Below are 57671 nucleotides of genomic sequence, written 5' to 3'. Positions count from 1 at the left end.
CCTCGCTCGCCCCGTCGTCCTTCATCGCCTTGGTCTCGCTCTTGAGGATGCGCAGCGAACGGCCCAGCGCACGCGCCGTGTCCGGCAGACGCTTGGCGCCGAACAACAGCACGACGACAACCAGGATCAGGATGATCTCGGGCCAACCGAGCTTGCCAAACATAGTCAGTACCTCATTGCCGGGGCCGGGGGGTTACGGGTTCGATCGTACGCCGGTGCGTCTTACACCTGTGCAACGCAATGGTGGCGAACAACTGCACCGGACGTAACCCCCAGGGGTCACGTGTGCGGATCACTGTCGGTGAGAGGCCGCGGCGCGCGGATGCGGTACGGCGCCGCGCCGCTCGGTCGGGCCGCCGGCCGCGTCCAGTTCGGCGGCGGCCTCGGCCAGTCGCGCGGAGGCGTCCGCGACGGTCGCCCCGAGGTGACGCACGTCACCGAACAATCGCCAGGCGAACCAGCCGATGACGCCGAGTCCGGCGAGGACGAGCACGATGAAGACGAGGACCCACGGCAACATGCGGCGACCCTAACAGCCCCCGCTCCCGCCGCCGCGCTCCGCCTTTCAGCGCGCGACCTGCATCGACGACACCCCGCCGTCGGTGAGCAGTTCGACGATCCGCTCACCGGCCGGCCGGCGCACCGAGTCGGCGCAGGTGGGGCAGCGGAACAGGTAGAAGGACTTGTTCGGTCGGAGTACCAGCCGTAGCTGATCCGCCGTCAACTCGACGCGTCCGCAGACCGGGCAGCGCGCCGTGAACGTCGACACCGTGGGCCTCCTCGCAATCTCGGGAAGGTTGTCGTCGGTGGTACCGGGAGTGCCGCTGGGCCGCGACCGGGCGATGTGCCGTTTTTGGACAATCGCCTCCGGCCGCGGCGAATCAGCCGGCCTGGTCCGCGTAGGCCGCGAGCGCGGCCGAGGCGGTCCGTCGTACATCGTCCACGAGTTCCGGCGGGGAGATCACCCTGCCGTGCCCGCCCAGGCGCAGCGCGAGCCGCCGGATCCCGGCCGGGTCGGGGGTGCGCAGGGTCAACCGCAGGCCGCCGTCGGCCAGTTCCTCGACCTTGTCGTAGCGGTAGTACTCGGTGACCCAGCGTCCGCCGGGACCGAGTTCGAGCACCACCTCGATGCCGTCCGCGGCGGTGGGCGCGAAACCGTCCGCCAGGTCCAGCGGCTCCACCGGCTGCGGCTCGGACGCCTCGTCCAGCAGAACCGCCTCGGCGACCCGGTCCAGCCGGAACAACCGGCGGCCCTCGGCCTGCCGACACCACGCCACCAGGTAGGTGTGCCCGTCGACCAACACCAGCCGGATCGGGTCCACCTCGCGCTCGGTGATCTCGTCCCGGCGCGGCACGTAGTAGCGCAGCCGCAGCCGGCGCCGCTCACTCACCGCGCGGTCCATCGTGGCGAACGCGGACTCCTGGGCGGCGTCGTCGCCCTCGAACTCCACGGTCACCCCCTCGGCGGCGCGCGCGGCCTCGCCGGCCGCGTCCTCCAGCTTGGCGGTCACCCGGCCCAGCGCGACCTTGTCCCGCTCGCGCAGCCCGGACAGGCCCGCCAGCGCGCGCAGCGCCACCAGCAGGGCCAGCGCCTCGTGCGGCGCGAGCCGCACCGGCCGCACCGGCGCGTCGGCGTTGTCCAGGAAGACCCGGCCCTCGAAGTCGACGTGCGGCTCGAGCAGATCGTCGGCCATGAAGCTGGTGCCGCACATGTGCAGCGTGCCCAGGTCCGCCTCGACCTGCGCGACCGGCAGGCCGAACGCGCGCGCGACGTCGTCCAGATGCGTGCCGGGGCGCTCGCGCAGGTAGGCAACCAGCGACAACAGCCGCCGGGTGTCGTCGATCGCGTTGCTCATCCGACCTTCACCTGTCCCGTCGCCTCACCGGCGGCCTCGCGCAGTTGCGCGACCACGGCCTCGCGCAGATGGAGCGGCTCCAGCACGACCACGTCGGGGCCGAACTCGGCGAGCCAGTGGTGCAGTCCGTGTCCGTGACTCAGTTCCAACTCGTCCCAGCCCTCGCCCGCCGGCACCACCGCGCTCGCCCGGGCACGCAGCGGGAACCCGGCGCCGGTGCGGACCCGGATCCGGGCGATGCCCTCGCCGCCCTCGCCGGCGAAGCGCGCGACCTGGCCGCGCACGTCCACCTTCTCCGGCACCTCGGCCCGGAACTGCTCCTTGAGCGGCTTCGGCTTGGGCTTGTCGGCGATCCGGTCCAGCCGGAACACCCGCTGTTCCTGTCGGTCCCGGGAGAAGCCCACCAGGTACCACCGGCCGCGCCAACAGCTCATCCCCCACGGCTCGACCACCCGCGGCGTGGCCTCGGCGGCACCGGAGCGACGGTAGGCGAACTGGATCGGGCGGCGGGTGCGCAGCGCGTCCAGCAGCGGCCCGAAGGCCGGCTCGCGCGCGGTCACCCGGGGCTCGACGCTGGTCAGCGGGGCCGAGTCGATCTCCACGCCGGCGGCCTTGAGCTTGTACAGCGCACCGGTCGCGGCCCCCGCCAGCGCGGACTGCTGCCAGGCGCCGGCGGCCAGCGCGAGCGCGGCGGCCTCCTCGGGGTCCAGCTCCACCGGTGGCAGCGCGTTCTTCTCGGGGCGGATCCGGTAGCCGTCGGCGGACTCGATCAGCGGGTCGTTGGCCCCCGTCTCGACGATGAAGCCGAGTTCGCGTACGTCGTCCTTGTCCCGCTCGAACATGCGGTCGAAGGCCTCGTCGGACGTGCACAGCCGATACGACTCGATCGACTGCCGCAGCTCTTCCTTCGTGACGTAGCGACGGGCGGCGAGCAGACACATCACCAGGCTCACCAACCGCTCCTGCTTCGGAATCGCCATCAGATCCCAGTCCCTCCCACAAGGCGCAGCCCCGACCGTACCGCGTTCGGCGCGTCGGTTGGTCCCGCCCGGCAATCCGGCCCTCCGGTTCGCCCGGCGACACCGGCCGGCGTTAGGCTCCCGGACCGTGATCACCTGGCGACGCGGCGAAGTGACGGCGATCCGACGGGCCTGGCGCGGAGCGGTCGAACTGACCGCGGCCGTACCGGAACCGGCCCCCGCGCGCGAGCTGCGCGCGATCGCCTACCCGCACCTGACCGGCACGCCGCAGGTCGGCGACACCGTGCTGCTCAACACCACCGCGCAGGACATGGGCCTGGGCACCGGCGGCTACGCGCTGGTGGTGGCGCTGCCCGATCGGCTGCCGCCGGATCCGCCGCCGGGCCCCGGGCACGTGGTCAAGGCGCGCTACACGCCGATGCAGGCGGTCGTGCTCGGCGTGGACGAACAGGACTCGCCGCACCACGCGACGCTGCGCGACGCGGACTCGCTGGAGGGCATGCCGGTGCTGGTCGCCGACCTGCACTCGGCGCTGCCCGCGATCTGCGCCGGGATCCGCCTCGCGCGCCCGCACGCGCGTGTGGTGTACGTGATGACCGACGGCGGCACGCTGCCGCTGTGGTTCTCGATGACCGTCGACACGCTGCGCGAACACGGCTGGCTGGCGGGCACGGTGACGGTGGGCCAGGCACTCGGCGGCGACTTGGAGGCGGTCACCCTGCACACCGGTCTGCTCGCGGCCCGGCACGTGCAGGGCGCGGATCTGGCGATCGTCGCGCAGGGGCCGGGCAACCTGGGCACGGGCACGCCGTGGGGCTTCTCCGGGGTCGCGGCGGGCGAGGCGATCAACGCGATCACCGCACTCGGCGGCCGACCCGTGGCCTCGCTGCGGATCTCCGACGCGGACGGGCGCGAGCGCCATCGCGGCGTCTCGCACCACTGCCTGACCGCGTACGGCCGGGTCGCGCTGGCCCGGGCCGACGTGATCGTGCCCACCCTGCCCGAGCCGCTGGCGAGCCGGGTCGCGGCGGACGTCGAGCCACTGCGCGCCGGGCACGACGTGCACACGGTGCCGATCGACGGCCTGGACGCGGCGCTGCGCGCCACACCCGCCCGGTTGTCCACGATGGGCCGGGGCCTGGACGCCGACCACGCCTACTTCCTGGCCGCCGCCGCGGCCGGCCGATTCGCGGCCGAACTCCCGGCCCAGGGCCTGCACTAGGCCCTGCCCGGCGGATCTTGGTGGATCGGGCCGCGTCGTGAGCGCAGCGAGGAGCCCGAAGGGCGGATGCCGTGCATCGGGCTGCCGGAGAAGCAGCCGCATAGTGGTTCTCTTCGGCTGTTTCTCCGGTGCGGCGAGGCGCGGTGCCGGGCGGCGCGGACCCACCAGGATCCGCCGGACAGGGCCCAGGGCCGCGGAACGAACGCGGCCCCGGCCCGCGCTGCTCGCGCGAACCGGGGCCGGGTGCGTCGTACGACTAGCCGACCTTCATCAGGTCGACCACGAAGATCAGCGTCTCGCCGGGCGCGATGGCGCCGGGCGCGCCGCGGTCGCCGTAGGCCTGGTGCGGCGGGATGACCAGCTTGCGCCGGCCGCCGACCTTCATGCCCTGCACACCCTTGTCCCAGCCCTCGATGACCTGGCCGATACCCAGCCGGAAGTCGAGCGGGGCGTTGCGGTTCCAGGACGCGTCGAACTCCTCGCCGGAGGAGAAGGCCACGCCGACGTAGTGCACGCTGACGTTCTGGCCCGCCTGGGCCACCGGGCCGTCGCCTTCCCAGATCTCGGTGATCTCCAGCTCGGCGGGCACGCCGCCCTCGGGGAAGTCGATCTCGGGCTTCGTAAGCTTCGTCACAGCGTTTCCGTATCCGTTCGAGTGCTGAATGCGGGGTCCAACCTATCGGGCGGATCGCCCGATCCGGTGCGCGACGGGCCGTCAGGCCGCCGTGCCGCCCAGGGCGTCGATGATGTCCACGACGAACACCAGCGGCGAGTTCGGCGGGATCTTCTCGCCGGAACCCTCCGCGCCGTACCCCTTGTCCGGCGGCAGGACCAGCAACACGCGGCTGCCGACCTTCTGCCCGACCAGACCCTCGTCCCAACCGGTCACGACCTGGCCGACGCCGATCTTGAACGCGGTCGCGCCACCGTGGTCCCACGACGAGTCGAACTTGGTGCCCTTGTCGAACAGCGCGCCGGTGTACTGCGCGACCAGCGTCTGGCCCTTCTGGACCACCGGGCCGGTGCCCTCGATCAGCGGCTGGACCGTCAGCTTGGTCGGCGCGGTCGCGCCCGGCGGGATGGTGATCTCCGCGGCCTTGCCGGACTCCACCTTGGCCACCGGAAGGCCGGCCGGCGGGGTCACCGCGGCGCCCTTGGCCTCCGCCTTGGGGTCGATCGTCTTGGTCGACTTCAGGTCCAGCATCAGCACGACGGCCTGCTTTTCCTGGGTGACCTTGGCCGGCACCACCACGAGCATCCGGGTGCCGGTCTTCTTGCCGATTATCCCCTGCCCGATCTCCTTCAGGAGCTCCTGGCTGCCCGCCTGGAAGACCTCGGGAGTCTTGGTGTCGTACGAGTTGCCCGCGTCCGTGCCGTCCCAGTTCTTGCCGACGGTGTCCGCGACGACGTAATCGTCCTTCTTGATCACGTCACCGGTGCCCTCGATGAGGATCGTGGACGTCGTCTTGTCGCCGGACTTCCCCTTGGGGATCTTGATGTCCGGCTTCTGCCCGAAGGCTCCGGTCACGATCGGTGTAACGGTTTTTCCTCCGTCGTCATCGCCACACGCGACCGCGGTGAAGGCCAGTGCGGGGACCAGAAGGAGCGCAGCGAGACGGCGCACGATGTTCCTCTGCTGAGATGGACAAGGACCGGGACACTCTATGGGGTTCGGATGTGAGGACGACGTGAAGACGACGACCCTGTTCAGGCGACCTCGCGGCCGGGCCGCTTGAGCCGGGCGGCCCAGCGCCCGTCCTCGGCGCGCACTGACAGCGGAATGCCGAAGCACTCGCTCAGGTTGGCGTCCGTCATCACCTCGTGCGCCGGCCCCGCCGCGACCGTCGTACCCCGACGCAGCAGCAGTGCGTGGGTCACCGAGCTGGGCAGTTCCTCCAGGTGGTGGGTGACGATCACCAGGGTCAGCCGCGGCAACTCGCGGGTCAGCGAGTCGATCGCCTCCAGCAGTTCCTCACGGCTGGGCAGGTCCAGCGCGTTGGCCGGCTCGTCCAGGAGCAGCAGCCGCGGGTCGGGCATCAGCGCCCGGGCGATCCGGGCCCGGCCGCGCTCGCCCTGGGAGCACACCGCGATCTCCCGATCCGCCAACCGCTCCAGGCCCAGCAGCGCGATCAGCTCGGCGGCGCGGGCCCGCTCGGCCGGCCCGTACCTGCCGTACAGCGGCTGCACCGTGCCGGTCGCCCCGGTGAGCACGTAGTCGGTCACCTTCAGGTACTCGGGAATGCGCAGCGCCGCGTTGACCGCGCCCACCTGCGCGCGCACCTCGCGCACGTCCACCCGGCCGAGCTGCCTGCCCAGGACGGTCACCGTGCCGTTGCCGGGGAAGCGCAGCGCGCCGGCCAGGGCCAGGATCGTGCTCTTGCCCGCGCCGTTGTGTCCGAGCAGCGCCCAGCGCTCGCCCTCGCGGACCGTCCAGTCCACGCCCACGAGCATGTCCGTGCGCCCGCCGGGCCCGTGCGCCCACACATCCACCGCGTCGAGCTCGAAGACCGGTGGAGCGATGTCCCATGTAGGTGTATCGACCATCGAGCAAGCATGCCAGTCGCCCGCCCGCTCCCGGCCAGGGGAGGGGGCGGGCGACGGCTTCGTCTCACATGCCGGCCGGCGCGGGTCGAGACCGCCGGTCCTCGATCACCGTCGGTGAGCACCTCGCGGCGATCACATGCCGGCGATCACATGCTGGCGATCAACTTCTCCACCCGGTCGTCCACCGACCGGAACGGGTCCTTGCACAGCACGGTGCGCTGCGCCTGGTCGTTGAGCTTGAGGTGCACCCAGTCCACGGTGAAGTCGCGCCGCTGCTCCTGGGCCTTCTTGATGAACTCGCCGCGCAGGCGCGCGCGAGTGGTCTGCGGCGGCAGCGACTTCGCCTCGAAGATCTTCAGATCGTTGCCGATCCGGTCGATCTGCCCGCGTCTCTCCATCAGGTAGTAGAGACCGCGGCGCCGGTGGATGTCGTGGTAGGCGAGGTCGATCTGGGCGACCCTCGGCGAGGACATGGGCAGGTTGTGCTTGGCCCGATACCGCTCGATGAGCTGATATTTGATCACCCAGTCGATCTCGCGCCCGACCAGGTCCAGGTTGCCGGAGTCGATCGCGTCGAGCGTGCGCTCCCACAGATCGAGCACCTTCTCCACGGTGCCGGTGCGGATGCCTCGGCGATCCGCGAACTCCTGCGCCTTGGTCAGGTATTCCCGCTGGATGTCCAGCGCGCTGGCCTCGCGGCCGTTGGCCAACCGCACCTTGCGCGAGCCGGTCATGTCGTGACTGACCTCGCGGATCGCCCGGATCGGGTTCTCCAGGGTCAGATCGCGCATCACGATCCCGGCCTCGATCATCCGCAGCACCAGATCGGTGGAGCCGACCTTGAGCAGCGTGGTGGGCTCGGCCATGTTGGAGTCGCCGACGATCACATGCAGCCGCCGATAGCGCTCGGCGTCGGCATGCGGTTCGTCGCGCGTGTTGATTATCGGACGGGAACGGGTCGTGGCCGAACTGACACCCTCCCAAATGTGCTCGGCGCGCTGGCTCACGCAGTACACCGCACCACGCGGCGTCTGCAGCACCTTGCCCGCGCCGCACAACATCTGACGGGTCACCAGGAACGGGATGAGCACATCGGCGAGCCGGGAGAATTCCCCGTGCCGCGCCACCAGATAGTTCTCGTGGCAACCGTAGGAGTTGCCGGCGGAATCGGTGTTGTTCTTGAAGAGATACACGTCGCCCGCGATGCCCTCTTCGTGCAGCCGCCGTTCGGCGTCGACGAGGAGACCTTCGAGAATGCGCTCACCGGCCTTGTCGTGCACGACAAGTTCCGGCACCGAGTCGCACTCGGGCGTCGCGTATTCGGGGTGGCTGCCCACGTCCAGATACAGCCGGGCCCCATTGCGTAGGAAGACATTGCTGCTTCGGCCCCACGAAACGACTCGGCGGAAGAGGTAGCGCGCCACCTCGTCCGGGGAGAGCCTGCGCTGCCCCCGGAACGTACAGGTGACGCCGTACTCGTTCTCCAGCCCGAAGATGCGGCGGTCCATGCGGCAACATTACGCCGACGACGTGCCGTTCCGGGACAACTCCGCGTCGGTGGTTTCCACAAAATGGATCACGTTTGAAATCAGCCGGCCCCGACCGGCCAGCAATACCAGCAATCCGAGCCCCGCGCCGACGCCCGCGACCGCGAACGCGCCCCGCGCGCCGGCCACTTCCCCGGCCCAACCGGCCAGTCCCATGCCCAGTGCCGAACCCGCCCCGATCGCGGCCACCAGCCACGCGAAAGCCTCGGTCACCGTGCCGCGCGGCGCCAACTCGTCGATCAGGGTGAACACGCACGCGATCGCGGGCGCCAGGAACACCCCGGACAGCACCGCGAGCGGCATCATCAACCACGGGCCGGGCACCGCCGTCAGTGGCAGATAACACACCGTCAGCCACAACATGAACCACAACAACCGACGCGCCGGCGGGGTCCGCCAGGCCCGCACCCCGTGCACCAGGCCGCCCAGCAGCGCGCCGAAGGACATCGCCGCCAGGAACACCCCGGACAGCGCGCCGGAACCCTCGTGGTCGGCGTACGCCACGGCCGCGACACTGAGCACCCCCAGCGCGATGCCCGCCAGCGTGAACGCGACCAGGACCACCCGCAGACCGGCCGAACGCAGCGCGCCCGCCCAGTGCGGGGTGTGCTGCTCGCCGCGCCAGATTCGGGAGGGGCGCGCGGTGACCACGATCAGGGTGCCCGCCACCCCGATCAACCCGGTCAGCAACACGGCCAGTTCCGCCGAGGCCACCTGCACCACGACCACCACGATCAGCGGCCCCACGGTGAACAGGATCTCCTGCGCGGCGGCGTCCAGCGCGTACGCCGCCTGCACCCGCTCGGGAGTGAGGACCGAGGGCCACAGCGCGCGCAGGCCCGCTTCCAGCGGCGGCGTGGTGAAGCCCGCGATCAGTACCGCGCCGACGGCGAGCGGCAGTGGGTGGGCGCCCACGAGCGCGAACACGGCGTAGGCCAGCGCCGAGACCAGCGCCGAGCCGAGCAACACGCCGGTCTGCCCGCGCCGATCCATCCACCGGCCGAGTACCGGCTGCCCGGCCGCGCTCGCCAGGCCGTAGACCGCGGACAGCGCGCCCGCGAGCCCGTAGCCGCCGCCGTCCGCGCGCACCAGCAGCAACACCGCCAACGCGCCCATGCCGTTGGGCAATCGGCCGAACAGCGTGCCGCCGAGCAGGCGCGCCGCGTACGGCACCCGCAGCAGGTCCAGATAGGTCCGCATCCGCGGGTACCGCCCTCCCGTGCCGCATCCGACACGTCCGCACACCGTCCAGTCATACGTATGACTTCCGACTACCACTGTGCCTGCCGGCCCGCCGGCATGGCAAGCGGGTTCTACGCTGGGCCCGCCCCGTCCCCGACACCGCGCCCGAGGTCCCCTTGCCGTCGCCCCAGCCCCCCGCCGGTCGCCCGACCAGCAAGGACGTCGCCAAACACGCCGGCGTGTCGCAGTCCACCGTGTCCCTGGTCCTCGCCGACAAATGGCACGGCCGGGTCTCCCCCGCCACCGTCGCCGCGGTCCGCGACGCCGCGGCGACGCTCGGCTACCGGCCCAACAACTCGGCCCGGTCGTTGCGCCTGGGCCGCACCCGCACCGTGATGCTCGTCGTGCCCGTGCTCACCTCGCCGTTCTTCGGCGCGGTGCACACCGGGGCGGCGCGGGTCGCGGCCGAACGGGACTTCGGCGTCGTGGTCTACCCCACCCGCGACGGCATCGACCTGAGCCCGAACCCGTTCTCCTCGGCCGCCATCGACGGCGTGCTCGCGTCCTCGATGGCCGTCGAGCCGCTGGACGTGCTGCGCTCGGCCGGGCCGGGCAGCGAGGACCTGCCGCTGGTGATGCTGGACAGCGAGCCCGGGCGCGGCGTACCGACCGTCAACGACGACGTGGCCGAGGGCATGCGCGCGTTGGCCGGCTATCTGGTCGGGCTGGGCCACCGCCGGGTCGCCCGGCTGGGCTCCGCCGTGCGGACCTGGACGTTCCGGGCCCGGGACGACGCCTTCCGGGCCGCGTTGGGGCCCGCGGAGGTGGTCGCCGAGGCCGCCGCGCCGCTGACCCTGGACGGCGGGCGCGAGGCCGCGCTGACGCTGCTCGCGTCGCCGGCCCGGCCCACCGTGCTCGTCTGCGACGACGACCTCCAGGCGGCGGGCGCCTACAAGGCCGCCCGCGCGCTCGGGATCCGGGTGCCCGAGGACGTGTCGGTGACCGGCTTCGGCGACCTGCGCTACGCCCGCGTGGTCGAACCCGAACTGACCACGGTCCGGCTGCCCGCCGTCGAACTGGGCGCGCGCGGCATGACCGCGCTGCTCGACCTGCTGGACACCGGCGACGCGGGCCCGGACGTGGTGCTGCCCGGCGAGCTCCTGGTGCGCGGCTCGACCGCGCGGCCCGCGTCCGGCTGAGGCCGCGTCGGTCCCGACACACGTCAGGGCCCGCGCACCGAAGCGGTGCGCGGGCCCTGTGACGTGCGCGGGACTACTCCTCGCCGGCCTCCGGCGTGGCCTCGGGCGCGGTCCCGGCCGCGTCCTCCGCCGCCGCGTCGGCGGCCGGCTCCGCCTCGCCGAGCAGGCGGGTCAGTTGACCGCCCACCAGGCGCTTGAACTTGCGCTGCTGCGGCCGGGTCCGGTCCAGCGTGGCGACCTCCAACTGGGAGGCCGTGATCGAGCGCTTCTCGCCGACACCGTCGCGCGAGAGCGCGTCGACCGCCACCTTGAGCGCGGCCTCGAGGGTGAGCCCCTCACGGTGGCTGCGCTTGAGCTGCTCGGTGATCTGCTCGACGTTGCCGCCCATCGCGACGTAGTTGTGCTCGTCGGCCACCGAGCCGTCGTAGGTGAGCCGATAGATCTGGTCGTCCTCGGGCGCGCTGCCGACCTCGGCGACGATCAGCTCCACCTCGTAGGGCTTCTCGCCGCCGCTGGAGAAGATCGTGCCCAGCGTCTGTGCGTACACGTTCGCCAACCCGCGGGCGGTGACGTCGTTGCGCGCGTACGAGTAGCCGCGGATGTCGGCGTAGCGCACGCCGCCGATCCGCAGGTTCTCGAACTCGTTGTACTTGCCCACCGCCGCGAACGCGATGCGGTCGTAGATCTCGCTGATCTTGTGCAGGGCGCGAGAGTAGTTCTCCGCCACGAACAGGATGCCGTCCGCGTAGGTCAGCACGACCACGCTGCGGCCGCGGGCGATGCCCTTGCGGGCATAGTCGGCCCGGTCCGCCATGGCCTGCTGCGGCGACACATAGAAGGGCGTCGTCACCGTGGAGTCCTTTTCGTCGGAGCCGGTCTCGAAGGGTCGGCTGTTCGGGTCCTCGACATCGGGGTCACGTCAGCGGCGCGGTCGGGCCGTTGGGGTCTTCCATCCGCGCGTCGACCACGGTGCGCACGATCGCGCCCACCTCCTCCGAGGAGAGCCGGCGGATGCCGTCCTCGGTCACCAGGGTCACCACCGGGTAGATCCGCCGGGTCAGGTCCGGCCCGCCGGTGGCGGAGTCGTCGTCGGCGGCGTCGTAGAGCGCCTGGATGCACACCGTCACGATGCCGTCGGCGTCCAGACCGGGGCGGTACAGCTTCTTCAGCGCGCCTCGGGCGAACAGGGAGCCCGAACCCACCGAGTGGAAGCCGTGCTCCTCCGACCGGCCGCCGGTGATGTCGTAGCTGAAGATCCGCCCGGCCCCGCCGTCCACGTCGTAGCCGGCGAACAACGGCACCACCGCCAGGCCCTGCATGGCCATCCCGAGGTTGCCGCGGATCATCTGCGACAGCCGGTTGGCCTTGCCCTCGAGGGACAGCGTGGTGCCCTCGATCTTCTCGTAGTGCTCCAGCTCGACCTGGAACAGCCGGACCATCTCGACCGCGAGGCCGGCGGTGCCGGCGATGCCCACGACCGAGTACTCGTCGGCCGGGAACACCTTCTCGATGTCCCGCTGTGCGATCAGGTTCCCCATCGTGGCGCGCCGGTCGCCGGCCATCACCACGCCACCGTCGAACGTCGCGGTCACGATCGTGGTGCCGTGCGGCGCCTCGATCGTCACGGGCTGCACCGGAGGCGTCCTACGCGCGGGCAACAGTTCGGGCCGGTAGGCGTCGAGAAATTCGGCGAACGAGGACGACCCGGGGGTCAGGAAGGCAGCCGGTAGACGCCCGGTGCCACGAGTGTTGGCTTCCACACGATCCCTTCCACATAGGTTGCGGCCCGGCGCAACGCGTCGGGTCGATCCTTGAACATGCCCAGTGCGGCATTGCAGTTGAAGCAGAGTACGGCTCGGACCCTACCGGTTTCGTGATCATGATCGACGTGTTCGGGCCTGACTGCGACACAGATCGGACATACGCCCATTTGGTCGGCGAGCATGCGCTGCAGGTCGGCCTCGGTGAGGCCGTATTTGCGCATGAAGTATCCGGCGCGACCGTCGATTTTGCGACAGGATTTACAGTTCGCCGCCGGCCCGTCCCATTGCCGGGAACTTTTATGCCATTCGGAATGCGGTTTGATCCGTTCGCATTTCGGACAACGCTTATGGCCGTCCGGCACATCCACCTTCGGACGAACCTTGAATCCGGCACGCTCCCGCCGGGCACGATAACTCTGCGCATTACGCCTTCGGTTGCACTCACGGCAATAGAATGAAAGCCCGTCAGGACTCGCTGCGTTAGATCCGAAGTCCTGAGCGGGCTTCCATCCCTTACAGTCAGGGCAATTCTTGCCCGATTTCAAATCGGACATTTACCCCTATTCACCACCCTTTTGGACAAATCCCCTAACGAATTCCTCAGCGTTCTCCTCTAGCACCTCATCGATTTCGTCCAATACCGCGTCGACGTCGTCCGTCAACTTCTCCTGTCGTTCCTGCACGTCGGACTGTGCCTCGGTAGTGGTCTCGTCGACCTCTTCCGAGCGCTTTGTCGCGCGCTGTTGACCGCCGCTGTCCTTAGTGGCCATGTCACTCACCCCACCTTGTGATCATTTCCTTGAACCGGTGCTTATCCATTCCCCGGAGGGCCTACACCCCCGATCCCGAAGGAGCGGGGGTGTAGGTGCCAACGAGTGTCGGATGCCAGGTGTTCCGGAAGGGGATTTATCCGTTCATTCGCTTTGTTCCCGCGAACGCGCGAGGTCACCCACCCGTGAGGGCCCGGACCAGATCCTCGGCTGTGCGGCAGCGGTCCAGCAGGTCCTTCACGTGGGCCTTCGTCCCGCGCAGCGGTTCCAGGGTGGGTACCCGCTGGAGCGAGTCGTGACCCGCGACGTCGAAGATCACCGAGTCCCACGAGGCGGCGGCCACCTCGTCGGCGTACTGCTCCAGACAGCGACCGCGGAAGTACGCCCGGGTGTCCTCCGGCGGCAGGTGCACCGCGCGTTGCACCTCGGCCTCGCCTGCGATCCGCTCGAAGCGGTCCTCCAGCTTGTTGTACAGGCCCTTGTCGGGCCGTACGTCCGCGTACTGGAGGTCGACCAGGTGCAGCCTCGGCGCGTCCCACTCGAGGGCGTCCCGCTGTCGGTAGCCCTCCAGGAGTTGCAGCTTGGCCACCCAGTCCAGCTCGCGCGCGAGCGACATCGGGTCGGTCTCCAGGCGGGCGAGCACCGACTCCCAGCGGTCGAGCACGTCGGTGGTGTCCGCGTCGACATCCTTGCCGAACCGGTTCTCCACGTACTTGCGGGCCAACTCGAGGTATTCGAGCTGGAGCTGGATCGCGGTCAGTTTGCGGCCGTTGCGCAGCGTGATGAGCTGCTTGAGGGTGGGATCGTGGGAGACCTCGTGCAGCGTGCGCACGGGCTGGTCCACGGTCAGGTCGTTGCCGAGGAAGCGGTCCTCGATCATCGACAGGACCAGCGCGGTGGTGCCGAGCTTGAGGTAGGTGGACACCTCGGACAGGTTCGCGTCACCGATGATCACGTGCAGGCGCCGGTACTTCTCGGCGTCCGCGTGCGGCTCGTCGCGGGTGTTGATGATCGGCCGCTTGAGCGTGGTCTCCAGGCCGACCTCGACCTCGAAGTAGTCCGCTCGCTGGCTGATCTGGAAGCCGTGGGCGGAGCCGTCCTGGCCGATGCCCACCCGCCCCGCGCCGCAGATCACCTGGCGGGAGACGAAGAACGGGGTCAGGTGCCGGACGATGTCGGCGAACGGCGTGGCGCGCTGCATGAGGTAGTTCTCGTGCGTGCCGTAGGACGCGCCCTTGTTGTCGGTGTTGTTCTTGTACAGCAGGATCTGCTGGCCGCCGGGCAGCTCGGCGGCGCGCCGCGCGGCCTCGGCCATGATGCGTTCGCCGGCCTTGTCCCAGATCACCGCGTCACGCGGGTTGGTGGTCTCGGGCGCGCTGTACTCCGGGTGGGCGTGGTCGACGTAGAGCCGAGCGCCGTTGGTCAGGATCACGTTGGCGAGGCCGACGTCCTCGTCGGTGAGCTGGCTCGAGTCGGCCAGTTCGCGCGCGAGGTCGAACCCGCGCGCGTCGCGCAGCGGATTCTCCTCCTCGAAGTCCCAGCGGGCCCGCCGGGCCCGCTGCATCGCTGCGGCGTACGCGTTCACGATCTGGGAAGACGTCAACATCGCGTTGGCGTTCGGATGTCCGGGTACGGAGATCCCGTACTCGGTTTCAATGCCCATCACACGCCGGACGGTCATGCGACCCCCTCGTCCCTCACCCGGCCGGTACCCGAGTCACACTCTCCGTGATCCGGGTACACCCTGGTCATGCTGCCGAGCCTATTGCCGTTGGATTGCCTTGGGGATACGGCCGGAACTATTGCCCTGTGCTGACGTGTCGTCCCGGCACGGCGCCGCGGCCCGTGTTCGACCTGAACACGGGCCGCGGCATCGGTGGTCAATCGGTACTCGATCGGGATCAGAGGTACTGACCGGTGTTGGCCACGGTGTCGATGGAGCGACCGGCCTCGTCGCCCTGCTTGCCCGAGACCAGCGTGCGGATGTAGACGATCCGCTCGCCCTTCTTGCCGGAGATCCGCGCCCAGTCGTCGGGGTTGGTGGTGTTGGGCAGGTCCTCGTTCTCCTTGAACTCGTCGACGCACGCGGCGAGCAGGTGGGCCACCCGGATGCCCTTCTGGCGGTGCTCCAGGAAGTCCTTGATCGCCATCTTCTTCGCGCGACCGACGATGTTCTCGATCATCGCGCCGGAGTTGAAGTCCTTGAAGTACAGGGTCTCCTTGTCACCGTTGGCGTAGGTGACCTCCAGGAAGCGGTTCTCGTCGTTCTCCGAGTACATCCGCTCCACCGCGACCTGGATCATCCCGGTGACCGTGGCGGCCCGGTTGCCGCCGTGTTCCACCAGGTCGTCGTCGTGCAGCGGCAGCGAGACCTTGAGGTACTTGGCGAAGATGTCCTTGGCCGCCTCGGCGTCCGGACGCTCGATCTTGATCTTCACGTCGAGCCGGCCCGGCCGCAGGATGGCCGGGTCGATCATGTCCTCGCGGTTGGAGGCGCCGATCACGATGACGTTCTCCAGGCCCTCCACGCCGTCGATCTCGGACAGGAGCTGCGGAACGATGGTGTTCTCCACGTCCGAGCTGACGCCCGACCCTCGGGTGCGGAAGAGCGAGTCCATCTCGTCGAAGAAGACGATGACGGGGGTGCCCTCGCTGGCCTTCTCACGAGCCCGCTGGAAGACCAGGCGGATGTGCCGCTCGGTCTCGCCGACGTACTTGTTGAGCAGTTCGGGACCCTTGATGTTGAGGAAGTAGCTCTTGCCCTGTTCGTTGCCCTGGGCCTCGGCCACCTTCTTCGCGAGCGAGTTCGCGACCGCCTTGGCGATCAGCGTCTTGCCGCAGCCGGGGGGGCCGTAGAGCAGGATGCCCTTGGGCGGGCGCAGCTCGTGTTCCTTGAACAGGTCGGGGTGGAGGTAGGGCAGCTCCACCGCGTCGCGGATCATCTCGATCTGGTTCCGCAGACCGCCGATCTTGGTGTAGTCGATGTCCGGGACCTCTTCGAGGACCAGTTCCTCGACCTCGCTCTTGGGAACCCGCTCGTACACGTAGCCCGATCGGGAATCGAGCAGAAGCGAGTCCCCCGCGCGCAGCGGGGAGTCCATCAGCGGCTCGGCGAGGCGCACCACGCGCTCCTCGTCGGTGTGCCCGATGACCAGGGCTCGTTCGCCGTCCTCGAGCAGTTCCTTGAGCATCACCACGTCGCCGACCCGCTCGAACTCCATCGCGTCGACCACGTTCATGGCCTCGTTGAGCATGACCTCCTGGCCACGCTGGAGTTCGTCGAGCTCGATGTTGGGGCTGACGTTCACCCGGAGCTTGCGCCCGCCGGTGAAGATGTCCGCCGTGCCGTCCTCGTTGGCCTGTAGGAACACGCCGAACCCCGAGGGGGGTTGGGCGAGTCGGTCCACTTCCTCCTTGAGGGCCACGATCTGGTCGCGGGCCTCCCTCAAGGTCGCGACCAATCGCTCGTTCTGTGTGGTCATGCCGGCCAAGGACGTCTGAAGATCGACGACCCGCTCCTCGAGCAAACGGCTCTGGCGCGGTGAGTCGGCGAGCTTGCGACGCAGGACGGCGACTTCCTGCTCTAGAAAAGAAACCTGGCTTACGAGGTCGTCCGTACCCCGAGCCGGCCTCCCACCACGGTTCATGTCGTCGTCGTGGACTGCCACGGCCCTCACCTCCTCCTGGGAGCTGCGACGTCTCCGACCCTACCTACGGCAGGAGGGGTTGAAACCCCTTGATCAGCAAGACTGTCCGGGCGTGTCCGATCTTCACCCGTGCGATTGCCCCCACGCTTGTGAGGATCAGATACCCACCTCACCACCTCGGGAAGCAGCCGCGAGTAGGGTCTGTTGCTCGCGTGTCGATACGAATCGGTGAAGAGAGAGGCCGCATGTCCGCGGAAAACGAACCCCTCGAGGTCTGGATCGATCAGGATCTCTGCACCGGGGACGGCATCTGCGTCCAATACGCGCGAGAGGTCTTCGAGCTGGACATCGACGGCCTCGCGTACGTCAAGGGCGACGACGACGAGCTGCGCACCGAGCCGGGCGCGGTGGTCCCGGTGCCCGCGCCACTGCTGGTGGAAGTGATCGACGCCACACGCAAGTGTCCCGGCGATTGCATCCATATGCGTCGGGTTTCCGACGGCGTCGAGGTGTATGGGCCGGACGCGTCCTGAATTCCGCTTCGTACGCCCCGGTCTGGCGACGCGTCAGATCCGTTGGGCACCGAGCGGGGTGAGACGCCAACGGAGCGTGCCGTCGACGTCGGGGCAGCAGCGGGGGACGTCCGGGCCGGACCAGCCCAGGGTGTGCGCGGTGATCGAGTCGCCGTCCCGGGTGACGTCGCTCACCAGCAGGCCCTCGTCGGTGTCGAGCAGGGTGGCCACCAGCCGGGGTGTGCCGGTGTCCGCGGCGGCGTAGGCCAGCAGCGCGGCGGGCGGGGAGCCGGAGCCGGCCGCGCACTCGACCCGGACCACGGTGGGGCCGGTCGGGTCGGTCAGCACGGTCTTGAGCTGTGCGCCCACGCCCGGGCAGTCGATCGGGAAGTCGATCCGGGCGAGCTCCGCCTCGGTGGGGCCGCCGGCGGATCGGCTGCGGGAGATCGGCACGGCCTGCGCGGCCTCGGGAGCGTGACCCGCCGCCTGCCCCTGATGCGACGTGCTCGTGGTGTTCTCCCCCGGCTGGATGGTGCGCGGCGCGGCCGGTGGATCCTGCTGATTGGGCCGGTCCCTGGCGGGCGCGGTGACACCCGGTATGCCGCCGTCCAGGGATGCCGCGGCCCAGATCACCAGGCCGGTGCCGACGATGAGTGCGAACACGATGGCCGCGGCGGCGAAGGCGATGCCGTTGCGGACGTCGGGGACCTCGACGCGCCGGCGCGCGGAGGTGTCGGATGGTGCGTCGGTGGTCACGAGCCCGCGGGTACTGTCGCCGCGCGCGGGCCGGGTCTCAGGGTGATCGTCCGCCACGGTGGACGACCTTATGGGGCGGGCCGGGTCCCGGTACAGGGTCCCGGCCCGCCTTGTCTCAACCATTGCCTGACGATGGGTCAGGATTCGAGCGGGGTACCGGCCTCCGCGCCGGGGCCGGCGTAGTCGTCGCCGTAGGAGCCCTTGGACGGGCGGCGCCGGCGCAGCGGCGGCTCGACCCCGTCGGCGAGGCGCCGGGCGGTGACCAGGAAGCCGGTGTGGCCGATCATCCGGTGGTCGGGGCGGACCGCGAGGCCCTCGACGTGCCAGGAGCGGACCATCGACTCGAAGGGCTGCGGCTCGGTGAAGCAGTTCATCACGCGCATGGTCTCCACGGTGCGCGAGAGCTGCGTGGTGGTGGCCACGTAGCAGCACACCAGGCCGCCGGGCGCGAGCGCCTTGTAGACCGCGTCCAGGCATTCCCAGGGCGCGAGCATGTCGAGGATCACCCGGTCGACCCCGGTCTCCACGAGGTTGTCCTGGAGGTCGCCGACGGTGAGCTTCCAGGCGGGGTGGGGGGCGCCGAAGTAGCGCTCGACGTTCTTGCGGGCGATGTCCGCGAAGTCCTGTCGGCGTTCGTAGGAGGCGAGCTGCCCGGTGTCGCCGATGGCGCGGAGCAGGAAGGTGCTCAGCGCGCCGGAGCCGACGCCGGCCTCGACGACGCGGGCGCCGGCGAAGATGTCGGCCATCGCGAGGATCTGGCCGGCGTCCTTCGGGTAGATCACCGCGGCGCCGCGGGGCATGGACAGGACGAAGTCGGGGAGCAGAGGTCGCAGCGCGAGGTAGTCGGTGTTCCCGGTGGACCGTACGACGGTCCCTTCGGGAGCGCCGATCAGCGCGTCGTGTTGAAACGAGCCCTTGTGGGTGTGGAACGCCTTGCCCGCTTCGAGCGTGAAGGTGTGGTGGCGGCCCTTGGGATCGGTCAGCTGAACCTGGTCCCCGACCTGGAAGGGTCCGCGCCTGCGCGCGGCACCGGTCGGTTCGGACATGGGGGTCAGCCTAGTCGGTCGTGGACGACGCTCCGACGCGTGGGTGCGGGCCCCGTGGGGGTCAAACCGGGACTCGGTTGCATAGCATCTTGGACGTGACTGATTCGAGCAGGCCGCAGGGACGCAGGATGCGGCAGGACGACGCCCCGCGCCGGGAGCCGAGGCGTGGCCTGCTCATGGGGCGCCCCTTCGGGGTGCCGGTCTATGTCGCGCCGACGTGGTTCGTGATCGCTGCGGTGATCACCGTGTTGTTCGCGCCGACCTTCGAGAGCCTGTTCCCGGATCTGGGTCCGTGGCGGTTCGTGTTGTCGTTCGGCTTCGCGGTGCTGTTGTACGTGTCCGTGCTGGTGCACGAGTTGGCGCACGCGGTGACGGCGCTGCGGCTGGGCTTGCCGGTGCGGCGGATCACCATCCAGTTCCTGGGCGGGGTGTCCGAGATCGACAAGCCGGAGACGGCCCGGCACGAGTTCCTGGTGTCGGCGGCGGGTCCGGCGTTGTCACTGCTGCTCGGTGGCGGTTTCTGGGTGATCGGTCTGGCGCTGGACGTGGACACGCTGGCGGGGCGGATGGTCGCGTTGTTGGCGGTGTCCAATCTGCTGGTGGCCGCGTTCAACCTGTTGCCGGGGCTGCCGCTGGACGGTGGCCGGATGTTGCGGGCGGTGGTGTGGCGGGTCAGCGGGCGGCCGTTGGCCGGCACGATCGCGGCGTCCTGGGCGGGTCGGGTGCTCGCGGTGGTGGTGCTGATCGCGGCGGCGTTGTGGTCGCTGGGCGCGGACGCGGGAGCGCGCACGTACACGTTGATCTTCGGTGCGTTGGTGGCCGGATTCATGTGGGCGGGTGCGGTGCAGTCGCTGCGCGCGGAGCGGCTGCGGGAGCGGTTGCCGGAGTTGCGGGTGCGGTTGTTGACCCGGCGGGCGATCCCGGTGGCGGCGGATGTGCCGTTGTCGGAGGCGCTGCGGCGGGCGCACGAGGAGGGTGCGCGCGGGCTGGTCGTGGTGGATCGGGGCGGGGATCCGGTCGGGGTGGTGCGTGAGGCCGCGGTGTTGGCGACGCCGGAGCACCGCAGGCCGTGGGTGGCGGTGGGGCCGTTGGCGCGGGATCTGGGGCCGGGGATGAAGGTGGGCGCGGATCTGGCCGGGGAGGATCTGCTGGTTGCGATGCGGGCGGCGCCGGCGAGTGAGTACCTGGTGGTGGAGCGGGACGGCGGGGTGTACGGGGTGTTGTCCCGGAGCGATGTCGAGCATGCGTTTTTGGCCATGATGCGGGGTTGAGGGCGGGGTTCTTCGGCCTCACTCGCCGGCCGGGCTACTTGGCCTCGAGCGCCGGCCGGGCTGGGTGGTCGTCGCGGTTGCGGTGGGTAATGCTCGGCTCTGTTTGGCCTCGAACGCCGGCCGGGCTGGAAAGTTCGTACGGCTTCGGCGTGGTGGTTGCGCAAGTGGCGCTTGGCTTGTTTTGGCCTCACCGCCGGCCGGGCTGAAGGGTTCGTACGCCTTTGGCGTGATGGTTGCGGTGGGTGGTGTTCGGCTTGGCTTCAAGCCCGGCCGGGCCGACGCGGCGCCGGCCGGGTCTGGTGGTGATGCCTGCCGGCTCGGGGGGTCAGGGAGTGATGGTGATGGTGTAGCGGCCGTCTCGGGTGGTGGTGATTCGGGCCGTGTTGTCGCGGGTGTCGGTGTGGGTGCGGCCGGGGCCGGTGACGCGGATGGTCGGGGGCTTGGCGTAGACGTCCTTGGGGAGGGCGATCTCGGTGGGGCCCTGGGCGCCCCGGCGGGTGGTGAAGGTGAGCGTGTAGGTGCGGGTGTCCGGGTTGTAGCCGAAGCTCTCGGGATTGCCGGCCACGGCGCGCGCGTAGGGCTGCACCAGCAGTTTGTTGTTGGGCTTCATCCGGCCGTCGGCGTCCAGCGTGCAGTAGCCGCCGCCGTTGCACCATTGCCAGCCCGCCCAGCCGGTGCCGAATCGGTCCATGGCCGCGGTCATCCGCTTGTAGAACAGCGGGATGTTGGGCAGCGACTGGTCCGGCGGCCCCCACTCCCCCACGATCACCGGGAGTTTGTTCGCCTTCGGGTAGGCGGTGATCGCGGCCTCGTAGTTCTCGATGAAGCCGCCGTCGGGGTCGTAGTCGGCGCCGGTCTCCATCGCGGTCTCGTAGAAGTGCGGGGCGTAGACGACCTTGTCGTCGGTGATCGGGCCGAGCGCGGTGGGCAGGCCCAGGCCGACCACGGGGGTGGGTTCGACCAGGATCCAGTTGCGTCGGTCGACCAGGCGGATCGCGTCGGTGAGCCGGTTCCACATGTCGGTGATCTGGGTCGATTCGAGCCGGGCGGCGGCGGTGGGGATGTCCTCGCCCTCGCGGAAGCGGCCCATCGGCTCGTTCATCAGGTCGTAGCCGAGCACGGCGGGGTGCCTGCCGAACGTGGCGGCGACCTTCATCCACATCTGCGCGTGCGCGCGTCGCAGGTCGCGGTCGTTGTACAGGTGGTCGAAGGCGGCCTGCACGCCGGGCGTGTAGTACTCGGCGAACCAGTCGCCGGGGACCGGCTCGTACGGCAGGCCCTCGTCGCGGGTGGTCCATTCCGGGTTGCCCCGGTGGTCGTTGAAGTACGGGCCGTAGATGTCCTGGTGGGCGTCCAGCACGACCTTGATGTGGTACTTCTCCGCCCAACCGAGGATGCGTTCCATCCGGGCCAGGTAGTCGCGGCTGTAGCGGCCGGGGCTCGGTTCCAGGTCGTCCCAGAAGAACAGCACCCGGGCCAGGTTGAAGCCGCGGTCGGAGAGTTCGCGGAACTGCTTCTCGGTGACGTCCTTGAACGCCTCCGCGCCCCGGTGTTCCTTGTCGCCGATGTTGAAGCCGCGCCACTGGGTGGCCCGGCCGCGCTCGTCGGCGATGAAGGTGCGGTCGCCGACCGTGATCTTGTCCGGCCCGCGGCCGTGCCGGTCCTCCTGCGCGGACGCCGGGGTGGGCAGACCCGCCAGGAGCAGGCCGCCGGTGATCGCGGCGGCCACGTGCAGCCGGGTGCGGGTGGGGACGCGCATGGGACCTCCGTCGAGGTTGCGGATGGGGTGTGTGGGACCCGTGGTGCCGGGACTCTACTGAGCGGTAGTAGCGATTGACAGAGGCGCTCCGCCCCTCGGGCGCTCAGGGTGTCGCCCCGCACGCTTAGGGTGGTCGCCATGAGTGTCAGCCCCTCCGAGACCGCCTCCGACGAGAACACCCCGGCCGTCGAGCCCGCCGGCGACACCGCGGGTGTCGTGGTGCCCGCCCAGGGCGGTGAGCGCGGGCCCCGGCCACCGGTGTCGTTGTCGCCGTCCCGGGCCGCGGACTTCATGCAGTGTCCGCTGCTGTACCGGCTGCGGGTGATCGACAAGCTGCCGGAGAAGCCGAGCGCCGCGGCCACGCGCGGCACGGTCGTGCACACGGTGCTGGAGCGGCTGTTCGACCTGCCCAGCGGCGAGCGCACACCGGAGCGGGCGGTGGCGATGGTGCGGCCGGCGTGGGACGAGTTGCTGGCCGAGCGCCCGGAGTTGGCCGAGTTGTTCGGCGAGGACGTCGCGGGTCTGGGTACCTGGTTGCAGGACGCGGACAAGCTGGTCGAGCGCTACTTCACGCTGGAGGATCCGAACCGGCTGGAGCCGGCCCGGCGCGAGCTCTACGTGGAGACGACGCTGGAGGACGGCCTGATCCTGCGCGGGGTCGTGGACCGGCTCGACGTGGCGCCGGCGGGCGATCTGCGGGTGGTGGACTACAAGACGGGCAAGGCCCCGTCGCCGATGTTCCAGGACAAGCCGCTGTTCCAGATGAAGTTCTACGCGCTGGTGTTGTGGCGGCAGCACGGCCGGGTGCCGCGCCGGTTGCAGCTCGTCTATCTGGGCAGCGGCGACGTGATCACCTACGACCCGGACGAGGGCGAGTTGCTGGCGGTCGAGCGCAAGCTGCGGGCGCTGTGGCAGGCGATCGATCTGGCGACCCGGACGGGCGAGTGGCTGCCCCGGAAGTCGAAGTTGTGCGGGTGGTGCGATCACCGGGAGGTGTGCCCCGAGTTCGGTGGCACACCTCCGGTGTATCCGTTGCCCGTGGTGCCCGCGTAGCCGCCGGTCGCCGCCCCGGTCAGATCGCGCCGGGGCGGACCAGGCCGCTCTCGTAGGCGTAGACGGCGGCCTGGACCCGGTCGCGCAGGCCGAGCTTGGTCAGCACGTGGCCCACGTGGGTCTTGACCGTGGTCTCGCTGACGTACAACTCGGCGGCGATCTCGGCGTTGGACATCCCGCGCGCGACCAGGCGCAGCACCTCCACCTCGCGTTCGGTGAGCATCGCGAGCGTGTCGGGCGTGGGGTCCTCGGCGGAGGGCAGCCGTGCGGCGTACATGTCCAGGAGCCGCCGGGTGATGCTCGGCGCGAGCAGCGCCTCGCCCTCGGCGATCACCCGGATCGCGGTGACCAGGTCGTCGGCGGGCACGTCCTTGAGCAGGAAACCGCTCGCTCCCGCGCGCAGCGCCTCGACCACGTATTCGTCGAGGTCGAAGGTGGTGAGCACGAGCACACGGGCGGTGTTCTCCCCGTCGCGGCCCGATCCGGCGATCCGCCGGGTGGCCTCGACGCCGTCCATGCGGGGCATGCGGATGTCCATCAGCACCACGTCGGGCTGCAGGGCGCGGACCTGTTCGACGGCCTGTTCGCCGTCGGCGGCCTCGCCGACCACGGCGATGTCGGGCTCGGCCTCCAGGATCATCCGGAAGCCGGTGCGCAGCAGTGGCTGATCGTCGACCAGGATGACGCGGATCGTCATGGGCGGGTCTGCTCCAGTCGGTCGGGGGCGACACCGTCCGGCGGGGCGGCGGTGTCGGCGGTGTTCGTGGTGGACAGGGGGATGCGCGCGAGGACCTCGAAGCCGTCCTGGGCCCGGGGCCCCGCGTACAGGCGTCCACCGTAGAGGGAGACCCTCTCACGCATCCCGAGCAGGCCGTGCCCGGTGCGGTCGCCGGTGGGTACGGTGCTGCCGCCTCGGCCGTCGTCGGCGACGCGGACCAGGAGTTCGGTGCGGCTGTAGCGCAGGAGCACGCGGGCCTCGGCGGGGCCTGCGTGCTTGAGCGTGTTCGTCAGGGCTTCCTGGACGATCCGGTAGGCCGCCAGGTCGATGCCCGGCGGCAGCTCGCAGGGGGCGCCCTCCAGGGACAGCTCGACCGGGAGCCCGGCCTCGCGGACCTGGGTGACCAGCGTGTCGAGTTGGTCCAGGCCCGGCTGGGGGGCGTTGTGGCCCTCGTTGGGCCCGCCCACCGCGTCGGTGGTGTCGCGCAGGATGCCGACCAGGCGACGCATCTCCACCAGCGCGCCGCGGCCGGTCTGCTCGACCGCGGCCATCGCCTCCTTGGCCCGGTCCGGATTGCGCGCGACCATCCGCTGCGCGGCGGAGGCCTGCACGGTCATCACCGAGACGTGGTGGGCGACCACGTCGTGCAGTTCGCGGGCGATCCGGCCGCGTTCCTCGGCGATCGCGGCGCGGGTGTCCGCCTCGCGGGTGCGCTCCAGGCGGTCGGCGCGGGCCTCGAGTTCGGCGGTGTAGGCACGCCGGAATCCGACGCTGCGGGCGAACGCCCAGACCGCGAACATCGCGGCGAGGTTGGCGACGATGTCGAGGAACTCCACGTCGCTGTCGCGCAGTGCGAGCCACGCGATGGTGGCGCTCTCGGTGAACGCGAGCGCGCAGGCGGCGGGCACCCGGGAGCGGCCGACCGCGACCGCGTACAGCGCGACGATCTGGCCGATCCCGGCGCCGGCGGATTCGTAGTTCGCGCCGGCCAGGATCAGCCCGGCGACGCTGACCGCGATCAGCACGCGCAGCGAGTGCGCGCCGCGCCACAGCAGCGGGACGGCGGTGAGCACGGCGAGCAGGATGCCCCACACGTCCGGGTCGCGGACGTCGTCGCGGCCGAGTTCGTGGAAGTACAGGCCGCCCACGGCGAAGACCGTCAGCAGCAGCACCAGTGCCAGGTCGAGCACGGTGGGGCGCGGCCAGGGTTGGCGGGTGTCGCGGCGGAGTTCCTGGACGAAGTCGGCCAGGCAGGCCCGTGATCGGGCGAGCCGGGGCACCGATGGGTTCGGTCCGGGCGGGGCTGAGGTCCCGGCGGGGGTGTCCGGGGCTGGGGTCACGGCGCGCACATCTCTTACGGTAGAGCCCTTGGCCGGGGGTTAAGACCCCCCAGGGGCCCGGTCTCGTCCCCTGGGAGGAGCGGTGGGCCGATCTCCTCCTCGGGGCGGAGTCGCGGGCCGTACTCAACGGTGTGGCGGCGCGGGCGAGGGGGTGCGGCGAACGCGAGGGACTTCCCTGAAGCCCTGCCGTTCGCGATCACCAACACTGGACAACACACGGGGAACCCGGAAACGGGAACCGCGGGGATGTACTACGGGGGTAGTACGGGGGTCCGATCCTCTCGGGGTTCGGACGGAGCACGACCGGGAGACCTCTCGGCGGTCACGGGGACGGGGGAAACCGCCGCCGGGAGGTCGACAGGACCGACGGGGAAGCAGTACGGGTCGGAGCACGGGGGCTCCGGCACGGGGGAACGCAGTACACGGGGAAAACGCGGTACCGCAGTACACGGGGGAACGCAGTACGGGGGAAACACGGGGATGTGGGAGCGGACGGGCCTTCGGGCCCGTCCGCTCCCACCTGTTTGTGCCGACGGTGTACGGCGGGGGTCGGCTCCCGACCGCCTCGGGTTCGGCGCGCGAGGTGCGGGGCGCGGCGCGTGGGGGCGCGGCCGGCTCAGCGGGCGACGCGGGAGCGGACCAGTTCGCCCAGGAAGGCCAGGTCGACCTCTTCGAGGGAGTCGACCACGGTGCGCGTCGGCGCGGGCGTGATCGGCGTCATGCTCGGCACCGCCAGCACGACGCAGCCGGCCGCCTCGCCGGAGGCGATGCCGGTGGGCGAGTCCTCGACGACCACGCAGGACCACGGCTGGACGTCCAGCCGGCGGGCCGCGGTCAGGTACGGATCGGGGTGTGGCTTGGTACGGGCGATCTCGTCGCCGGCCAGGGTGAAGCGGAAGTGGTGGGCGCCCAACGAGGGCAGCACCGCGTCGACGATCACCCGCTGGGACGCGGTGACCAGCGCGCACGGCACGCCGGCGTCGTCGACCTCGGCGAGCAACCGTTTGGCGCCCGGGCGCAGGTCCACGCCGTCGCGCAGCGCGGCGACCATGCCGGTGTTGATCCGGTGCTCGAGTTCGGCGGGCGCGACGTCGAGGCCGGAGACCGAGAGCAGGTAGGCGACGGCGCGCTCCATCGGGCTGCCGAGCAGGTGCTCGGCGTGCTGCGCGGTGAGGGTGAAGCCGAGGTCGGCCATGACGGCGGTCTCGGTGGCGAACCAGTTGCGTTCGGTGTCGACCAGGGTGCCGTCCATGTCGAACAGGACCGCCCCGAGGCCGTGGCCCGGGCGTGCTCCGGTCGTGGTCGTGAGCGCTGCCGTCATCGTGTGGCCGCCTCTCCCCCGGTACGGGAAATCGTGGTGTGGATGGGGTGGGTCGATCTCCTCACGCGGGTTCTCCATGGGTGCGATCCGCCGGTTGGCTCCGGCGGGTCCTCGATTGTGCGGCCCCGTCAGGGATTGGGCAACCGCCGAACGGGGTCGTATGCGGAAACGGTGACCGAAGCGGTCACGGCGAGCGGGTTCGCCAGCTCCGCGATCGTGGAGCGCAGCCGGCCGGGGTCGGTGTGCCAGGCGCTGGGGCCCATCGCCACCACGGTGGCGATGGCGGTGTGGTCGAGCGCCATGGTGAAGGTGTGCGTGTGCCGCTCGCGCACGGTGAACCAGGGCGCGAGTTTGGCGTCGATGCGTTCCTGTTTGTCCGGGTCGACCTGGAGCAGGCCGAGCGCGGGCACCAGTTCGGCCAGGTGTCCCGCGGTGGGCGCGGCGACCAGCAGGGTGCCCTCGGCGGCCAGGATCCGGTGCAGTTCGGGCGGGTTGCGCGGGGCGAACACGTTGAGCACCCGTGCCGCGGCGCCGGTGCGTACCGGCAGCGGGCGCCACGCGTCGCAAACGGCGGCGCCCATCCGCGGGTGTGCGCGGGCGGCCCGGCGCAGCGCGTACTTGGAGATGTCCAGGGCCAGCCCGTGCCGCTCGGGCAGCGTGTCCAGCACGTGGGCGAGGTGGTGTCCGGTGCCCGCGCCGACGTCGACGAGGGCGCCGGGCACGGCGCCTGCGCTCGCGGCGGCCAGCGCGTCGCCGATCGGGTCGTAGTGGCCCGCGCCGAGGAAGTCGACGCGGGCCGCGACCATGGCGGCGGTGTCGGCGGTGCCGACCGAGCCGGTGCCGGTGAGCAGGTTGACGTAGCCCTGCTTGGCGACGTCGAAGCTGTGCCCGGCGGCGCAGCGCAGGGTGTGGTCCGCCGCCGCCAGGTCCGCGCCGCAGTGCGGGCAGGCGAGGGTTCCTACGACGTCGCCGAGCATGTGCCTCGTTCTTGGGTGACGGGTGGGCCGGGTTGTCTCAGCGGGCGTTGAAGTAGTTCGCCTCGGGGTGGTGCAGCACGATCGCGTCGGTGGACTGTTCCGGGTGCAGTTGGAACTCCTCGGACAGCTCGACGCCGATCCGCTCGGGCCCCAGCAGGGCGGTGATCTTGGCCCGGTCCTCCAGGTCGGGACAGGCGCCGTAGCCGAGCGAGAAGCGCGCGCCGCGGTAGTGCAGCTTGAGCATGCCGTCGAGGTCGTTCGGGTCCTCGCCCGCGAAGCCGAGTTCGGCGCGCACCCGGGCGTGCCAGTACTCGGCCAGGGCCTCGGCGAGCTGTACGGACAGGCCGTGCAGTTCGAGGTAGTCGCGGTAGGCGTTCTCGGCGAACAGCTTCGCGGTGGCGTCGGACAGGCGCGGGCCCATGGTGGCGATCTGGAAGCCGACCACGTCGATCTCGCCGGAGTCCTCCGGGCGGAAGAAGTCGGCCAGGCACAGGTGCCGGTCGCGGCGTTGGCGCGGGAAGGTGAACCGGGTGCGTTCGTTGCCCGCGTCGTCGAGCACGATCAGGTCGTCGCCCTTGGACACGCACGGGAAGTAGCCGTAGACCACGCCGGCGTCGAGCAGGTTGTCGGTGACGATGCGGTCGAGCCAGTAGCGCAGGCGCGGGCGGCCCTCGGTCTCGACCAGTTCCTCGTAGGAGGGCCCGTCGCCGCCCCGGGTGGGCTTGAGGCCCCACTGGCCCATGAAGGTGGCCCGCTCGTCCAGCCACGAGGCGTAGTCGTTGAGCTGAATGCCCTTGACCACGCGGTCGCCCCAGAACGGCGGGGTGGGCACGGGGTTGTCGACGGCCACGTCCGAGCGGGCGGGCATCTCCTCGGGTTCGGTCTCGATCACCTTGGCGGCGGCCACCTTGCGCCGGCGCAGCGCGGGCAGTTCGACGCCGGGGACGCCGCGCTTGACGCCCATCAGGGCGTCCATCAGGCGCAGGCCCTCGAACGCGTCGCGGGCGTAGCGGACCTCGCCGGCGTAGATGTCGTAGAGGTCCTCTTCGACGTAGGCGCGGGTGAGGGCGGCGCCGCCGAGGATGACCGGGTAGCCGGCGGCCAGGCCGCGGGTGTTCAGCTCCTGGAGGTTTTCCTTCATGATCACGGTGGACTTGACCAGCAGGCCGGACATCCCGATCACGTCTGCGCGGTGTTCCTCGGCGGCTTCCAGGATGGCCGAGACCGGCTGCTTGATACCGATGTTGACCACGTTGTAGCCGTTGTTGGACAGGATGATGTCGACGAGGTTCTTGCCGATGTCGTGCACGTCGCCCTTGACGGTGGCCAGCACGATGGTGCCCTTGCCGTCCTCGCCCTCGACCTTTTCGATGTGCGGTTCCAGGTGCGCGACGGCGGACTTCATCACCTCGGCGGACTGGAGCACGAAGGGCAGTTGCATCTGGCCGGAGCCGAAGAGTTCACCGACGACCTTCATGCCGGCCAGGAGCGTGTCGTTGATGATCACCAGGGCGCTGCGCTCGCGCAGTGCCTCGTCCAGGTCCTCTTCGAGGCCGGCCCGCTCGCCGTCGATGATCCGGCGCTCGAGGCGCTCGTTCAGCGGCAGTGCGGCCAGTTCCTGGGCGCGGGTGGCGCGCACCGACTTGGCGTCGACGCCCTCGAACAGTTCCAGGAAGCGCTGGAGGGGGTCGTAGTCCTCGCGGCGGCGGTCGTAGACCATGTCGAGGGCGACCTCGCGCTGCTCCTCGGGGATGCGCGCCATCGGCAGGATCTTGCTGGCGTGCACGATCGCCGAGTCCAGGCCGGCTTCGATGCACTCGTTGAGGAAGACCGAGTTGAGCACGATGCGCGCGGCCGGGTTGAGGCCGAAGGAGACGTTGGACAGGCCCAGGGTGGTCTGCACGTCGGGGTGGCGGCGCTTGATCTCGCGGATCGCCTCGATGGTCTCGATGCCGTCGCGGCGGGTCTCCTCCTGGCCGGTGCCGATCGGGAAGGTGAGCGCGTCGATGATGATGTCGGAGACCTTGATCCCCCACTCGCCGGTGAGCGCGGTGATCAGCCGTTCGGCGACTCGGACCTTCCATTCGGCGGTGCGGGCCTGGCCCTCCTCGTCGATGGTCAGCGCGACCACGGCGGCGCCGTGTTCCTTGACCAGCGGCATGATCCGGCGAAAGCGCGAGGTGGGGCCGTCGCCGTCCTCGTAGTTGACCGAGTTGACCACGGCGCGCCCGCCGAGCAGTTCCAGGCCCGCTTCGAGCACCTCGGGCTCGGTGGAGTCGAGCATGATCGGCAGCGTGGAGGCGGTGGCCAAGCGGCCGGCCAGGGCCTTCATGTCGGCGACGCCGTCCCGGCCGACGTAGTCGATGTTCAGGTCGAGCATGTGCGCGCCGTCGCGGGTCTGGTCGCGGGCGATGTCGAGGCAGTCGTCGTAGCGGCCTTCGAGCATGGCCTCGCGGAACGCCTTGGAGCCGTTGGCGTTGGTGCGCTCGCCGATGGACAGGTAGGACAGGTCCTGGCGGAAGGGCACCGACTGGTAGAGCGACGCGGCGGCGGGCTCGTGCCGGGGGTTGCGGGGGGCGAGTTCGCGCCCGTGCACGCGTTCGACGACGGCCTTCAGGTGCGCGGGCGTGGTGCCGCAGCAGCCGCCGACCAGGGCCAGGCCGTACTCGGTGGTGAACGTGTCGTGCGCGTCCGCCAGTTCCTCGGGGGTGAGCGGGTAGTGCGCGCCGTCCTTGGTCAGGATCGGCAGGCCGGCGTTGGGCATCGCGGTGACCCCGATGCCGGCGTGCTTGGCCAGGTGGCGCAGGTGTTCGCTCATCTCGACCGGGCCGGTGGCGCAGTTGAGCCCGATGAAGTCGATGCCCAGCGGCTCCAGGGCGGTCAGTGCCGCGCCGATCTCGGAGCCCATCAGCATCGCGCCGGTGGTCTCGACGGTGACCTGGGCGAAGATCGGCAGGTCGATGCCGGCCTTCTTCAGCGCGCGCTGCGAGCCGATGATCGAGGCCTTGGTCTGGAGCAGGTCCTGGCTGGTCTCGATGAGCAGGGCGTGCGCGCCGCCGTCGATCAGGCCGGCAGCGTTCACTTCGAAGGCGTCGCGCAGCGTGGCGAAGGGCACGTGGCCCAGGCTGGGCAGCTTGGTGCCGGGGCCGATCGAGCCGAGCACCCAGCGCGGCCGGTCGGGGGTGGAGTAGTCGTCGGCCACTTCACGGGCGATCCGGGCGCCGGCTTCGGCGAGCTCGTAGATGCGGTCCTGGATGTCGTACTCGCCCAGGTTGCCGAGGTTGGCGCCGAAGGTGTTGGTCTCGACGCAGTCGACGCCGACGTCGAAGTACTCCTTGTGCACGTTGCGCACGATGTCGGGGCGCGTGACGTTGAGGATCTCGTTGCAGCCTTCGTGGCCCTGGAAGTCGTCCAGGCTGGGATCCTGCGCTTGGAGCATGGTTCCCATCGCTCCATCGGCGACGACGACGCGGGTGGCGAGTGCTTCGCGAAGCTGCTGCGGGGTGGCTGTCATGAGAATGCGTCTCCGATGGGTGCGACGGCTGTCGGCTTGCCCGGGTCCGTCGAGACGGATCGGGCCAGAGCGCCAGCTTAATGCGCTCGCCGCGCACGGCCCGGTGACGCGCGGGTGACGTCGCCCACTGGTCACCCGGCGCTCACCCGCGCTCACCGGGCCGTATGCGTCGCGTTCGCCGGGCGTCGCCCGGATTTCACTGTGGGCGAAGTCGACGCGGGCGGGTCTGGCCGAGGGTGCCTCAACCCGTAATGTGGGGACCGTACAGCTCTCGCGGCCTCGGGGACGGGTGCCCGCGGCGCACGGATCCCGGCCACGGCCGGAAGGAGGCACTGGGTGATCGAGCTCGACGACCTGCCCGAGCTGATCGACCCCGTCATGGTGGCCGCGTTCGAGGGGTGGAACGACGCGGGCGATGCCGCTTCCGCCGCGATCGAGCACCTCGACCGGGTCTGGAAGGGCGAGGTCTTCGCGGCCTTGGACGCCGAGGACTACTACGACTTCCAGGTCAATCGCCCGACGATATGGCTGGACGGGGACACCCGGCGGATCACCTGGCCCACCACCCGGCTGTCGGTGGTCCGGTTGGCCGAGCCGCGCCGCGATCTGGTGCTGGTGCACGGCATCGAGCCGAATCTGCGCTGGCGCTCGTTCTGCAACGAACTGTTGGGCTTCGCGCACGAGTTGGGCGTGGAGACGGTGGTGGTGCTGGGCGCGATGCTGGGCGACGCGCCGCACTCGCGGCCGGTCCCGGTCAACGGCACCACGTCGGATCCGGTGGTGGCCGCGAACGTGGGTCTGGAGCAGTCCCGGTACGAGGGGCCGACCGGCATCGTGGGCGTGTTCCAGGAGGCGTGCGCGCACGCGGGGATGCCGGCGTTGACGTTCTGGGCCTCGGTGCCGCACTACGTCGCGCAGCCGCCCTCGCCCAAGGCGACGCTGGCGCTGTTGCGTCGGCTGGAGGATTTCCTGGACGTGACCGTCCCGATGGGCGAGCTGGCCGAGGACGCGCGGGCGTGGCAGGTGGGGGTGGATCAGCTCGCGGCCGAGGACACCGAGGTCGCGGAGTACGTGCGCTCGCTGGAGGCGGCGCGTGACACCGAGGACCTGCCCGAGGCGTCCGGTGACGCGATCGCGGCCGAGTTCGAGCGGTACCTCAAGCGCAAGGGCGATCAGGCCGAGGGGTGATCGGGGCTCGGGTGATCGGGCTTCGGTGTCGGGGCTCGGGTGATCGGGCTTCGGTGTCGGGGCTCGGGTGACCGAGCTCCTGTGATCGGGGCTCCGATGGCCGAGGCTCCGGTGTTCGGAGCAAGGGTGTCGGAATCGGGTATCGGCCTCGGGTGATCGACCCGGGTGATCGGTCCCCGGGGTGGTCAGGCCGAGCGTCGGCGCAGTTCCAGGGTCGCGAGCGGGATGAATCCGCCGGTGCCCGGTTCGGCGGCGGCGTCGGGGCCGGACAGTCGGCGCAGCATGGCCAGGGCGATGCGCTCGCCCTGTGCCTTGGCCCGTTCGGCGCGCGGTCCGGCGAAGCCGCCGTCGACGGTGGCCCGCCACAATTGGACCCAGCGGCCGAAGTGCCGGGCGGTCAGCGGCGCGGCGCGGTGCAGCGTGTGGTGCACGGCGAACGCGTCGCCGCGGTATTCGGCGGTGCGCAGCAGCGCGCGCTCCCAGAAGTCGGTGATCCGGGGCAGGTGCGCGTCCAGGTCGGTGCCGGCGATCTCGGTGAAGTAGGCGCCGATCACCGGGTCGGCGAAGGCCGCGCCGTAGAAGCGGCGCAGGAGCGCGTCGAGGTCGGCGCGGGTGGTGATGTCGGCGCAGTCGGCGCGGGCGGTGTCCGGGCCCGGGTGGGCCTGGTGCGGGTGTTCCCGGTCCGCTCGCGGCGGGTGCGGCGCTTGCGGGTGCGGCGCCGGGTGCGGCGTGTCCGTCTGCGGTTCCCACCGGTCCGGCTCTCCCCCGTTCGGGGCCGCGCGGAGCGTGAGGTCCGTCGGTTCGCGTGTGCCGTCGCCGTGCATGCCCGTCAGTTTAGGCCGCCGGTGTTCTCGGGGGCCGGTGCCGAACGGCCCGTGCGGGTGGGGTCCTGGGACCCCACCCGCGCGGTCTGTGCCGAGTCCGCCGTCCGCGCCGGTGGACGGCGGGCCCGTTCGTGGTGTCGTGACCGGGCACCCCGGTGGGCCCGGCCACGACCTGCGGTCACGAAGCGGTGAAGGCGGCCGCGTTCGTGGCCGCGCCCTCGGGGCTAGCCCAGGCCGCTGTGGATCGCGGACGCGAGTTCGCCATTGGTGGTGTCACCGCTGAACTCCCAGAAGAACGCGCCGCGCAGGTTCTGCGCCTTGGCCCAGCTCATCTTGGAGGTGACGGTGGCGGGGGTGTCGTAGCTCCACCAGTTGCTGCCGCACTTGGCGTACGCGGTGCCCGCGATGGTGCCGGTGCTGGGGCAGCTGCTCTTGAGCACCTTGTAGTCCTCGATGCCCTGCTCGTAGGTGCCCTGGGCGGGGCCGGTGGCGGTGCCGCCGGGCGCGTCCTGGGTGACCCCGGTCCAGCCTCGACCGTAGAAGCCGATGCCGAGCAGGAGCTTGTTCGCCGGAACGCCCTTGGTCTTGAGCTTGGCGATCGCGTCGGAGGAGTTGAAGCCGTCCTTCGGGATGCCGGTGTAGGAGGTCAGCGGCGAGTGCGGGGCGGTCGGACCCTTGGCGTCCCAGGCGCCGAAGAAGTCGTACGTCATCACGTTGTACCAGTCCACGGAGGCGGAGGCGCCTCCGTAGTCGGCCGCGTCGATCTTGCCCGCGGAGGACGCGTCGGCGGTGATCGCCGCGGTGACCAGGTTGTTCGTGCCGAACTTGGCCCGGGTTGCGGAGAGCAGCGTCTTGATCGAGGCCGCGCCGCTGGTGTCACAGGTCAGGCCGCACGCGTTGGGGTATTCCCAGTCCAGGTCGATGCCGTCGAACACATCGGCCCAGCGCGGGTCCTCGACCAGGTTGTAGCAGGACTCGGCGAACGCGGCGGGGTTGGCCGCGGCCTGGCCGAAGCCGCCGGACCAGGTCCAGCCGCCGAACGACCACAGGATCTTGATGTTGGGGTACTTGGCCTTGAGCTGGCGCAGCTGGTTGAAGTTGCCGCGCAGCGGCTGGTCCCAGGTGTCCGCCACGCCGCTGACGCTCTGGTCGGCGGTGAAGGCCTTGTCGTAGTCGGCGTAGGAGTCGCCGATGGTGCACTTGCCGCCCTGGACGTTGCCGAAGGCGTAGTTGATGTGGGTGATCTTGGCGGCCGAGCCGGACGTGACGATGTTCTTCACGTTGTAGTTGCGGCCGTAGATGCCCCAGTTGGTGAAGTAGCCGAGCTTGACGGTGCTGCCGCCGCCGGGGCCGCCACCGCCGCCGGTGGTGTGCACGGTGACCGCGGCACTGGCCGGGCCGGTCTGGTCGACGGTGTCGCGGGCGATGACGGTGTAGGTGTAGTCGGTGCCCGCGGCCAGGCCGCTGTCGGTGTAGGTGGGCGTGGTGACGGTGGCGATCTTGCTGCCGCCGCGCAGCACGTCGTAGTTCTTGATGCCGTGGTCGTCGGTCGCCGCGGTCCAGGTCAGCTTGACGCCGTTGTCGGTGACGTTGCTCGCGACCGGGGTGCCGGGTGCGCCGGGCGGGTTGTCGCCGGGGTTCGTGGGTCCCCCGTCGCAGGATCCGCCGTTGATCTTGCATCCGGTCGGGTTGCCGGGGCCGGTGCCGTTGAAGCCGAAGGTCACCGAGGCGCCGGGGCCGACGGTGCCGTTCCAGCCGACGTTCTTGGCGGTGTAGTGGTCGCCGGTGCGCGTGACGGTGGCGTCCCAGGAGGAGCCGACGGCGGTGCCGGCGGGGAAGTCCCATTCCAGGGTCCACGAGGTGATCGCGGCCGTGCCGGTGTTCTTGATGGTCCAGCTTCCACCGAAGCCGGAGCCCCAGTCGGAGGTCTTGACGAACGTGGCGGTGGTACCGGCGGCCTGTGCGGGGGACGCGAGGCCGACCATCGCTGCCAGGGGAAGCAGCAGGGCGCTGATCATGGCGACAAGGGTGCGCCGGGACAAGGTCGTGCGTCGTTTGGTTCCTGTGCTCAAGGGTGCTCCTCGAGTGGGGCCAGACATACGGGGACGTGGCACCTCCCGGTGGGGAAACGATTCGACTACGGCCCCACCGCAGGTCCAGTGAGAGTAGGAAAGGTCTGGACCACGGGTCAATGGTCTGTACCAAAATGGTCTGGACCAACTGCCTTGCCCGGCACCGCAAATGCCACACGCGGGCCCCGAGGGGCCCGCGTGATCTGGGAGTTCGTCGAACTTGCCAAAATTTTCCGAGGCGCCCGCCCGTCCGTCTTCAGCGCCGGGCCGGGGCGTAAGGCGCGCCGGGCGCGGGCGCGGTGCCGTCCACGGCCGCGCGCCACCGGTCGTGCAGCCACATCTGGGTGCGCCTCCGGGCGGCCCGCTCGTCCCACTGCACGTCCCGCTCGTAGGTGAGCACGGACAGGTCCCCGGCGAGCACCGCCCAGGTGTAGAGCCCGTTGATGTGACGCGCGTTGACCCTCATTCCGCTCACCGAGGTGGCCCGGCCGGCGGGCGTGCCGATGGTCTCGTCGTGCTGGGCGACCCACTGCACGGTCAGCCCCTCGGCGTGCAGCGGATCCACGTGGTGCCAGAACGCCTCGGCGGCGGCGTGCGCCTCCTCGGTGCCGGGCAGCGGACCCTGGCGCGGGCCGTCCAGCCGGGTCCAGCCCAGCAGGGTGCCGTCGGCGCGGTCCACCACCACGCTGGCGTGCGGGCCGCCCGGGTGCGGGTGGGTGGCCGGTTGATGGCGCACGACCACGACGGGGCGTTCGTCGTGCCACGCGTAGTCGAGCGCCGTGAGTATCCAGTTGCGGGGTATCGACAGTCTGCACTTCGCCAGCAGAGCGGCGACGGCGGTGGTGACGTCGGTGTCCCTGCCGGGGAACAGGGTCATGGTGCGTCCTCGCGGTCGTGCGGGATCGGAACGGAATCGAGGTGGATCAGGACGGTGCGGCGGCCGCGGCGGGCGCGGTGGGCTCGCGCACCGGGGCGGGACCGAGGAGCCGGGTCGGGATCTCGGTGCCGCTCGCGTCCGCGGGCGACGCCAGTTTGCCGCACACCTGTTCGGCGCCGCCGGCGAGGGTGAGCCGACCGACCCGCCCGGGGCTCGTCCGCGCGTCGCCGCACCGGTCGGGCGAGCCGGTACCCCGGCCCCGGACGTGGCCGAGGCGCTCGGCGAGGGCGCCGGGCGCCGGGGCGCCGGCCGAGGGCGGCGCACAGGAGATCTGCATGAACCGGACCCTAACGATCGGCGGGCCGGATGAGAACAAGTTCCATCCTTTCCATACGGTCGCGTACGGACATTTGCCCGTGGTTGGGCGAGCTCGTACTTCGTGGGTGCTTCCGTTCGTGTGACGCGGGGCACGAACTCGAGGAAGCCCGTGTGCCGTTCGGCTAGGGTCCGGGCAACCCTGCTCGGGAAGGAGCGCGCGTGTCCTCGACCGTCGACACCGATCTGCTCGTCATCGGCGCGGGCCCCACCGGCCTGTACGCCGCCTACTACGCGGGGTTCCGGGGCCTGCGCACCGCGCTGTTGGACTCACTGCCCGAACCCGGTGGGCAGATCTCCGCGATGTACCCGGAGAAGATGATCTACGACGTCGCCGGCTTCCCGGCGATCAAGGGCCAGGACCTGGTGGACGCGCTGGTCGAACAGGCCGCGCCGTTCGAGCCGAGCTACCTGCTGGGGCACCGTGCCGAGGAGCTGGCGCAGGACGACGAGGGGGTCACCGTCACCTGCGCGAGCGGCCTGGTGGTGCGCGCCAAGGTGGTGCTGATCAGCGGCGGGATTGGCACGTTCAGCCCCCGCCCGCTGCCCGCCGCCGACGCCTTCACCGGCGAGGGGGTGCGCTACTTCGTGCCGCGCCTGGCCGATCTGGCCGGGCTGGACGTGCTGATCGTGGGCGGCGGCGACTCGGCGTTCGACTGGGCGACCAGTCTGGAGCCGATCGCCAAGTCGATCACGCTGGTACACCGGCGGGACAAGTTCCGCGCGCACGAGCACACCGTGCGGCGCGTGCTGGCCTCCACCACCGAGGTGATCACCTCCGCCGAGGTCACCGTGCTGCACGGCGACGGACAGGTCAGCGGCGCGGACGTGGTCGCCAAGGCCGACGGCGCGGTGCGCACGCTCCCGGTCCAGGCGGTGGTGGCCGCGCTCGGCTTCGTCGCGGACCTGGGCCCGATGACGCACTGGGGCCTGGAGCAGCGCAAGCGGCACATCGTGGTGAACCAGGCGATGCGCACCAACCTGACGCGGGTGTTCGCGGCCGGCGACATCGTCGACTACGACGGCAAGGTCAAGCTGATCGCCACCGGGTTCGGCGAGGCGGCCACCGCGGTCAACAACGCGATGACCGTGGTCGACCCCTCCGCGCATGTCTTCCCCGGGCATTCCTCCGATGTTCCCTAGTCGGGCCCGGTCACGGTGCCGGCGCGGCGATATCGCCGCGCCGGCAAACGCATTTCCCGCGCCCGCCCGGGACCGGACTTTCCGGCCGGCCCCGACCGAAAAGCGGAATAGCCACTTGTTGTATCGCCGGATGACTCGATAGGCTCACGCAGTCGCAGATATCGATCCATTCCTGTCGAAGGACGTCATGACGCTCGTGGTGTCGGTCACCGCCTCCACGCCCGGGGTCTCCTCCCGGCGTGTCGAGGCCGTCGCGCCCTGCGGCGCGGCCGTGCGCCGTCCGCGAACTCCCCTGTGCACCCGCCGGCATGTCGATTTCGGTCGCGTGCACAGCTCGGCCTGTCGCACCCGCTGATCCCCGCGGACCGGGCTGCTCCGCCGCCGGACGCCCGCCGACGATCCTTGTGATCGCCGCCGGGCCGTCCGCCCGCCGTTCCACGACCTCCTCCTCGATTCGCCGCGTCCCGCGCCGGCGCGTTTCCTGACGCGTTCGCGTCCGATGCCGCGCGCTCGCGCGAATCGTGGAATATCCCTGCCCGAAATCACGCGCGCCGCCGCGTGAATTCGCCATGCCCGGAGATTCCCATGCGCATTTCGGCATTCACCGCCTCCACTCCCTCTCGAAGACTGCGTCGCGTCGCCGAAGCAGGTGCCGCCGCGGTCGCCCTCGCGCTGCTGGCCGGTGCCTGCGACAACGGCGGCGACCAGGCCGCGAACACCGCGGAGGTCGGCCCGCCGCGGGCCGGCGGCACGCTCACCTTCGCGCTGGCCGCCGATCCCACGTGCCTGGACCCGCAGCAGTTCGGCGCGAACGCGAGCCTGAACGTGGGCCGCCAGATCGTCGACTCGCTGACCGACCAGGACGGCAAGACCGGCGAGATCAAGCCGTGGCTGGCCACCTCGTGGGAGGTGGACCCGCAGGCCACCCGCTTCACCTTCCACCTGCGCCCGGGCGTCACCTTCGCGGACGGCGCGCCGCTGGACGGCGCCGCGGTCAAGGCCAACCTCGACGGCGTGGTCGCGCTGGGCGCCAAGGCCACCATCGCGAGCAGCTACCTGACCGGGTACCAGGGCACCACCGTGCTCGATCCCACCACCGTGCGGGTCGAATTCTCGGCGCCCAGCGCCCAGTTCCTCCAGGCCACCTCGACCATGTCGCTGGGCCTGCTCTCCCCCGCCACACTGGCCAAGACCCCGGAGCAGCGCTGCCAGGGCGACCTGGTCGGCTCCGGCCCGTTCACGCTGCGCTCCTACAAGCCGAACCAGAGCGTGGAGTTGGCCAAGCGGACCGGGTACGGGTGGGGCTCGTCGCTGTTCGCCCACCAGGGCGAGGCGTACCTGGACCGGCTCGTGTTCAAGATCGTGCCGGAGTCCGGCGTGCGGGCGGGCAGCCTGGAGTCCGGTCAGGTGGACGCGATCAGCGACGTGCAGCCGCAGGACGAGGCACGGTTCGCCTCCGGGTACACCGTGCTGACCCGGCCCAACCCGGGCGTCGTGTTCAACCTCCAGGCCAACGTCTCCCGGCCGATCCTGTCCGAGGAGGCGGTGCGGCGGGCGATCCAGAAGGCGGTGAACCGGCCCGAGCTGGCGCAGACCGTGCTCACCCCCAAGTACAAGGCGGCGACCTCGCCGCTGGCCTCGGTCACCCCCGGCTACGTCGACCTGTCCGCGGAGCTGGCGTACGACCCCGAGGGTGCCAAGCGGCTGTTGGAGGAGGCGGGCTGGAAGACCGGCTCGGACGGCATACGGGCCAAGGACGGGCGTCGGCTGAGCGTGGATGTGATCTTCGCGCCGCTGTTCAACGCGAGCCAGTCCGTCCTGGAGCTGGTCCAGCAGGAGTTGCGCAAGGTCGGCGTGGACCTGCGGCTGCGCAAGCTGGCCGCCGGTGAGCAGAACCAGGTGCAGAGCGCGGGCGACTACGACTTCGCGTACTACAACGTCACCCGCGCGGATCCGGACATCCTGCGCACGCTGTTCGGTACCAAGACGGTCAACCGGCTCAAGATCGCCTCGGGCGAGCTGGACGTCGTGCTGGACGACCAGGCGCAGAACCTGAACCCCGCGCAGCGCGACGCCAAGGTCGCCCAGGCGCAGCGCATCGTCGCCGAGCGCGCGTACGTGATCCCGCTGTTCGAGTTGTCCCAGGTGCACGGGCTGGGCCCGAAGGTGCACGGGCTGGGCTTCGAGGCGTCCTCGCGCCTGCAGTTCCACGACACGTGGGTGAGTGGCTGATGCGCGGGTATCTGGTGCGCCGCGTGCTCCAGGCGGTGGTGGTGTTGTGGGCGGCGTTCACCGTCTCGTTCGTGGTGCTGTATCTGCTGCCGGGCGATTCGTTGTCGATCAAGCTGGGTGGTCTGGAGGGCACCGCGACGCAGGCGCAGATCGACGCGGTACGCGCGGCGCACGGCCTGGACGATCCCCTCTACGTGCAGTACGGGCACGCGTTGGGCGACGCGCTCACCGGGGATCTGGGCACCTCGGCGCAGACCGGGGCGCCGGTGGCGCGCACGATCGCGGACGCGTTGCCGCAGACCCTGGCGTTGACCGGGTTCGCGATGGCGCTGGCGGTGTTCGGTGGTGGCGCGTTGGCGCTGGCGGCGACGTTCACCCGGTTGCGGGCGCTGCGTCAGGTGTTGTTGTCGTTGCCGGCGATCGGAATCTCGATGCCGGGCTTTTGGGTGGGGTTGCTGCTGGTGCAGGTGGTGTCCTTCCAGTGGGGGATGCTGCCGGCGCTGGGCAACGACGGCTTCGAGAGCCTGGTGTTGCCGGCGATCACGCTGGCGCTGCCGGCCGGCGCGATGGTCGCGCAGGTGTTGGCGAAGAGCATGACCACGGCGCTGGAGGAGCCGTACGTGCAGACCGCGCGGGCCAAGGGGGCGGGCCGGCTGCGGATCCATCTGCGGCACGCGTTGCGCAACGCGTCGCTGCCGGCGTTGACGCTGGCGGCGGTGGTGACGGGGAACGTGCTGGTGGAGTCGGTGGTGGTGGAGACGGTGTTCTCCCGGGCCGGGGTGGGCCGGCTGACCGCGGCGGCGGTGGACACCCAGGATCTGGCGATGGTGCAGGGGGTGGTGCTGCTCGCGGCGGTGGTGTTCGTCACCGTCGCGCTGGTGGTGGATCTGCTGTATCCGGTGCTGGATCCGCGTGTGGGAAGGACGGTGTGACGATGGCCGTGGCTTTCCCGACGGGGGTGCTGCCCGCGGCGCGCGGGCACGCGCGGTTCGTGCTGCGCCGTCCCGGGTTGACGTTGTCGCTGGTGGTGTTCGTGCTGGTGCTGCTCGCGGCGCTGTTCCCGGGGTTGTTCACCGACGGGGACCCGTTGGTGGGCACGCCCCGGGACAAGTTGCGGGGGCCGAGCGCGGAACACTTGTTCGGTACCGATCAGCTCGGGCGCGACCTGTTCACCCGGGTCGTGTACGCCAGTTCGTTGTCGCTGCGGGCCACGTTCGTGGCGGTGCTGGTGGCGCTGGTGGTGGGCGGGGGGCTCGGCTTGTTGTCCGGGTTCTTCGGCGGGTGGTTGGACGACGTGGTGATGCGGGTGGTCGACGTGTTGCAGGCGATCCCGCGTCTGTTGTTGTCGCTGGCGCTGGTCGGCGCGTTGGGCTTCGGCACCACGAAGGTGGCGATCGCGGTGGGTGTGGCCAGTGTCGCGGGCTTCGCCCGGGTGATGCGGGCCGAGGTGTTGCGGGTGCGTTCGTCGGTGTACGTGGAGGCGGCGCGGGCGAGCGGGGTGCGTTCGGGCGCGGTGCTGGCCCGGCATGTGTTGCCGAACGCGTCCGGGCCGGTGCTGGTGATGGCCGCGTTGGAGTTCGGCATCGCGATCCTGTCCGTGTCGGCGCTGAGCTTTCTGGGCTTCGGTGCGCCACCGCCGACCCCGGAGTGGGGCGTGTTGGTGGCCGATGGGCGCAACTTCGTGGCCACGGCGTGGTGGTTGACCACATTTCCCGGGCTGGTGATCGCGGCGACGGTGTTGTCCGCGAACCGCATCTCGCGGGCCTTGGACGGAGAACGGAGGCAGGACCGATGAGGGAGACGAGCAAGGGGCTCGCCGGCGATTCCCCCGTGCGGGAGTCCGAAGTCGCGGGTGTGGGACGGGCGCCGGCCGCGTTGTCGGTGGTGGCGACCTCGGTGGACCCGCTGTTGGAGATCCGGGGGCTGCGGGTGTCCTACCGCACCTCCCGCGGCCCGGTGGACGCGGTGACCGCCGCCGACCTGAGCGTGGCGCCCGGTGAGGTGGTCGCGGTGGTGGGCGAGTCGGGTTCGGGCAAGAGCACCACCGCGCACGCGATCGTGGGGTTGTTGCCGGCCGGCGGCCGGGTCGGCGCGGGTCGGGTGTTGTTCGAGGGCCGTGACCTGTTGACGCTGCGCGAGCGCGAACTGCGGAGGGTGCGCGGGCGATCGATCGGGTTCATCCCGCAGGACCCGATGCTCTCGCTCAACCCGGTGCGGCGGATCGGCGATCAGGTCGCCGAGGCGCTGATCGTGCACGGTCTGGCGAGCGGCAAGGAGGCGGCGCAGCGCGCGGTGGCCGCGCTCGGCGAGGCGGGCCTGCCCGAACCGGAGGTGCGGGCACGGCAGTTCCCGCACGAGTTGTCCGGTGGCATGTGCCAGCGGGTGCTGATCGCGATCGCGCTGGCCTGCCGGCCCCGGCTGGTCATCGCCGACGAGCCCACCAGCGCGCTGGACGTCACCGTGCAGCGGCGGATCCTGGACCACATCGACGAACTCACCCACGCGCACGGTACGGCGATGCTGCTGATCACCCACGATCTGGGGGTGGCCGCCGACCGCGCGCAGCGGGTGGTGGTGATGTCCCAGGGCACGGTGGTCGAGCAGGGGCCCGCGGCGCGGATCCTGACCGATCCCGAACACCCGTACACCCGGCAGCTGATCGCGGCGGCGCCGAGCCTGACCACCCGTCGGGCCCGGCCGCGTCCGGTGCGCGAACCGGTGCCGCGGGCGGAGCCGTTGCTGACCGTGACCGGCTTGGTCAAGGAGTTCGCGCTGCCCCGGACCAAGGAGGGCGCGCGTACTCTGCGCGCGGTGGACGACGTGTCGTTCACGGTGCGTCGGGGCGAGACGCTGGCGCTGGTGGGCGAGTCGGGTTCGGGCAAGTCGACCACGGTGCGGATGATCCTGGGCCTGGAGACGCCGACGGCGGGTCGGGTCCTGATCGAGGGGCGGGAGGTGACCCGGCCCGGGCGCGGCGAGTTGCGCGCGCTGCGCAGGCGGATGCAGTTGGTGTACCAGAACCCGTATGCCTCGCTGGATCCGCGCTTCACCGTCTCCGAGATCGTCGAGGAGCCGCTGCGCGCGTACCGGGTCGGCACTCGTGCGCAGCAGCGGGCCCGGGCGGCGGCGTTGATCGACCAGGTGGCGCTGCCCGAGGGCGTGCTGCGGCGCAAACCGGCCGAGTTGTCCGGCGGTCAGCGCCAGCGGGTGGCGATCGCCAGGGCGTTGGCGTTGGAGCCGGATCTGGTGGTGTGCGACGAGCCGGTGTCGGCGCTGGACGTCTCGGTTCAGGCGCAGATCCTGGAGTTGCTGGGCCGGCTCCAGGACGAGTTGGGGATCAGCTACCTGTTCATCTCGCACGACTTGGCGGTGGTGCGCCAGATCGCCGACCGGGTGGCTGTGTTGCGGGCCGGTCGGCTGGTCGAGAAGGGCGCGTGCGAGCAGGTGCTGTCGGCGCCCACGCACGCGTACACCCGCGAGTTGATCGCGGCCATTCCCGGGCGTCGGCGCCCGCAGCCGTTGGGAGCGGTGTCATGAGGTTCGCCGTGTTCACGTTGGGCGCCAACGCGCCACATCCGCTCACCGGGCATCGGGCTCCGGCGCACGAGCAGTTGGCGGAGTTGGTCGAGACGGCGGCACTGGCCGAGGAGTTGGGCTTCGACGCGTTCGGGGTGGGTGAGCGGCACGGTGAGCCGTTCCTGTCCTCGGCGCCGCCGGTGATCCTGGCGGCGGTGGCGCAGCGCACGTCGCGGATCCGGCTGTTGACCACGCTGACGGTGATCAGCGTGTTGGATCCGGTGCGGGTGGCCGAGGACTACGCGACGCTGGACCAGTTGTCCCGGGGTCGGCTGGATCTGATGGTCGGCAAGGGCAACGACCCGCGCCATTTCCCGCTGTTCGGGTTGGTGGAGGACGATCAGTGGGAGCTTCAGGAGGAGAAGTTCGAGCTGTTGCGCAGGTTGTGGAGCGAGGAGAAGGTCACCTGGTCCGGGCGCTTTCGCAGTCCGCTGCATGAGGTCACCACCTATCCGCGGCCGTTCCCGCGTGCGGACGGGCGGGCACCGGTGATCTGGCACGGCAGCGCGACGAGCCGCGCGTCCACCGAGTTGGCGGCCAAGTGGGGGGATCCGCTGTTCACCGCGAACGGCTTCCATCCGATGGCCAAGTACGCCGACCTGATCGACCACTACCGCGAGCGCTGGGCGGCGTACGGGCGTGATCCGGCGGACGCGGTGGTCGGGTCGGGCGCGGGCGGCTGCTATGTGGCGTCCACGTCGCAGGAGGCGCTGGCGCGCTATCGGCCCTACTACGACGCGTTCGCCAGGTCGGCGGCGGCGCAGCACAATCGTTCGCCGTTCACGTCGTTGGAGGACAACGTGGCGAACGGGCCCGCTCTGGTGGGCAGTCCGGCGCAGATCGTGGACAAGATCGGCCGCTACCACGCGGCTTACGGGCATCAGGTGCAGGCGATCGGGACGGAGGGGCTCGATCGCGCGGAACGGCGGGCGGTGCTTGAGCTGTTCGCGGGCGAGGTGGCTCCGGCGTTGCGTGCGGCGATTCCTTCGCGGGTGTGGGATCGGGCTGCCTGAACGCGGGGGAAGGGGGCGGGGGTTGGGGCTCGGTGGGGTTTGGGCGGGTCGGGCTTGGGCCCGGCGGGTGTGCGTGGACGCCCGTTCGGGATCCCGGGGTCGGTCGCGCATGGGCCCGGCGGGTGTGCGCGTGGACGCCCGTTCGGGATCCCGGGGCGGGTCGCGCGTGGGCCGGGGCGGTGTTCCTGGACGCCCGTCCGGCCCCCGGGGCGGGGTCGGGCGCGGGTGGTGCCGAGGGGGTGGGTCCCGATGTGGCGGCGATCGGTGCGGGGCTCTTGCGGGGGGCTGTCTCGAGCGCGAATAATCACGAGTCATGGACGGCTGCGTGTGTCACGCGGGCCCCCGCTCGGGATTGCCCGGGGCGCGGGTCCTGATTGCCGTTCACCTTCTGATCCGCCGCCACATCGACTTCCTGCGCGTGTGCAGCGCGAGTTGTAGCGCGGTCTGAGTTCCACGCCACCGGTCCGCCCGCATCCGGGTCGGACCACGCCGTGCCGTGCCGTCTCGACCGTTGCCACACTCCACGACCCGCGCGAGGGAGACCCGTATGTCCACGACATCCCCGAAGGCCGCCGGACCGATCGACTTCCGCACCCACGGGCGCTACCGCGTCCGCCACCCCGGATCGCCGCTGCCGGGTCTGGAGGGCATCCGCCCGCCGATGCAGCGCTTTCGCGGCCGACTCGGGGCGGGTTTTCGCGCCGAGCCCAATCGTTACCACCTCTACCTGTGCCTGGCCTGCCCGCGTTCGTTGCGGGTGGCCATCACGCGCGACCTCAAGGGCCTGGGCGCGACCGTGGGAACCTCGCTGGTGGACCCGGTCCGCGACGGGCGTGGCTGGGCGTTTCGGGACGGGGACGGGCACGGCCTGGACCCGGTGGGCGGGTTCGCGTTCCTGCGTGAGGCGTACGAGGCGACCGAGTACCACTACGACGGGCCGGTGACGGTACCGGTGTTGTGGGACCGGTGGAGCGGACGGGTGGTCAGCAACCACGCGCCGCACATCCTGCGCGACCTGGCCACCGGCTTCGACGGCGGGCCCGAGTTGTATCCGGCGGAGCGGCGCGAGGAGATGTGCGCGCTGGACACGCTGTTCGAGGAGGACGTCACCGACGCCGCGCAGCGGGCCGGGCGGGCACCGGCGGGATCACGTCGGGCCGAGGCGATGGGCACTGTGCTGGCCACCCTGGCGGTGGCCGAACGCCGGCTCGCGGTACGGCCGTTTCTGCTGGGTGACCGGCTCACCGCGGCGGACGTGCAGTTGTGGACCACGCTCGTGCACCTGGACGCGGTGCACAAGCGGCACTTGGACGCCGAGGACGTGCACCGGCTCGCGGCGCACCCGCATCTGTGGGCGTACGCACGGCGGTTGAACCTGATCCCGGCGTTCCGCGACAACCTGCGGCTGGACCACATCGCCCGAAACCACCGGAGCCACTGTCGGGGTCCGGCGGCCTCGGGCGTGTCGATCGCACTCAACGACTGGACGTGACCCCCGCGGCGTGGCGGTGCGGGCCCGGATCCCGGGGGCTCACACCGCCACGTCGGTGCGGTGCGCGCCGGCCGGGCGCGGTGCCGGCAGGCGCAGGTTTTCGCGCAGGGTGGTGCCCTCGTATTCGGCGCGGAAGACGCCGCGTTCCTGCAGGATCGGCACGACCTGGTCGACGAACTCGTCCAGTCCGGTCGGGGTCAGGTGCGGGACCAGGATGAAGCCGTCGCTCGCCCCGTCCCGTACGTGCACCTCCATGCGCTCGGCGACGTGCGCGGCGGTGCCGATGAACGTCTGCCGGGCGGCCACCTCGATCACCACCTCGCGCAGGCTCAACCCGCCTTTGGCCGCCGCGAGTTCGCGCCAGGTGCGGGCCACCTCGAGCGGGTCGCCGCCGGTGCGGACCCGGCCCCGGGCGATCGTGGTGCCGTCGGTGACCGGGTCGAAGTCCGGCAGCGGGCCGTCGGGGTCCAGGTCGGACAGGTCGCGGCCCCAGACCTGTTCGACGAACTGGATCGCGTTGCGCGGGCTGACCTGTTGCCGGCGGATCCAGGCGGCCTTCTCCTGCGCCTCCTCGGTGGTCGCGCCGATCACCGCGGTCACCGCGGGCAGGATCCTGAGCTCGTCCGGGCCGCGCCCGTGTCGGGCGGCGCGGCCCTTCATGTCCGCGTAGAAGGCCCTGCCCGCGTCGTATTCGCCGTGTCGGGAGAAGATCACGTCCGCGTGTGCGGCGCCGAACTCGCGTCCGTCCTCGGAGTCGCCGGCCTGGATCAGCACCGGGCGGCCCTGCGGGGTGCGCGGCACGGTGAAGCGGCCTTCGATGGCGAAGTGCCGGCCGTGGTAGTCGAACCGCCCGGCGTCGGGGGTCGCGAACACGCCGCCGTCGGGGTCGGCGACGTGCGCGTCCGGGGCCCAGCTGTCCCACAGCGTGCGGGCGGCCTCGACGAACTCGATGGCTCGCTCGTAGCGTTCCTCGCGCGGCAGGAAGCCGCCCCGGCGGAAGTTCTCCCCGGTCCAGGCGTCCGGCGAGGTGACCACGTTCCAAGCGGCGCGGCCGGCGCTGAGGTGGTCGAGCGAGGCGATCTTGCGGGCGAGTTCGTAGGGCTCGTTGTAGGTGGCGGTGGCGGTCGCGGCCAGGCCGATCCGGTCGGTGATCGCGGCCAGTCCGGCCAGCACGGTGAGTGCGTCCGGGCGGCCCGCGACGTCCAACTCGAAGATTTTGTTCTGGTGTTCGCGCAGGCGCTGGCCTTCGGCCAGGAAGAAGAAGTCGAAGCGGCCGCGTTCGGCGGTGCGTGCCAGGTGTTCGAAGGAGTCGAAGTCGATCTGGCTGCCCGAGTGTGGATCGCTCCAGACGGTGGTGCTGTTGACGCCGGGGAAGTGCGCGGCCAGGTGGATGCGCGTGCGGTGCGCCGGGTCTTCGGATCGGGAGGCGCGGGAGCGGGTGTCGATGGGCCGGGGGGCGCGGGACGGCGAGGCGCCCGGCTGCGTCGCGCGGGGTTGGGGGCTGCCGGGCTGGGGGTTGTTGGGCTGAGAGTTGTGTGGCTGGTTGCTGCTGGGCTGGGAGCTGCTGGGTTCGGGCATCGGTGACCTCTCCTCAGGTCCGGGCGTAGCGGTTGGCGGGCAGCGGCAGGCCCAGGTGGCCGCGCAGGGTGGGCGCGGTGTAGGCCGTACGGGTGTGGCCGCGCTCGCGCAGCAGCGGGACGAGGTCCTCGACGATCCGGTCCAGGTCGTGGGGCAACACGCCCGGGATCAGCGTGAATCCGTCCACCGCGCCGCCCACGTACCAGCCGGCGAGTCGATCCGCGAGCGCCTCGGGGGTGCCGGTGAAGCCGAGCCCGCCGGCGACGGGTACGTCCGAGCGCGCGTCGAGCAGGGCGCGTTCGCGGCGGGCCTGCGCGTCGGTGCCGGCCAGGTGCACGGTGATCTCGGCGAGCACCCGCAACTCGGCCGGGTCGCGGCCGTTGCCTTCGGCGATGGCGTGTGCGCGCTCACGCAGCCGGCGGGCCTCGTCGGGGCCGGTCGCGTCGACGAACAGCACGTCGGCGAACCGGGCGGCGATCTCCAGCGTGTCGGGGCCGTCCACGGTGATCCCGACCACCGGTCGGCCCTGCGGCGGGCGCGGTGTGATGGAGGGCCCGCGGACGTCGAACCAGGTGCCCTCGAAGTCGACGTAGTGCAGTTTCTCCCGGTCCAGGAACCGGCTGGTGGCCACGTCGCGGATGATCGCGTCGTCCTCCCAGCTGTCCCACAACCGGCTCACCACGTCGGTGAACTCGGCTTGCTCGTCGGCAAGTTCGCCGGGGGTCGCGACGGGTTTGCGGCCGAAGTGGCGGGCTTCGAGGCCGGTCCGGGACGGCAGCGGCCACCAGCCGGCCCGGCCTCGGCTGACGTGGTCGAGGGTGGCGATCGCGGTGGACACGTGGAACGGCTCGGTGTGCGTGGTGGTCGCGGCCGGGATCAGGCCGATCGACTCGGTGGCGGGCGCCACCCGCGCGGCCACCGAGACCGCGTCGAGCCGGCCCGGTACCCGGGGCGAAGGCGGCCCCAGCGAGTCGTCGAGGCGGATGAAGTCGAGCAGGCCGCGTTCGGCGGTGCGGGCCAGTTCGACCCAGTAGCGCGGGTCGAACAACTCGGCGGGGCGGGCGTGCGGCGAGCGCCACGCGGCGGGGTGGCGGCCCGCGCCGTCGAGCGCGACACCGAGGTGGAGATGGCCGGTGGTCATGCGAACTCCCTTGTCATACGGGCGGATCGGCCTGCGCCCCGGTCGGCGACCGGGGCGGGTCAGGCGACGGCGGCCGGGCGACGCAGCCGGGCGGAGAACGCGTCGGCGAGTTCCTCCAGCGGCGCGACGCCCTCGGCCTCGATCCCGCCGTCGGCACCGACGTACCGCTCGTGCACGAACCAGCCCTGCGCGACGTGGTCGGCGCCGAGCGAGGTCAGCACCGGGCGCAGCGCGTAGTCGAGCGCGAGCACGTGCGCGGGGGTGCCGCCGGTGAGCACCGGCAGGATCTCCTTGCCGCGCAGCGCGAATTGCGGGAGTACGTCCAGGAACGTCTTGAGCACGCCGCTGTAGGCGGCCTTGTACACCGGGCTGGCGATCACGAGCGCGTCGGCGTCGGCGACCCGGTTCAGTGCGGCGCGCAGGTCCGGGTCGGCGAAGTCGGCGTGCAGGAGCGCCCGGGCGGGCAGGTCGCGCACGGCGAGGGTGGACACGTCGTGTCCGTCGGCGGTCAGCCTGGCGGCGACGTGGCGGGCGACCACGCCGGTGCGTGAGGTCGCGGAGGGGCTGCCCCATACGGTCAGGACGGTTGCCATGGGTTTTACCTCGGTTCGCGGTGGTTCCGGTGGTGGTTCGCGGGGTTCCGGTGATGGTTCTCGGGGATTCCGGGATCGATCAGGGGTTGGTCGGGGTTGATCAGGGGTGGTGCGGACGACGGTCGAGTGGTAGGGCCGGCGACGATAGGGGGTGTCAGGGGTCACCGGAGAGGTGACCCCTGGGGTTGGTCAGGGGTGACGAGGGGGTGGCGCGGGAGCTTGCCGGGTGGGGTCGCCGAGCGGTCGGCCCCGATCGGCGGCTCTCCCGAGGGTCGCCCCGGTGACCGGTCCCGGAGGTCGGTGCGTCCACGCGGGTCGGTCGAACGGTGATCGCGATCGATGGCCGGCGCTGCCCTGCCCGGGAGTCGGGTCGGATCCGGTCGGATCCGGTGGGGTCGCGAACGGGCCTACGCGGGCGTCGCGACGTGCCGGAGGGCGTGTGGCGCGGCGGCCGGGTGTGGCGGTCGGGTTCCGATCGGGGCGACGCGGACGGCGCGGCCGGGGCCGCGGCCTCGGGTCAGCGACAACAAGCGGCGCTGGTGACGCGCCCGAGGTCGATGTGGAGGCGGGCGGACAGCAGCCAACCGGCGGCGGACATGACCGCCCCGTCGCTGTGTCGCGCGTGCTGCGCCACCGGGATCCCCTCGCTGGGCCGTGGCGGAGCGCCACGGCGAGATGTTCCGGAACCTAACCCGCCGGGCGGTGCTCGGTCAATTGCTCGAAGGCGACCGCGTGGGATCGACGTTGACAATTCGTCGGGCGGCTCCGTAGCTTCGATGTCGTGAGCCCCGACCTCTTCCTCGTGTCGTGCCGCCACATCGACCTGTGTCGTGTGGCCGGCGGGCTGTGTCGTCCGCGCGGCTGACCTCGCCGCCGCGCTCCTCGGTCTGTCCCGAGGAATCCTGAGCTCCCGCCCGGGTTGCGCACCCGGCCTTGTGGCGCAAGGCCCTTCCCATCCGCCGAACCCTCGCCCCGGCGTCCCCGTGCCCGGACGCCGGTGACGGTTCGCGTTCTCTTGCCACACCCCCACGAGGGGAGAGCCATGCCCGACCATCCGTCCGGCCGCCTCCGCCCCGTCGCCGTCTGCATAGTCGGCGCGGGTCCCGGCGGCACGTCCGTCCTCGAACGCCTGTTGGCCAATGTGCCCGAACTGCTCGGCGACCGCCCGCTGCACGTGCACGTCGTCGATCCCTACCCGCCGGGCGCGGGTCGGGTGTGGCGGCGGGCCCAGTCGCCGCTGCTCTGGGCGAACTCGCTGGCCTGCGACATCACGCTGTTCACCGACGAGGTGTCCACGATCGAGGGACCGATCCGGCCGGGGCCCTCGTTGGCCGAATGGGCCGCGGATCGCACCGAAGAGCTGCGCGAGGGTCGCGGCGCCGACGAACTGCGGCTGTTTGCCGCGGAGTTGGCCGCTTGCGGGCCGACCTCGTTCCCGTCCCGGCCGCTGCTCAGCGCCTATCTCGCGTGGTTCTTCCGGTCCACCGTCGAGGGGGCGCCGCCCAACGTGCGGGTGATCGTGCACCAGACGACGGTCGTGGACGTCACCGAGGGTCCGCGCCGGCAGTTGGTGCATCTGGCGGGGCGCCGGCCGCCGCTCCGGGTGGACGCGGTGATCCTGGCCCAGGGCCACCTGGACAGCGAGCCGACGCCACACGAGCGCGAGCAGATCGGGTTCGCCCGCCGGCACGGGCTCGCATACCTGCCCACCGGGTACACCGCGGACCTGGATCTGGACGCGTTGCGCCCGGGCGAACCGGTATTGGTGCGGGGCATCGGGTTGGCGTTCGTGGACCTGATGGTGCGGCTCAGTCACGGCCGGGGCGGCACGTTCGAGCGGGACTCGGCCGGTGTGCTGCGCTATCGGGCGTCCGGGCGCGAGCCGTTGCTGCTCGCGGCGTCTCGGCGCGGGGTGCCCTACCGGTCCAAGACGGGTTATCCATGGACCGGGGAACGCCCGCCGCTGCCAAGGCACTTCACCGTGGAGGCGGCACGCGAGGCGGACGACCCCTGGCCGTTGATCGGCAAGGAGTTGGCCGGTGCGCACTACCACCGGTTGTTCACCGCGCACAGCGATCGCACCACGATGGAATGGGCCGAGTTCGACGCGGAGTTCACGGCGGCCGCCGATCCGAGCGAACTGATCGCGCGGGCGGTGCCGGATCCGGCCGACCGGTTCGACCAGGCGCGGCTGGATCGTCCGGTGCAGGGGCGGCGGTTCGCCGACGAGGGCGCGCTCCAGGAGTGGATGCACGCGCACATCGAGGCCGATCTGACCCGCCGGCACGATCCCGCGTACAGCCAGGATCTGGCCACGATACACGCGTTGTTGAGCGTGTACGGGGTGGTGCTGCGGCTTCAGGACGCGGGTGATTCGGTGCCGGACACGACCCGGCTGTTGGGTTTCTTCAGCTACCTGGCCAGCGGTCCGCCGGGGCCGCGCCTGGAGGAACTGCTCGCGTTGGCCCGGGCCGGGGTGATCCGCTTTCTCGGCGAGGACGTGGAGATAGCGGCGGACGAGGAGGCCGGCGATTGGCGGGCGGCGAGTCCGAGTCTGCCGCAGGCGCGGGTGCGCGCCCGCGCTCTGGTGGAGGCCCGGTTGCCGGAGCCCTCGCTCAAGCGCACCCGGGACGTGCTGCTACGCCGGTTGGCCGCGCGCGGCGACGCGTCCACGGACTCGGCGGGACGGCTGTGCACCCGGGCCGGCGACCGCCGGGTGGTCAACGCGCGCGGCGACGCGCATCCCGGCCGATTCGCCGTCGGGCACGGCGTATCGGGCGGTGCCGGGAGCGCGGGGTTCTCCCGGCCCCGCTTCGACGCGCCGGCGTTTCGGGTCAACGACGCGTTGGTCCGGGGCGTACTCAATCATCTGCGGGACGTCGATCCCGCCGCCGATCGCACTCCCGATCGGCTGGAACTCGTGACAGGAGCCACCCGGTGACAACTCAGCTCGGCTACGCGAGCCCCGTCGACGTCGACACGTACGGCCCGTACGCGGTCACCGACCCGCAGTACCCGTTCGCCGGTCGGATCGGCGATCCGCAATTCCCGGAGGAGGTCGGCCGGTATCACCTGTACCTGTCGCACGGCTGCCCGTGGGCGCACATCGCGGCGATCGTGCGACATGCGCGCGGTCTCACCGACATCGTGAGCGCGTCGTATGTGGACGAGGAACGCGACTCCCGCGGCTGGGCGTTCCGGGAGCGGTTCGGCCCGGACCCGGTGAACGGGTTCACGCTGCTGCGGGAGGCGTACGAGGCGACCGAGCCCGGGTACGCGGGCCACATCTCGGTACCGACCCTGTGGGACCGGGAGAGCGGCCGGATCGTGGCGAACGCGTTCAACGCGATCCCGAACAACCTGGCCACGAGCTTCACCGCACTGGTCGGCGAGCAGGCACCGGACCTGTACCCGGAGGACCTGCGCGAGGCGATCGACCTCACCGACGCGGACTTCGCGACCGCCGCGCGCAAGGGCGGCCTGTGGACATCGGAGGAGGGCGAGACGATCCACACGCTGGAGCGCTCGGACGCGCATCTGGCCGACAGGCGCTACCTGTTCGGTGATCGGCTGACCATCTCGGACATCCGGTTCTGGGTGAAGCTGCTGCGGTTCACGCAGACCTACCGGGCGGCGATAGGCGCGGACGGCCGCACCCTGGTGGACTACCCCAACCTGTGGGCGTACGCGCGTGACCTGTACACCCGGCCGGAGTTCCGCGAGACCACCGATCTCGCGGTCCAGGCGGAGAACGCGCTGCGCCGGTTCCCGGATTCGCCGACCTCGCCGACCGCCGAGCACTGGGCGGCGCCGCACGATCGGGCGTCGCTGGGCTGACCGTCGACTCGCCGATCCGACGCGGGGTCGGGTCGGCGTCGGTCCTGCGGGATGCGCCGCACGTAGGGACGCGTGCGCGCGCTGGGGATCCCGGGGTGCGGGACCGGTTGGGGGGTGCCGCCGGGCGGAGGGGGTCCGCGGCGCATCCCCCGGGGGGCGGGCGATCCGGTGTCGAGGCTCACCGGATCGCCCGACACCGGGCGGTGGTTGGCGACCGATGATCTCCGGTCGGGTCGGCTCGGGTCGGGAGCCGGGTCAGGGGGGCGGGTCAGGGGGCCGGGTCAGGGGGGCGGGTCGGGTGTTCACCGACTGGCCGGATGGATGGATGGACCGACCGGGCTTCGGCCCGGCCGGGTGGAGTGGCCGAGAGGTTAGGCAACGGCCTGCAAAGCCGTTCACGCGGGTTCGAATCCCGTCTCCACCTCGAAGGACGAACGAAACGCGGACCGTCGGTCAGCGGCGCGCGGCGAAATGCCGTGCGTCACCGGGACGAGGGGACGCGGTGGTCGGATGCGATGGAGTGGCCGAGAGGCGAGGCAGCGGTCCGCAAAACCGTGCACGCGGGTTCGAATCCCGCCTCCATCTCGCAGGACGGACCGCCGGTCGCGTCGTGCGGAGCCGAGGGCTTCGTACGAGCGGCCGACGGGACGCGGTTGTACAGGGTGGAGTGGCCGAGAGGTTAGGCAACGGCCTGCAAAGCCGTTCACGCGGGTTCGAATCCCGTCTCCACCTCGAAGACGAACGAAACGCGGACCGTCGGTCAGCGGCGCGGGGCGAAATGCCTTGCGCCGCCCGGCCGACGGGACGCGGTGGTCGGATGTGATGGAGTGGCCGAGAGGCGAGGCAGCGGTCCGCAAAACCGTGCACGCGGGTTCGAATCCCGCCTCCATCTCCGATGTGGTGCACGGGACTTGGGGTCCCGTTGCGACCCGGGTGTGTGGGCCCTGTCGGGAGCTGTGGGGCGCTGCGTTCAGCGCAGGGCCGGTGTTCGCGCGGTTCCGTGTGGGCTTCGGCGCGGGGCCGGTGTTCGCGCGGCCCGTGGGGGGCGGCGCAGGACCGGTGTCCGCACGGTCCGTGGGGCGGCGACAAGGTCGGTACCGGGAACGACAAGGTCGGCCCGGAAACGACAAGGATGGGCCGCCGTCGGTGCGCCGGTGGGCGTGTGACGCGTGATGGGAAGAAGATTCGGGCTCCGGGTGAACCTTGGTCCCCTTCGGGTCGCCCAAAGGATGGACGCCGTTCACCCGGAGTCCCGAGAATGTCCCGAACCTGTCCCTTTCGCTTTTCGGAGGCCCTGGGTGACATTCCGTCAACAATCGTCTCGACGACGATCCGTGCCGAGTTCGCGGCGGCGACGGATCGGTGTCGTGGCCACGACCGTGGCCGGCGCCCTCGCCGGTGGCGCGCTCGTCATCGCGCCCGCTCCCGCCGTCGCGGCGCCCGCCGTGGACGTGCTGCTCGCCGAGGTGTACGGCGGCGGCGGCAACAGCGGCGCCAGTTTGACCAACGACTTCATCGAGTTGGGCAACAAGGGTTCGGCCGCGGTCGCGGTCGACGGTTGGAGCGTGCAGTACCTCCCGGCCGCGCCCAAGCCGACCTCGGCGTGGCAGGTCACCCCGCTGACCGGTGCGGTGGCACCCGGCGGCCGGTACCTGATCGGCGAGGCCAAGGGCGCCGGCGGCACGCTCGTGCTGCCCACGCCGGACGCGCAGGGCTCGATCAACATGTCCGGTACCGGCGGCACGGTCGCGCTGGTCCGCGGCACCACCGCGCTGACCTGCCTGACCGCGGTGGACTGTCTCGCCGACGCGCGCGTCGTGGACGTCGCGGGCTACGGCGATGCGGTGGTCCGCGAGGGTAATCCGGCGAGTGGCGCCTCCAACTCGGCCTCGGTGGCCCGTACTTCCGCGCTCGCGGACACCGACGACAACGGCGCGGACTTCGCGGCGGGCGCGCCGACGCCGCTCAACGCGCGTGGACAGGGTCCGACCGACCCCGGTGGTCCGGGCGAACCCGAGCCGACCGACGCGCGCATCCACGAAATCCAGGGCACCACCCGGGTGTCGCCGAAGAACGGCGCCCGGGTGACCAGTGTTCCGGGTGTGGTGACCGGTGTGCGGACCTTCGGCAGCGCGCGTGGCTTCTGGTTCCAGGACATCCGACCGGACGATGATCCCCGCACGTCCGAGGGGCTGTTCGTGTTCACCGGTACGGTCACCCCGCAGGTGGCGGTCGGCGACGCGGTCAAGGTGACCGGCAAGGTCGAGGAGTTCTACCCGGGCGGCATCGGCATCGGCGGCCAGTCGCTGACCCAACTCACCGGCGCGACCTGGGTGATCCACGCGTCCGGCCAGGCGTTGCCCGCGCCGGTCACGCTCGACGCGGCGACCCTGCCGGACGCGTACGTGCCCACCGGGACACCGTCGATCGAGGCGCTCGCGCTGGAGCCGTCGAAGTACGCGCTGGACCTGTACGAGTCGCTCGAAGGCCAGTTGACGCGCGTAGGCGAATCGCGTGTGGTCGGTCCGAGCACCTCGTTCGGCGAGTTGTGGGTCACCCTGGAGCCGACGCAGAACGCGACCGCGCAGGGCGGCACGCTGTACGCCGGGTACGACGCGCAGAACGGCGGCCGGCTCAAGGTCTCCTCGCTGATCCCGTTCTCCCAGGAGCCGTTCCCGCAGGCGAACGTCGGTGACACGCTCACCGGCACGACCACGGGACCGCTGACGTACGACAACTTCGGCGGGTACGCGCTGGCCTCGACCACCCTGGGCAAGGTGGTCAAGGGCGCGCTGACGCCGGAGACCACGCGGGACCAGAAGAACACCGAACTCGCGGTCGCCACGTACAACGTGGATAACCTCTCCCCCAAGGACGCCCAGGCCAAGTTCGACCGGCTCGGGAAGGGCATCGTCACCAACCTGTCCACGCCGGACGTGGTGGCCCTGGAGGAGATCCAGGACAACAGCGGACCGACCAACGACGGTGTGGTCGCGGCCGATCAGACGCTGGACAAGCTGGTCGCGGCGATCAAGGCGGCGGGTGGCCCCACCTATTCGTGGCGCTCGATCGAGCCGGTCGACGGCAAGGACGGCGGCCAGCCGGGCGGCAACATCCGCAACGCGTTCCTGTTCGACGCTACGCGCGTCGAGTTCGTGGACCGTCCCGGTGGCGGCCCCGCCAGCGCGGTGGGCGTGCGCAAGGACTGGCTGGGGCGTACCCAGTTGACCCAGTCACCCGGTCGGGTCTCCCCCGCGGACCCGGCGTGGGAGAACAGCCGCAAGCCGCTCGCGGCGGAGTTCCGCTTCCGCGGCAAGACGGTGTTCGTGATCGCGAACCACTTCGCCTCCAAGGGCGGCGACCAGGCGCTGGACAGCCGGTTCCAGCCGCCGACGCGCAGTTCGGAGGTCCAGCGGGTGGCGCAGGCGAAGGTGCTGCGCGGTTTCGTGGACGAGTTGTCGAAATCCGACCCGAGGGCGAACCTGGTGGTGCTCGGCGACCTGAACGACTTCGCGTTCTCGCCGACGCTCAAGACGCTCACCGACGGCGGCGCGCTGCGCACGATGGTCGACACGCTGCCCGCGAACGAGCGCTGGGGATATGTGTTCAACGGCAACAGCCAGATGCTCGACCACATCCTGACCAGCCCTCGGCTCACCCGGTTCGAGTACGACATCGTGCACGTGAACGCGGCGTTCGCGGACCAGGCGAGCGATCACGATCCGCAGGTGCTGCGCGTGCACCCGAGCACGGGCAACGACTTCCTGGATTGCCTGGAGCGGTTGTGGGAGGAGTTGTTCGAGCGGTCCTGAGTCGGGTGTGACGCGATCCGAGAGTTGACGCAAGGTCACCTCGCGCCCGGTGCCGTGTTCGGCGCCGGGCGCGAGGGTTGCGGGGGCCGCGCGTGGGCTATGCGGCCGGGGTGGGCGGGTCGGTGCGGGTCGGCGACTCGGTGCGGCTCGGCGGGTCGGTGCGGGTCGGCGGGTCGGTGCGGGTCGGCGACTCGGTGCGGGTCGGCGACTCGGTGCGGGTCGATGGGTCGGTGCGGGTCGGCGGGTCTGCCGGGGTGGGAACTTCGTTCGCGGACAAGGCTCGTGCGGCGGCTTCGGTGAGTGCGCAGGCGTCCGCGACACAGTCGTAGTCGACGTGTTCGGGCAGGTCGGTGTGCAGGTGGTAGTGCGGGATCAGCTTCTGATCGTCGATCGAGACCAGGGTCGCCGTCGGGTAGCCGTGGCGGTTGGGCACCACGCCGTCGGTGGAACTGCGCGAGCGCAGGCCGGTCAGCACCGCGATGTCGTTGCGGGTGGCGCACTCGGAGAGCAGGTTGTTGAAGGGGACGTCGTACGGCTCCATCCGCAACGGGCCTTCGGCCTCCAGCAGGACGAGGTTGCCCGAGCCGACGGTGTCCACGTTCAGGAACCATGTGCGCTCGCGGTCGAGTTCGGGGAAGTGCCGACGCGCGAATCCCCGGATGCCCTCCTGAAGCGCCTCCTCGGCACCGGCCGAGACGAGCAACACCCGTACACCGTCGACGGGTTGATCGCGCAGCGTGGCGGCGAGCGCGACCAGTACGGCGACCCCGGACAGGTTGTCGTTGGCGCCGGGGACCGCGCGGCTGCGGCCGATCTGGGTGAACGCGGCGGTACTGACCGCGGCGAGGCCGATGCCGGCTCGGCGTACGCCACGAAGCCCGGTGGCCGCGCCGAGCGCGATCAGCGCGGGGCCCGCGACCACCGGCCACCACATAGGCGGA

Annotated in this window: 48 protein-coding genes and 4 tRNA genes (2 of these 52 cut by a window edge); 20 read left to right on the top strand and 32 right to left on the bottom strand. The window is 71.0% G+C overall.

From position 1 onward, the window contains the following. The 5 genes from tatA to ACIBSV_RS43520 form a co-directional block, all read right to left on the bottom strand. Positions 1-163: the 5' portion of a Sec-independent protein translocase subunit TatA gene (gene tatA, locus ACIBSV_RS43540; protein ID WP_395873027.1), read on the bottom strand. It extends 119 nt beyond the left edge of the window; only the first 163 of its 282 coding nucleotides appear in the window; it begins with the start codon at positions 161-163; the stop codon falls past the left edge of the window. 129 nt (positions 164-292) lie between these two features. Further along, positions 293-520 (bottom strand): hypothetical protein, encoded by a 228-nt coding sequence (locus tag ACIBSV_RS43535; RefSeq protein ID WP_395873026.1) that lies wholly within the window; start codon positions 518-520, stop codon positions 293-295. A gap of 45 nt (positions 521-565) precedes the next feature. Then, entirely contained in the window at positions 566-769 is a 204-nt protein-coding gene (locus ACIBSV_RS43530) for a hypothetical protein (RefSeq protein ID WP_078978606.1), read from the bottom strand. Between the two features lie 112 nt (positions 770-881). Next, a complete protein-coding gene (locus ACIBSV_RS43525) occupies positions 882-1856 on the bottom strand; it encodes a helix-turn-helix transcriptional regulator (protein WP_395873025.1) in 975 nt (324 codons plus the stop codon). Beyond that, positions 1853-2836 carry a helix-turn-helix transcriptional regulator gene (locus ACIBSV_RS43520; RefSeq protein ID WP_395873024.1) on the bottom strand — a complete coding sequence of 328 codons (984 nt, stop codon included), beginning with the start codon at positions 2834-2836 and terminating at the stop codon, positions 1853-1855. Before ACIBSV_RS43520 ends, ACIBSV_RS43525 begins: the two co-directional genes overlap by 4 nt. A 127-nt stretch (positions 2837-2963) precedes the next feature. Between ACIBSV_RS43520 and ACIBSV_RS43515 the strand changes: the two genes are divergently transcribed. Continuing rightward, complete coding sequence (locus ACIBSV_RS43515) at positions 2964-4058, top strand: DUF3866 family protein (RefSeq protein ID WP_395873023.1); 1095 nt, start codon at positions 2964-2966, stop codon at positions 4056-4058. 256 nt (positions 4059-4314) lie between these two features. Here ACIBSV_RS43515 and ACIBSV_RS43510 read toward each other — a convergent pair whose 3' ends face one another. The 5 genes from ACIBSV_RS43510 to ACIBSV_RS43490 all read right to left on the bottom strand — a co-directional run bounded on the left by ACIBSV_RS43510 (position 4315) and on the right by ACIBSV_RS43490 (position 9349). Further along, positions 4315-4692, bottom strand: coding sequence for an FKBP-type peptidyl-prolyl cis-trans isomerase (locus ACIBSV_RS43510; RefSeq protein WP_395873022.1), 378 nt, complete (start codon positions 4690-4692; stop codon positions 4315-4317). Between the two features lie 81 nt (positions 4693-4773). After that, the gene (locus ACIBSV_RS43505; protein WP_395873021.1) at positions 4774-5586 is read right to left on the bottom strand and encodes an FKBP-type peptidyl-prolyl cis-trans isomerase; all 813 of its coding nucleotides are present in this window, start codon (positions 5584-5586) and stop codon (positions 4774-4776) included. Positions 5587-5765: 179 nt separating this feature from the next. Then, on the bottom strand, positions 5766-6602 hold the full coding sequence (locus ACIBSV_RS43500; RefSeq protein ID WP_395873020.1) for an ABC transporter ATP-binding protein: 837 nt from the start codon (positions 6600-6602) through the stop codon (positions 5766-5768). A 146-nt stretch (positions 6603-6748) separates the two neighbouring features. Continuing rightward, positions 6749-8110 (bottom strand): Pup--protein ligase, encoded by a 1362-nt coding sequence (gene pafA / locus ACIBSV_RS43495; RefSeq protein ID WP_355532574.1) that lies wholly within the window; start codon positions 8108-8110, stop codon positions 6749-6751. Positions 8111-8119: 9 nt separating this feature from the next. Next, positions 8120-9349, bottom strand: a complete 1230-nt coding sequence (locus tag ACIBSV_RS43490; protein ID WP_395873019.1) for an MFS transporter — start codon at positions 9347-9349, stop codon at positions 8120-8122. Between the two features lie 158 nt (positions 9350-9507). Here ACIBSV_RS43490 and ACIBSV_RS43485 point away from each other — a divergent pair, with 158 nt between their 5' ends. Beyond that, on the top strand, positions 9508-10530 hold the full coding sequence (locus ACIBSV_RS43485) for a LacI family DNA-binding transcriptional regulator (RefSeq protein ID WP_395873018.1): 1023 nt from the start codon (positions 9508-9510) through the stop codon (positions 10528-10530). Positions 10531-10603: 73 nt separating this feature from the next. On the opposite strand, the gene prcA is transcribed toward ACIBSV_RS43485, so the two are convergent. The 6 genes from prcA to arc all read right to left on the bottom strand — a co-directional run bounded on the left by prcA (position 10604) and on the right by arc (position 16731). Next, a complete protein-coding gene (gene prcA, locus ACIBSV_RS43480) occupies positions 10604-11380 on the bottom strand; it encodes a proteasome subunit alpha (RefSeq protein ID WP_395873017.1) in 777 nt (258 codons plus the stop codon). Between the two features lie 64 nt (positions 11381-11444). Next, complete coding sequence (gene prcB / locus ACIBSV_RS43475; RefSeq protein WP_395873016.1) at positions 11445-12290, bottom strand: proteasome subunit beta; 846 nt, start codon at positions 12288-12290, stop codon at positions 11445-11447. Next, positions 12242-12661 carry an endonuclease VII domain-containing protein gene (locus tag ACIBSV_RS43470; protein ID WP_395873015.1) on the bottom strand — a complete coding sequence of 140 codons (420 nt, stop codon included), beginning with the start codon at positions 12659-12661 and terminating at the stop codon, positions 12242-12244. Before ACIBSV_RS43470 ends, prcB begins: the two co-directional genes overlap by 49 nt. 192 nt (positions 12662-12853) lie before the next feature. Then, positions 12854-13063, bottom strand: coding sequence for a ubiquitin-like protein Pup (locus ACIBSV_RS43465; RefSeq protein WP_395873014.1), 210 nt, complete (start codon positions 13061-13063; stop codon positions 12854-12856). Between the two features lie 175 nt (positions 13064-13238). Further along, on the bottom strand, positions 13239-14744 hold the full coding sequence (gene dop / locus ACIBSV_RS43460) for a depupylase/deamidase Dop (RefSeq protein WP_395873013.1): 1506 nt from the start codon (positions 14742-14744) through the stop codon (positions 13239-13241). Positions 14745-14964: 220 nt separating this feature from the next. Further along, the gene (gene arc / locus ACIBSV_RS43455; RefSeq protein WP_395873012.1) at positions 14965-16731 is read right to left on the bottom strand and encodes a proteasome ATPase; all 1767 of its coding nucleotides are present in this window, start codon (positions 16729-16731) and stop codon (positions 14965-14967) included. Positions 16732-16955: 224 nt separating this feature from the next. Between arc and ACIBSV_RS43450 the strand changes: the two genes are divergently transcribed. Further along, positions 16956-17243 (top strand): ferredoxin, encoded by a 288-nt coding sequence (locus tag ACIBSV_RS43450; RefSeq protein ID WP_395873038.1) that lies wholly within the window; start codon positions 16956-16958, stop codon positions 17241-17243. A gap of 33 nt (positions 17244-17276) precedes the next feature. Here ACIBSV_RS43450 and ACIBSV_RS43445 read toward each other — a convergent pair whose 3' ends face one another. After that, entirely contained in the window at positions 17277-17978 is a 702-nt protein-coding gene (locus ACIBSV_RS43445; RefSeq protein ID WP_395873011.1) for a hypothetical protein, read from the bottom strand. Between the two features lie 137 nt (positions 17979-18115). Further along, positions 18116-19024, bottom strand: a complete 909-nt coding sequence (locus ACIBSV_RS43440) for a tRNA (adenine-N1)-methyltransferase (protein ID WP_395873010.1) — start codon at positions 19022-19024, stop codon at positions 18116-18118. 95 nt (positions 19025-19119) lie between these two features. On the opposite strand from ACIBSV_RS43440, the gene ACIBSV_RS43435 reads away from it, so the two are divergent. Then, positions 19120-20295: a M50 family metallopeptidase gene (locus ACIBSV_RS43435; protein WP_395873009.1), complete on the top strand. Its 1176-nt coding sequence runs from the start codon at positions 19120-19122 to the stop codon at positions 20293-20295. A 325-nt stretch (positions 20296-20620) separates the two neighbouring features. Here the strand turns inward: ACIBSV_RS43435 and ACIBSV_RS43430 are convergent, their stop codons facing one another. Then, positions 20621-22054 carry a cellulase family glycosylhydrolase gene (locus ACIBSV_RS43430; protein WP_395873008.1) on the bottom strand — a complete coding sequence of 478 codons (1434 nt, stop codon included), beginning with the start codon at positions 22052-22054 and terminating at the stop codon, positions 20621-20623. 138 nt (positions 22055-22192) lie between these two features. Between ACIBSV_RS43430 and ACIBSV_RS43425 the strand changes: the two genes are divergently transcribed. Then, complete coding sequence (locus ACIBSV_RS43425) at positions 22193-23107, top strand: RecB family exonuclease (RefSeq protein WP_395873007.1); 915 nt, start codon at positions 22193-22195, stop codon at positions 23105-23107. 19 nt (positions 23108-23126) lie between these two features. On the opposite strand, the gene ACIBSV_RS43420 is transcribed toward ACIBSV_RS43425, so the two are convergent. The 5 genes from ACIBSV_RS43420 to metH form a co-directional block, all read right to left on the bottom strand. After that, entirely contained in the window at positions 23127-23804 is a 678-nt protein-coding gene (locus tag ACIBSV_RS43420) for a response regulator transcription factor (RefSeq protein ID WP_020552051.1), read from the bottom strand. Then, positions 23801-25105, bottom strand: a complete 1305-nt coding sequence (locus ACIBSV_RS43415) for a sensor histidine kinase (protein ID WP_395873006.1) — start codon at positions 25103-25105, stop codon at positions 23801-23803. Before ACIBSV_RS43415 ends, ACIBSV_RS43420 begins: the two co-directional genes overlap by 4 nt. Positions 25106-25781: 676 nt before the next feature. After that, the gene (locus ACIBSV_RS43410; protein ID WP_395873005.1) at positions 25782-26486 is read right to left on the bottom strand and encodes an HAD family hydrolase; all 705 of its coding nucleotides are present in this window, start codon (positions 26484-26486) and stop codon (positions 25782-25784) included. Positions 26487-26614: 128 nt separating this feature from the next. Further along, the gene (locus ACIBSV_RS43405) at positions 26615-27463 is read right to left on the bottom strand and encodes a putative RNA methyltransferase (protein WP_395873004.1); all 849 of its coding nucleotides are present in this window, start codon (positions 27461-27463) and stop codon (positions 26615-26617) included. 37 nt (positions 27464-27500) lie between these two features. Continuing rightward, the gene (gene metH / locus ACIBSV_RS43400; RefSeq protein ID WP_395873003.1) at positions 27501-30977 is read right to left on the bottom strand and encodes a methionine synthase; all 3477 of its coding nucleotides are present in this window, start codon (positions 30975-30977) and stop codon (positions 27501-27503) included. A gap of 336 nt (positions 30978-31313) precedes the next feature. On the opposite strand from metH, the gene ACIBSV_RS43395 reads away from it, so the two are divergent. Then, entirely contained in the window at positions 31314-32165 is an 852-nt protein-coding gene (locus tag ACIBSV_RS43395; RefSeq protein ID WP_395873002.1) for a PAC2 family protein, read from the top strand. Positions 32166-32350: 185 nt separating this feature from the next. On the opposite strand, the gene ACIBSV_RS43390 is transcribed toward ACIBSV_RS43395, so the two are convergent. From ACIBSV_RS43390 to ACIBSV_RS43375, 4 genes are all read right to left on the bottom strand, one after another. Then, on the bottom strand, positions 32351-32989 hold the full coding sequence (locus tag ACIBSV_RS43390; protein WP_395873001.1) for a group III truncated hemoglobin: 639 nt from the start codon (positions 32987-32989) through the stop codon (positions 32351-32353). Positions 32990-33213: 224 nt separating this feature from the next. Then, positions 33214-35007: a glycosyl hydrolase family 18 protein gene (locus tag ACIBSV_RS43385; RefSeq protein ID WP_395873000.1), complete on the bottom strand. Its 1794-nt coding sequence runs from the start codon at positions 35005-35007 to the stop codon at positions 33214-33216. 310 nt (positions 35008-35317) lie between these two features. After that, positions 35318-35938, bottom strand: coding sequence for a hypothetical protein (locus ACIBSV_RS43380; RefSeq protein WP_395872999.1), 621 nt, complete (start codon positions 35936-35938; stop codon positions 35318-35320). A gap of 46 nt (positions 35939-35984) precedes the next feature. After that, positions 35985-36275, bottom strand: a complete 291-nt coding sequence (locus ACIBSV_RS43375) for a hypothetical protein (RefSeq protein ID WP_395872998.1) — start codon at positions 36273-36275, stop codon at positions 35985-35987. A 200-nt stretch (positions 36276-36475) separates the two neighbouring features. Here ACIBSV_RS43375 and ACIBSV_RS43370 point away from each other — a divergent pair, with 200 nt between their 5' ends. The 7 genes from ACIBSV_RS43370 to ACIBSV_RS43340 all read left to right on the top strand — a co-directional run bounded on the left by ACIBSV_RS43370 (position 36476) and on the right by ACIBSV_RS43340 (position 45769). Next, positions 36476-37456: an NAD(P)/FAD-dependent oxidoreductase gene (locus ACIBSV_RS43370; RefSeq protein WP_395872997.1), complete on the top strand. Its 981-nt coding sequence runs from the start codon at positions 36476-36478 to the stop codon at positions 37454-37456. A 585-nt stretch (positions 37457-38041) separates the two neighbouring features. Then, the gene (locus ACIBSV_RS43365; RefSeq protein WP_395872996.1) at positions 38042-39688 is read left to right on the top strand and encodes an ABC transporter substrate-binding protein; all 1647 of its coding nucleotides are present in this window, start codon (positions 38042-38044) and stop codon (positions 39686-39688) included. Beyond that, entirely contained in the window at positions 39688-40620 is a 933-nt protein-coding gene (locus ACIBSV_RS43360) for an ABC transporter permease (RefSeq protein WP_395873037.1), read from the top strand. The genes ACIBSV_RS43365 and ACIBSV_RS43360 overlap by 1 nt, the downstream gene beginning before the upstream one ends. Before the next feature lie 2 nt (positions 40621-40622). After that, the gene (locus ACIBSV_RS43355; protein WP_395872995.1) at positions 40623-41483 is read left to right on the top strand and encodes an ABC transporter permease; all 861 of its coding nucleotides are present in this window, start codon (positions 40623-40625) and stop codon (positions 41481-41483) included. Then, positions 41480-43225: a dipeptide ABC transporter ATP-binding protein gene (locus tag ACIBSV_RS43350; RefSeq protein WP_395872994.1), complete on the top strand. Its 1746-nt coding sequence runs from the start codon at positions 41480-41482 to the stop codon at positions 43223-43225. Before ACIBSV_RS43355 ends, ACIBSV_RS43350 begins: the two co-directional genes overlap by 4 nt. After that, on the top strand, positions 43222-44277 hold the full coding sequence (locus tag ACIBSV_RS43345) for an LLM class flavin-dependent oxidoreductase (protein WP_395872993.1): 1056 nt from the start codon (positions 43222-43224) through the stop codon (positions 44275-44277). Before ACIBSV_RS43350 ends, ACIBSV_RS43345 begins: the two co-directional genes overlap by 4 nt. Positions 44278-44824: 547 nt before the next feature. Beyond that, entirely contained in the window at positions 44825-45769 is a 945-nt protein-coding gene (locus ACIBSV_RS43340) for a glutathione S-transferase C-terminal domain-containing protein (protein WP_395872992.1), read from the top strand. A 39-nt stretch (positions 45770-45808) separates the two neighbouring features. On the opposite strand, the gene ACIBSV_RS43335 is transcribed toward ACIBSV_RS43340, so the two are convergent. Genes ACIBSV_RS43335 through ssuE form a run of 3 tightly spaced genes read right to left on the bottom strand, consistent with a single transcriptional unit; the run spans position 45809 to position 49081 of the window. Beyond that, positions 45809-47347, bottom strand: coding sequence for an NtaA/DmoA family FMN-dependent monooxygenase (locus ACIBSV_RS43335; protein WP_395872991.1), 1539 nt, complete (start codon positions 47345-47347; stop codon positions 45809-45811). A 13-nt stretch (positions 47348-47360) separates the two neighbouring features. Next, the gene (locus tag ACIBSV_RS43330; RefSeq protein ID WP_395872990.1) at positions 47361-48488 is read right to left on the bottom strand and encodes an LLM class flavin-dependent oxidoreductase; all 1128 of its coding nucleotides are present in this window, start codon (positions 48486-48488) and stop codon (positions 47361-47363) included. A gap of 59 nt (positions 48489-48547) precedes the next feature. Beyond that, entirely contained in the window at positions 48548-49081 is a 534-nt protein-coding gene (gene ssuE / locus ACIBSV_RS43325; RefSeq protein ID WP_395872989.1) for an NADPH-dependent FMN reductase, read from the bottom strand. A gap of 1042 nt (positions 49082-50123) precedes the next feature. Between ssuE and ACIBSV_RS43320 the strand changes: the two genes are divergently transcribed. From ACIBSV_RS43320 to ACIBSV_RS43290, 7 genes are all read left to right on the top strand, one after another. Next, a complete protein-coding gene (locus tag ACIBSV_RS43320) occupies positions 50124-52022 on the top strand; it encodes an FAD/NAD(P)-binding protein (RefSeq protein ID WP_395872988.1) in 1899 nt (632 codons plus the stop codon). Further along, on the top strand, positions 52019-52918 hold the full coding sequence (locus ACIBSV_RS43315; RefSeq protein ID WP_395872987.1) for a glutathione S-transferase C-terminal domain-containing protein: 900 nt from the start codon (positions 52019-52021) through the stop codon (positions 52916-52918). The genes ACIBSV_RS43320 and ACIBSV_RS43315 overlap by 4 nt, the downstream gene beginning before the upstream one ends. 353 nt (positions 52919-53271) lie before the next feature. Further along, positions 53272-53342: transfer RNA gene (locus ACIBSV_RS43310), tRNA-Cys, on the top strand. Positions 53343-53432: 90 nt separating this feature from the next. After that, positions 53433-53503, top strand: a tRNA-Cys gene (locus tag ACIBSV_RS43305). A gap of 76 nt (positions 53504-53579) precedes the next feature. After that, positions 53580-53650, top strand: a tRNA-Cys gene (locus ACIBSV_RS43300). Positions 53651-53739: 89 nt separating this feature from the next. Next, a tRNA-Cys gene (locus ACIBSV_RS43295) sits at positions 53740-53810 on the top strand. 475 nt (positions 53811-54285) lie between these two features. Further along, on the top strand, positions 54286-56730 hold the full coding sequence (locus ACIBSV_RS43290) for an endonuclease/exonuclease/phosphatase family protein (protein WP_395872986.1): 2445 nt from the start codon (positions 54286-54288) through the stop codon (positions 56728-56730). Between the two features lie 97 nt (positions 56731-56827). Here the strand turns inward: ACIBSV_RS43290 and ACIBSV_RS43285 are convergent, their stop codons facing one another. Next, positions 56828-57671, bottom strand: partial view of a M28 family peptidase gene (locus tag ACIBSV_RS43285; RefSeq protein ID WP_395872985.1) — the 3' portion only. The gene runs 473 nt beyond the window's last position; the window shows 844 of its 1317 coding nt (coding positions 474-1317); its start codon lies off the right edge, out of view; its stop codon occupies positions 56828-56830.

Source organism: Embleya sp. NPDC050154, from assembly GCF_044460165.1.
In the GTDB taxonomy this organism is placed as follows: Bacteria; Actinomycetota; Actinomycetes; order Streptomycetales; family Streptomycetaceae; genus Embleya.
This window is presented reverse-complemented; position numbering and strand designations above follow the sequence as displayed.

Bases quoted from the DNA above. Each gene is read 5' to 3' on its own strand.
- ACIBSV_RS43535 (WP_395873026.1), bottom strand. From the start codon at position 520: ATGTTGCCGTGGGTCCTCGTCTTCATCGTGCTCGTCCTCGCCGGACTC.
- ACIBSV_RS43525 (WP_395873025.1), bottom strand. From the start codon at position 1,856: ATGAGCAACGCGATCGACGACACCCGGCGGCTGTTGTCGCTGGTTGCC.
- ACIBSV_RS43520 (WP_395873024.1), bottom strand. From the start codon at position 2,836: ATGGCGATTCCGAAGCAGGAGCGGTTGGTGAGCCTGGTGATGTGTCTG.
- ACIBSV_RS43500 (WP_395873020.1), bottom strand. From the start codon at position 6,602: ATGGTCGATACACCTACATGGGACATCGCTCCACCGGTCTTCGAGCTC.
- pafA (WP_355532574.1), bottom strand. From the start codon at position 8,110: ATGGACCGCCGCATCTTCGGGCTGGAGAACGAGTACGGCGTCACCTGT.
- ACIBSV_RS43490 (WP_395873019.1), bottom strand. From the start codon at position 9,349: ATGCGGACCTATCTGGACCTGCTGCGGGTGCCGTACGCGGCGCGCCTG.
- ACIBSV_RS43465 (WP_395873014.1), bottom strand. From the start codon at position 13,063: ATGGCCACTAAGGACAGCGGCGGTCAACAGCGCGCGACAAAGCGCTCG.
- dop (WP_395873013.1), bottom strand. From the start codon at position 14,744: ATGACCGTCCGGCGTGTGATGGGCATTGAAACCGAGTACGGGATCTCC.
- ACIBSV_RS43450 (WP_395873038.1), top strand. From the start codon at position 16,956: ATGTCCGCGGAAAACGAACCCCTCGAGGTCTGGATCGATCAGGATCTC.
- ACIBSV_RS43440 (WP_395873010.1), bottom strand. From the start codon at position 19,024: ATGTCCGAACCGACCGGTGCCGCGCGCAGGCGCGGACCCTTCCAGGTC.
- ACIBSV_RS43430 (WP_395873008.1), bottom strand. From the start codon at position 22,054: ATGCGCGTCCCCACCCGCACCCGGCTGCACGTGGCCGCCGCGATCACC.
- ACIBSV_RS43425 (WP_395873007.1), top strand. From the start codon at position 22,193: ATGAGTGTCAGCCCCTCCGAGACCGCCTCCGACGAGAACACCCCGGCC.
- ACIBSV_RS43420 (WP_020552051.1), bottom strand. From the start codon at position 23,804: ATGACGATCCGCGTCATCCTGGTCGACGATCAGCCACTGCTGCGCACC.
- ACIBSV_RS43410 (WP_395873005.1), bottom strand. From the start codon at position 26,486: ATGACGGCAGCGCTCACGACCACGACCGGAGCACGCCCGGGCCACGGC.
- ACIBSV_RS43405 (WP_395873004.1), bottom strand. From the start codon at position 27,463: ATGCTCGGCGACGTCGTAGGAACCCTCGCCTGCCCGCACTGCGGCGCG.
- metH (WP_395873003.1), bottom strand. From the start codon at position 30,977: ATGACAGCCACCCCGCAGCAGCTTCGCGAAGCACTCGCCACCCGCGTC.
- ACIBSV_RS43390 (WP_395873001.1), bottom strand. From the start codon at position 32,989: ATGCACGGCGACGGCACACGCGAACCGACGGACCTCACGCTCCGCGCG.
- ACIBSV_RS43385 (WP_395873000.1), bottom strand. From the start codon at position 35,007: ATGATCAGCGCCCTGCTGCTTCCCCTGGCAGCGATGGTCGGCCTCGCG.
- ACIBSV_RS43380 (WP_395872999.1), bottom strand. From the start codon at position 35,938: ATGACCCTGTTCCCCGGCAGGGACACCGACGTCACCACCGCCGTCGCC.
- ACIBSV_RS43375 (WP_395872998.1), bottom strand. From the start codon at position 36,275: ATGCAGATCTCCTGTGCGCCGCCCTCGGCCGGCGCCCCGGCGCCCGGC.
- ACIBSV_RS43365 (WP_395872996.1), top strand. From the start codon at position 38,042: ATGCGCATTTCGGCATTCACCGCCTCCACTCCCTCTCGAAGACTGCGT.
- ACIBSV_RS43360 (WP_395873037.1), top strand. From the start codon at position 39,688: ATGCGCGGGTATCTGGTGCGCCGCGTGCTCCAGGCGGTGGTGGTGTTG.
- ACIBSV_RS43355 (WP_395872995.1), top strand. From the start codon at position 40,623: ATGGCCGTGGCTTTCCCGACGGGGGTGCTGCCCGCGGCGCGCGGGCAC.
- ACIBSV_RS43350 (WP_395872994.1), top strand. From the start codon at position 41,480: ATGAGGGAGACGAGCAAGGGGCTCGCCGGCGATTCCCCCGTGCGGGAG.
- ACIBSV_RS43345 (WP_395872993.1), top strand. From the start codon at position 43,222: ATGAGGTTCGCCGTGTTCACGTTGGGCGCCAACGCGCCACATCCGCTC.
- ACIBSV_RS43340 (WP_395872992.1), top strand. From the start codon at position 44,825: ATGTCCACGACATCCCCGAAGGCCGCCGGACCGATCGACTTCCGCACC.
- ACIBSV_RS43335 (WP_395872991.1), bottom strand. From the start codon at position 47,347: ATGCCCGAACCCAGCAGCTCCCAGCCCAGCAGCAACCAGCCACACAAC.
- ACIBSV_RS43330 (WP_395872990.1), bottom strand. From the start codon at position 48,488: ATGACCACCGGCCATCTCCACCTCGGTGTCGCGCTCGACGGCGCGGGC.
- ssuE (WP_395872989.1), bottom strand. From the start codon at position 49,081: ATGGCAACCGTCCTGACCGTATGGGGCAGCCCCTCCGCGACCTCACGC.
- ACIBSV_RS43320 (WP_395872988.1), top strand. From the start codon at position 50,124: ATGCCCGACCATCCGTCCGGCCGCCTCCGCCCCGTCGCCGTCTGCATA.